General features: G+C 63.5%; 57 protein-coding genes and 1 other RNA gene (2 of these 58 cut by a window edge). 24 read left to right on the forward strand and 34 right to left on the reverse strand.

Translation table 11 applies throughout. From position 1 onward, the window contains the following. Positions 1 to 71: the 5' end (the start) of an NAD(P)H-dependent glycerol-3-phosphate dehydrogenase gene (locus ACI5KX_RS05970; RefSeq protein ID WP_406809762.1), read on the reverse strand. It extends 925 nt beyond the left edge of the window; only the first 71 of its 996 coding nucleotides appear in the window; its start codon is at positions 69 to 71; its stop codon lies beyond the left edge, outside the window. Continuing rightward, positions 68 to 1,114, reverse strand: coding sequence for a tRNA (adenosine(37)-N6)-threonylcarbamoyltransferase complex transferase subunit TsaD (tsaD, locus tag ACI5KX_RS05975; protein ID WP_406809763.1), 1,047 nt, complete (start codon positions 1,112 to 1,114; stop codon positions 68 to 70). The genes ACI5KX_RS05970 and tsaD overlap by 4 nt, the downstream gene beginning before the upstream one ends. A 77-nt stretch (positions 1,115 to 1,191) precedes the next feature. On the opposite strand from tsaD, the gene hemC reads away from it, so the two are divergent. Genes hemC through ACI5KX_RS05990 form a run of 3 tightly spaced genes read left to right on the forward strand, consistent with a single transcriptional unit; the run spans position 1,192 to position 3,749 of the window. After that, a complete protein-coding gene (hemC, locus tag ACI5KX_RS05980; protein ID WP_406811328.1) occupies positions 1,192 to 2,091 on the forward strand; it encodes a hydroxymethylbilane synthase in 900 nt (299 codons plus the stop codon). Next, positions 2,088 to 2,762: a uroporphyrinogen-III synthase gene (locus tag ACI5KX_RS05985; RefSeq protein WP_406809764.1), complete on the forward strand. Its 675-nt coding sequence runs from the start codon at positions 2,088 to 2,090 to the stop codon at positions 2,760 to 2,762. The genes hemC and ACI5KX_RS05985 overlap by 4 nt, the downstream gene beginning before the upstream one ends. A 54-nt stretch (positions 2,763 to 2,816) precedes the next feature. Then, positions 2,817 to 3,749 carry a hypothetical protein gene (locus ACI5KX_RS05990; protein WP_406809765.1) on the forward strand — a complete coding sequence of 311 codons (933 nt, stop codon included), beginning with the start codon at positions 2,817 to 2,819 and terminating at the stop codon, positions 3,747 to 3,749. On the opposite strand, the gene ACI5KX_RS05995 is transcribed toward ACI5KX_RS05990, so the two are convergent. Then, entirely contained in the window at positions 3,746 to 4,972 is a 1,227-nt protein-coding gene (locus tag ACI5KX_RS05995) for an FAD-dependent monooxygenase (protein WP_406809766.1), read from the reverse strand. The genes ACI5KX_RS05990 and ACI5KX_RS05995 overlap by 4 nt on opposite strands. A 64-nt stretch (positions 4,973 to 5,036) precedes the next feature. On the opposite strand from ACI5KX_RS05995, the gene ACI5KX_RS06000 reads away from it, so the two are divergent. After that, on the forward strand, positions 5,037 to 7,106 hold the full coding sequence (locus tag ACI5KX_RS06000) for a protein-disulfide reductase DsbD family protein (protein WP_406809767.1): 2,070 nt from the start codon (positions 5,037 to 5,039) through the stop codon (positions 7,104 to 7,106). Positions 7,107 to 7,232: 126 nt separating this feature from the next. Here ACI5KX_RS06000 and ACI5KX_RS06005 read toward each other — a convergent pair whose 3' ends face one another. The 7 genes from ACI5KX_RS06005 to ACI5KX_RS06035 all read right to left on the reverse strand — a co-directional run bounded on the left by ACI5KX_RS06005 (position 7,233) and on the right by ACI5KX_RS06035 (position 12,315). Further along, the gene (locus ACI5KX_RS06005; RefSeq protein WP_406809768.1) at positions 7,233 to 7,745 is read right to left on the reverse strand and encodes a hypothetical protein; all 513 of its coding nucleotides are present in this window, start codon (positions 7,743 to 7,745) and stop codon (positions 7,233 to 7,235) included. 76 nt (positions 7,746 to 7,821) lie between these two features. Further along, positions 7,822 to 8,586, reverse strand: coding sequence for a class I SAM-dependent methyltransferase (locus ACI5KX_RS06010; protein WP_406809769.1), 765 nt, complete (start codon positions 8,584 to 8,586; stop codon positions 7,822 to 7,824). Between the two features lie 123 nt (positions 8,587 to 8,709). Beyond that, the gene (locus ACI5KX_RS06015; protein WP_406809770.1) at positions 8,710 to 9,027 is read right to left on the reverse strand and encodes a HigA family addiction module antitoxin; all 318 of its coding nucleotides are present in this window, start codon (positions 9,025 to 9,027) and stop codon (positions 8,710 to 8,712) included. After that, positions 9,002 to 9,283: a type II toxin-antitoxin system RelE/ParE family toxin gene (locus ACI5KX_RS06020; RefSeq protein WP_406809771.1), complete on the reverse strand. Its 282-nt coding sequence runs from the start codon at positions 9,281 to 9,283 to the stop codon at positions 9,002 to 9,004. Before ACI5KX_RS06020 ends, ACI5KX_RS06015 begins: the two co-directional genes overlap by 26 nt. 2 nt (positions 9,284 to 9,285) lie before the next feature. Then, positions 9,286 to 9,846 carry a hypothetical protein gene (locus tag ACI5KX_RS06025; protein ID WP_406809772.1) on the reverse strand — a complete coding sequence of 187 codons (561 nt, stop codon included), beginning with the start codon at positions 9,844 to 9,846 and terminating at the stop codon, positions 9,286 to 9,288. A 74-nt stretch (positions 9,847 to 9,920) separates the two neighbouring features. Continuing rightward, the gene (gene uvrB, locus ACI5KX_RS06030; protein ID WP_406809773.1) at positions 9,921 to 12,113 is read right to left on the reverse strand and encodes an excinuclease ABC subunit UvrB; all 2,193 of its coding nucleotides are present in this window, start codon (positions 12,111 to 12,113) and stop codon (positions 9,921 to 9,923) included. 70 nt (positions 12,114 to 12,183) lie between these two features. Next, the gene (locus ACI5KX_RS06035) at positions 12,184 to 12,315 is read right to left on the reverse strand and encodes a hypothetical protein (RefSeq protein ID WP_406809774.1); all 132 of its coding nucleotides are present in this window, start codon (positions 12,313 to 12,315) and stop codon (positions 12,184 to 12,186) included. 84 nt (positions 12,316 to 12,399) lie between these two features. Between ACI5KX_RS06035 and ACI5KX_RS06040 the strand changes: the two genes are divergently transcribed. From ACI5KX_RS06040 to ACI5KX_RS06070, 7 genes are all read left to right on the forward strand, one after another. Continuing rightward, the gene (locus ACI5KX_RS06040) at positions 12,400 to 12,942 is read left to right on the forward strand and encodes a DUF3617 domain-containing protein (protein WP_406809775.1); all 543 of its coding nucleotides are present in this window, start codon (positions 12,400 to 12,402) and stop codon (positions 12,940 to 12,942) included. A 101-nt stretch (positions 12,943 to 13,043) separates the two neighbouring features. Next, positions 13,044 to 13,838 (forward strand): esterase/lipase family protein, encoded by a 795-nt coding sequence (locus ACI5KX_RS06045; protein ID WP_406809776.1) that lies wholly within the window; start codon positions 13,044 to 13,046, stop codon positions 13,836 to 13,838. Between the two features lie 120 nt (positions 13,839 to 13,958). Further along, positions 13,959 to 15,368 carry a circularly permuted type 2 ATP-grasp protein gene (locus ACI5KX_RS06050; protein WP_406811329.1) on the forward strand — a complete coding sequence of 470 codons (1,410 nt, stop codon included), beginning with the start codon at positions 13,959 to 13,961 and terminating at the stop codon, positions 15,366 to 15,368. Further along, positions 15,368 to 16,312 carry an alpha-E domain-containing protein gene (locus ACI5KX_RS06055; protein ID WP_406809777.1) on the forward strand — a complete coding sequence of 315 codons (945 nt, stop codon included), beginning with the start codon at positions 15,368 to 15,370 and terminating at the stop codon, positions 16,310 to 16,312. Before ACI5KX_RS06050 ends, ACI5KX_RS06055 begins: the two co-directional genes overlap by 1 nt. Beyond that, positions 16,309 to 17,145, forward strand: a complete 837-nt coding sequence (locus ACI5KX_RS06060) for a transglutaminase domain-containing protein (RefSeq protein WP_406809778.1) — start codon at positions 16,309 to 16,311, stop codon at positions 17,143 to 17,145. The genes ACI5KX_RS06055 and ACI5KX_RS06060 overlap by 4 nt, the downstream gene beginning before the upstream one ends. A 59-nt stretch (positions 17,146 to 17,204) precedes the next feature. After that, a complete protein-coding gene (locus ACI5KX_RS06065; protein ID WP_406809779.1) occupies positions 17,205 to 17,951 on the forward strand; it encodes a peptidase in 747 nt (248 codons plus the stop codon). A gap of 178 nt (positions 17,952 to 18,129) precedes the next feature. Next, the gene (locus tag ACI5KX_RS06070; RefSeq protein WP_406809780.1) at positions 18,130 to 18,747 is read left to right on the forward strand and encodes a response regulator transcription factor; all 618 of its coding nucleotides are present in this window, start codon (positions 18,130 to 18,132) and stop codon (positions 18,745 to 18,747) included. Positions 18,748 to 18,765: 18 nt separating this feature from the next. On the opposite strand, the gene ACI5KX_RS06075 is transcribed toward ACI5KX_RS06070, so the two are convergent. The 3 genes from ACI5KX_RS06075 to putP all read right to left on the reverse strand — a co-directional run bounded on the left by ACI5KX_RS06075 (position 18,766) and on the right by putP (position 21,518). Next, a complete protein-coding gene (locus ACI5KX_RS06075; protein ID WP_406809781.1) occupies positions 18,766 to 19,500 on the reverse strand; it encodes an extensin family protein in 735 nt (244 codons plus the stop codon). Between the two features lie 63 nt (positions 19,501 to 19,563). Beyond that, positions 19,564 to 19,947, reverse strand: a complete 384-nt coding sequence (locus ACI5KX_RS06080) for a VOC family protein (RefSeq protein WP_406809782.1) — start codon at positions 19,945 to 19,947, stop codon at positions 19,564 to 19,566. Between the two features lie 92 nt (positions 19,948 to 20,039). Further along, positions 20,040 to 21,518 carry a sodium/proline symporter PutP gene (gene putP, locus ACI5KX_RS06085; protein WP_406809783.1) on the reverse strand — a complete coding sequence of 493 codons (1,479 nt, stop codon included), beginning with the start codon at positions 21,516 to 21,518 and terminating at the stop codon, positions 20,040 to 20,042. Between the two features lie 215 nt (positions 21,519 to 21,733). Between putP and ACI5KX_RS06090 the strand changes: the two genes are divergently transcribed. After that, positions 21,734 to 22,507: an SDR family NAD(P)-dependent oxidoreductase gene (locus ACI5KX_RS06090; RefSeq protein WP_406809784.1), complete on the forward strand. Its 774-nt coding sequence runs from the start codon at positions 21,734 to 21,736 to the stop codon at positions 22,505 to 22,507. A 6-nt stretch (positions 22,508 to 22,513) separates the two neighbouring features. Here the strand turns inward: ACI5KX_RS06090 and typA are convergent, their stop codons facing one another. Next, complete coding sequence (typA, locus tag ACI5KX_RS06095; protein ID WP_406809785.1) at positions 22,514 to 24,349, reverse strand: translational GTPase TypA; 1,836 nt, start codon at positions 24,347 to 24,349, stop codon at positions 22,514 to 22,516. Between the two features lie 405 nt (positions 24,350 to 24,754). On the opposite strand from typA, the gene ACI5KX_RS06100 reads away from it, so the two are divergent. The 3 genes from ACI5KX_RS06100 to ACI5KX_RS06110 all read left to right on the forward strand — a co-directional run bounded on the left by ACI5KX_RS06100 (position 24,755) and on the right by ACI5KX_RS06110 (position 28,347). Then, complete coding sequence (locus ACI5KX_RS06100; RefSeq protein WP_406809786.1) at positions 24,755 to 27,319, forward strand: TonB-dependent receptor; 2,565 nt, start codon at positions 24,755 to 24,757, stop codon at positions 27,317 to 27,319. 141 nt (positions 27,320 to 27,460) lie between these two features. After that, on the forward strand, positions 27,461 to 27,856 hold the full coding sequence (locus tag ACI5KX_RS06105; protein ID WP_406811330.1) for a DUF805 domain-containing protein: 396 nt from the start codon (positions 27,461 to 27,463) through the stop codon (positions 27,854 to 27,856). 101 nt (positions 27,857 to 27,957) lie between these two features. Further along, complete coding sequence (locus tag ACI5KX_RS06110; protein WP_406809787.1) at positions 27,958 to 28,347, forward strand: DUF805 domain-containing protein; 390 nt, start codon at positions 27,958 to 27,960, stop codon at positions 28,345 to 28,347. Positions 28,348 to 28,410: 63 nt separating this feature from the next. Here ACI5KX_RS06110 and ACI5KX_RS06115 read toward each other — a convergent pair whose 3' ends face one another. Together ACI5KX_RS06115 and ACI5KX_RS06120 are read right to left on the reverse strand one after the other, a co-directional pair. Next, the gene (locus ACI5KX_RS06115; protein WP_406809788.1) at positions 28,411 to 30,960 is read right to left on the reverse strand and encodes an ABC transporter permease; all 2,550 of its coding nucleotides are present in this window, start codon (positions 30,958 to 30,960) and stop codon (positions 28,411 to 28,413) included. Next, positions 30,957 to 31,673, reverse strand: a complete 717-nt coding sequence (locus tag ACI5KX_RS06120; protein ID WP_406809789.1) for an ABC transporter ATP-binding protein — start codon at positions 31,671 to 31,673, stop codon at positions 30,957 to 30,959. Before ACI5KX_RS06120 ends, ACI5KX_RS06115 begins: the two co-directional genes overlap by 4 nt. Positions 31,674 to 31,732: 59 nt before the next feature. Between ACI5KX_RS06120 and ACI5KX_RS06125 the strand changes: the two genes are divergently transcribed. Continuing rightward, positions 31,733 to 32,476, forward strand: coding sequence for an arylesterase (locus ACI5KX_RS06125; RefSeq protein ID WP_406809790.1), 744 nt, complete (start codon positions 31,733 to 31,735; stop codon positions 32,474 to 32,476). Here ACI5KX_RS06125 and recF read toward each other — a convergent pair. Further along, the gene (gene recF, locus ACI5KX_RS06130; protein ID WP_406809791.1) at positions 32,473 to 33,561 is read right to left on the reverse strand and encodes a DNA replication/repair protein RecF; all 1,089 of its coding nucleotides are present in this window, start codon (positions 33,559 to 33,561) and stop codon (positions 32,473 to 32,475) included. The genes ACI5KX_RS06125 and recF overlap by 4 nt on opposite strands. 230 nt (positions 33,562 to 33,791) lie before the next feature. Here recF and ACI5KX_RS06135 point away from each other — a divergent pair, with 230 nt between their 5' ends. Genes ACI5KX_RS06135 through ACI5KX_RS06150 form a run of 4 tightly spaced genes read left to right on the forward strand, consistent with a single transcriptional unit; the run spans position 33,792 to position 34,444 of the window. Next, entirely contained in the window at positions 33,792 to 33,905 is a 114-nt protein-coding gene (locus ACI5KX_RS06135) for an enoyl-CoA hydratase (protein ID WP_406809792.1), read from the forward strand. Positions 33,906 to 33,941: 36 nt separating this feature from the next. After that, positions 33,942 to 34,052: an enoyl-CoA hydratase gene (locus ACI5KX_RS06140; RefSeq protein WP_406809793.1), complete on the forward strand. Its 111-nt coding sequence runs from the start codon at positions 33,942 to 33,944 to the stop codon at positions 34,050 to 34,052. Between the two features lie 36 nt (positions 34,053 to 34,088). After that, the gene (locus ACI5KX_RS06145; RefSeq protein ID WP_406809794.1) at positions 34,089 to 34,235 is read left to right on the forward strand and encodes a hypothetical protein; all 147 of its coding nucleotides are present in this window, start codon (positions 34,089 to 34,091) and stop codon (positions 34,233 to 34,235) included. Beyond that, a complete protein-coding gene (locus ACI5KX_RS06150; protein WP_406809795.1) occupies positions 34,232 to 34,444 on the forward strand; it encodes a PspC domain-containing protein in 213 nt (70 codons plus the stop codon). The genes ACI5KX_RS06145 and ACI5KX_RS06150 overlap by 4 nt, the downstream gene beginning before the upstream one ends. 93 nt (positions 34,445 to 34,537) lie before the next feature. Here ACI5KX_RS06150 and ACI5KX_RS06155 read toward each other — a convergent pair whose 3' ends face one another. The 5 genes from ACI5KX_RS06155 to ACI5KX_RS06175 are packed head-to-tail and all read right to left on the reverse strand — an operon-like array spanning position 34,538 to position 38,063. Then, entirely contained in the window at positions 34,538 to 35,332 is a 795-nt protein-coding gene (locus ACI5KX_RS06155; RefSeq protein WP_406809796.1) for an SDR family oxidoreductase, read from the reverse strand. After that, positions 35,329 to 35,916, reverse strand: coding sequence for an NUDIX hydrolase (locus ACI5KX_RS06160; protein ID WP_406809797.1), 588 nt, complete (start codon positions 35,914 to 35,916; stop codon positions 35,329 to 35,331). The genes ACI5KX_RS06155 and ACI5KX_RS06160 overlap by 4 nt, the downstream gene beginning before the upstream one ends. A gap of 11 nt (positions 35,917 to 35,927) precedes the next feature. Then, positions 35,928 to 36,602, reverse strand: coding sequence for a TPM domain-containing protein (locus tag ACI5KX_RS06165; RefSeq protein WP_406809798.1), 675 nt, complete (start codon positions 36,600 to 36,602; stop codon positions 35,928 to 35,930). A gap of 1 nt (position 36,603) precedes the next feature. Further along, a complete protein-coding gene (locus ACI5KX_RS06170; RefSeq protein WP_406809799.1) occupies positions 36,604 to 37,455 on the reverse strand; it encodes a TPM domain-containing protein in 852 nt (283 codons plus the stop codon). 5 nt (positions 37,456 to 37,460) lie between these two features. Beyond that, the gene (locus ACI5KX_RS06175; RefSeq protein ID WP_406809800.1) at positions 37,461 to 38,063 is read right to left on the reverse strand and encodes a LemA family protein; all 603 of its coding nucleotides are present in this window, start codon (positions 38,061 to 38,063) and stop codon (positions 37,461 to 37,463) included. Positions 38,064 to 38,245: 182 nt separating this feature from the next. Between ACI5KX_RS06175 and mscL the strand changes: the two genes are divergently transcribed. From mscL to ACI5KX_RS06190, 3 genes are all read left to right on the forward strand, one after another. Next, complete coding sequence (gene mscL / locus ACI5KX_RS06180) at positions 38,246 to 38,683, forward strand: large conductance mechanosensitive channel protein MscL (RefSeq protein ID WP_406811331.1); 438 nt, start codon at positions 38,246 to 38,248, stop codon at positions 38,681 to 38,683. A gap of 37 nt (positions 38,684 to 38,720) precedes the next feature. After that, positions 38,721 to 39,064, forward strand: a transfer-messenger RNA (tmRNA) gene (ssrA, locus tag ACI5KX_RS06185). A gap of 63 nt (positions 39,065 to 39,127) precedes the next feature. Continuing rightward, positions 39,128 to 39,496 carry a hypothetical protein gene (locus ACI5KX_RS06190; protein ID WP_406809801.1) on the forward strand — a complete coding sequence of 123 codons (369 nt, stop codon included), beginning with the start codon at positions 39,128 to 39,130 and terminating at the stop codon, positions 39,494 to 39,496. Between the two features lie 5 nt (positions 39,497 to 39,501). Here the strand turns inward: ACI5KX_RS06190 and ACI5KX_RS06195 are convergent, their stop codons facing one another. The 4 genes from ACI5KX_RS06195 to ACI5KX_RS06210 form a co-directional block, all read right to left on the reverse strand. Next, on the reverse strand, positions 39,502 to 39,762 hold the full coding sequence (locus ACI5KX_RS06195) for a hypothetical protein (RefSeq protein WP_406809802.1): 261 nt from the start codon (positions 39,760 to 39,762) through the stop codon (positions 39,502 to 39,504). Positions 39,763 to 39,891: 129 nt separating this feature from the next. Continuing rightward, positions 39,892 to 41,142, reverse strand: coding sequence for an N-succinylarginine dihydrolase (locus ACI5KX_RS06200; RefSeq protein WP_406809803.1), 1,251 nt, complete (start codon positions 41,140 to 41,142; stop codon positions 39,892 to 39,894). Beyond that, on the reverse strand, positions 41,139 to 42,155 hold the full coding sequence (locus tag ACI5KX_RS06205) for an arginine N-succinyltransferase (protein WP_406809804.1): 1,017 nt from the start codon (positions 42,153 to 42,155) through the stop codon (positions 41,139 to 41,141). The genes ACI5KX_RS06200 and ACI5KX_RS06205 overlap by 4 nt, the downstream gene beginning before the upstream one ends. Then, positions 42,152 to 43,306 carry a hydrolase gene (locus ACI5KX_RS06210; protein ID WP_406809805.1) on the reverse strand — a complete coding sequence of 385 codons (1,155 nt, stop codon included), beginning with the start codon at positions 43,304 to 43,306 and terminating at the stop codon, positions 42,152 to 42,154. The genes ACI5KX_RS06205 and ACI5KX_RS06210 overlap by 4 nt, the downstream gene beginning before the upstream one ends. 172 nt (positions 43,307 to 43,478) lie before the next feature. Here ACI5KX_RS06210 and ACI5KX_RS06215 point away from each other — a divergent pair, with 172 nt between their 5' ends. Next, positions 43,479 to 45,578 carry a malate synthase G gene (locus ACI5KX_RS06215; RefSeq protein ID WP_406809806.1) on the forward strand — a complete coding sequence of 700 codons (2,100 nt, stop codon included), beginning with the start codon at positions 43,479 to 43,481 and terminating at the stop codon, positions 45,576 to 45,578. On the opposite strand, the gene ACI5KX_RS06220 is transcribed toward ACI5KX_RS06215, so the two are convergent. The 8 genes from ACI5KX_RS06220 to ACI5KX_RS06255 all read right to left on the reverse strand — a co-directional run. Beyond that, positions 45,575 to 46,087, reverse strand: coding sequence for a flavodoxin domain-containing protein (locus ACI5KX_RS06220; RefSeq protein WP_406809807.1), 513 nt, complete (start codon positions 46,085 to 46,087; stop codon positions 45,575 to 45,577). The genes ACI5KX_RS06215 and ACI5KX_RS06220 overlap by 4 nt on opposite strands. Positions 46,088 to 46,188: 101 nt before the next feature. Beyond that, positions 46,189 to 46,578 carry a PilZ domain-containing protein gene (locus ACI5KX_RS06225; protein WP_406809808.1) on the reverse strand — a complete coding sequence of 130 codons (390 nt, stop codon included), beginning with the start codon at positions 46,576 to 46,578 and terminating at the stop codon, positions 46,189 to 46,191. Between the two features lie 105 nt (positions 46,579 to 46,683). Continuing rightward, positions 46,684 to 47,538 (reverse strand): pirin family protein, encoded by an 855-nt coding sequence (locus ACI5KX_RS06230; protein WP_406809809.1) that lies wholly within the window; start codon positions 47,536 to 47,538, stop codon positions 46,684 to 46,686. Positions 47,539 to 47,583: 45 nt separating this feature from the next. Further along, entirely contained in the window at positions 47,584 to 48,990 is a 1,407-nt protein-coding gene (locus tag ACI5KX_RS06235) for an amidohydrolase family protein (protein ID WP_406809810.1), read from the reverse strand. A gap of 79 nt (positions 48,991 to 49,069) precedes the next feature. Beyond that, positions 49,070 to 49,891, reverse strand: a complete 822-nt coding sequence (gene rsmA / locus ACI5KX_RS06240; RefSeq protein ID WP_406809811.1) for a 16S rRNA (adenine(1518)-N(6)/adenine(1519)-N(6))-dimethyltransferase RsmA — start codon at positions 49,889 to 49,891, stop codon at positions 49,070 to 49,072. Next, complete coding sequence (pdxA, locus tag ACI5KX_RS06245; protein ID WP_406809812.1) at positions 49,884 to 50,903, reverse strand: 4-hydroxythreonine-4-phosphate dehydrogenase PdxA; 1,020 nt, start codon at positions 50,901 to 50,903, stop codon at positions 49,884 to 49,886. Before pdxA ends, rsmA begins: the two co-directional genes overlap by 8 nt. A 9-nt stretch (positions 50,904 to 50,912) precedes the next feature. Then, positions 50,913 to 52,265: a peptidylprolyl isomerase gene (locus tag ACI5KX_RS06250; RefSeq protein ID WP_406811332.1), complete on the reverse strand. Its 1,353-nt coding sequence runs from the start codon at positions 52,263 to 52,265 to the stop codon at positions 50,913 to 50,915. Between the two features lie 196 nt (positions 52,266 to 52,461). Further along, positions 52,462 to 54,513 carry the 3' portion of an LPS-assembly protein LptD gene (locus tag ACI5KX_RS06255; RefSeq protein WP_406809813.1) on the reverse strand. The gene runs 246 nt beyond the window's last position, so the window shows 2,052 of its 2,298 coding nt (coding positions 247–2,298); its start codon lies off the right edge, out of view; it ends in the stop codon at positions 52,462 to 52,464.

Below are 54,513 nucleotides of genomic sequence, written 5' to 3' on the forward strand. Positions count from 1 at the left end.
TCGCTCGCGAGCATCTGCGAAAGGGCGGTGCCCCATGCGCCTGCGCCGATAACTCCGATCGTCTGGCTCATGCCTTCACTCCTGCACCGCGAACCGCTTCCGCTTCGGGATCGAGCGGCCAGCGCGGCAGCGCCTTGAAATCGAGCGGGTCGGATTGGTCGAGCGGCAGGCGCTCGCATCCCGCCCAGGCGATCATCGCCGCGTTGTCGGTGCACAGCGCCAAGGGAGGCGCCACGAAGCGCATCGTGTGCTGTTCGGCAAGCTCTTCAAGTGCGGCCCGAATCGTCATGTTCGCCGCGACACCGCCGGCGACGACGAGCGCGGGCATTTGACCGGTCTCGCGAAGCGCCTTTTCGAGCCGGTCGATCAGGCAATCGACCGCCGCCTGCTGGAAACTGGCGGCAATATCGGCGCGAGTGTACTCGCCGCTTTCGACCGCCCGCAGCACCGCGCTCTTCAGTCCCGCGAAGGAGAAATGCGGTTCGGCGCTGCCCTTCATCGGGCGGGGGAGGGGGACCGCTTCGGGATCGCCTTCGCGCGCCAGTTTCTCGACCGCCGGACCGCCGGGATAGCCAAGGCCGAGGATCTTCGCGGTCTTGTCGAACGCCTCGCCCAGCGCATCGTCGATGGTGGTGGCGAGGCGGCGATATTCGCCGACCCCTTCGACGCTGAGGATCTGGCAATGCCCGCCGCTTACGAGCAGCAGCATGTAAGGAAATTCGAGATTTGCGTCGGCAAGGCGCGGCGAGAGCGCGTGACCCTCCAGGTGATTGATCGCCATCAGCGGTTTGTCGGCTGCCATCGCCAGCGCCTTGGCGCTCACAAGGCCGACCATCACCCCGCCGATAAGACCCGGCCCGGCGGTCGCGGCAATCGCATCGACGTCCGCCAGTTCCATCCCGGCATCGCCCATCACCGCTTCGAGCATCGGCGCGAGCCGCTCTGCGTGCGCGCGGGCGGCGATCTCGGGAACCACGCCGCCATAGGGCGCGTGTTCCTTTTCCTGGCTGGCGATACGCTGGGCGAGGATCGTCCGGTCGCTCGCGACCAGCGCCACCGCCGTCTCGTCGCAGCTCGATTCAATCCCGAGGACAATGTGCCTATCCGATCCCATCACGCTTCCATCTAGTTGATGCGCGGGCTAGGGCAAGCACAGCGATGGGAACTAATACACAAGCAGAAGCCGTGAAAATGCGGTTGGGGACGCGCAATTCGCCGCTGGCGATGGCGCAGGCGGTGGAGACGCGCGAGCGGCTGTGCGCCGCACACGGCTGGAGCGAGGAGCAGGTCGAACTGGTCCCCGTGACCGCGAGTGGCGACAAAGTGCTCGACCGCCCGCTGTCCGAGATCGGCGGCAAGGCGCTGTGGACCAAGGAACTCGATGTGTGGCTGGCCGAGGGAAAGATCGACGCGTCGGTCCACTCGGCCAAGGATGTCGAGACGATCCGTCCGGGGGAACTCCACTTCGCCGCGTGCCTGCCGCGCGCCGACCGGCGCGATGCGCTGGTGGGGGCGGCAAGCATTGCCGAAATTCCCGAGGGCGCGGTGGTGGGCACCAGTGCGCCGCGCCGCGCTTCGCAGCTGCTCAACTTGCGCCCTGACTGCACGGTGGTGACCTTTCGCGGCAATGTCGCGACCCGGCTCGGCAAGCTCGATGCGGGCGAGGCCGATGTGACGTTCCTTGCCGCTGCCGGTCTTGAACGGCTCGGTCAAAGCGATGTCGGCAACCCGCTGGAAAGCGAAGAATGGATTCCTGCTGCGGCGCAGGGCGTGATTGTGATCGAATGCCGCGTGGATGACGAGGCCGCGACCGAGGCGCTCGCGGCGATCGACCATGCCGCCACCCGCGCCGAGCTCGAGGCAGAGCGTACGCTTCTCGCCGAGCTTGGCGGTACCTGCCATTCGCCGGTTGCAGTGCTGTGCGAGGGCGGAACGATGCGTGCCGCCCTGTTCAGCGCCGACGGGTCGGAACGGGTCGAGGGCACGGCCAGCCTCTCGGGCGGAGATCACGCTTCGGTGAAGGCGCTCGCCGCCGACCTGCTCGACCGGGCCTCCCCCGCGATCACAAAGCTGTTCCAGCAAAGCGCGTGACCCAGGTCATCGCCATCCGGCCCGAGCCGGGGCTATCCGCGACACTGAATGCGGGGCGGGACCTGGGGCTCGAGATCACCGGCACGCCGTTGTTCGAGATCCGTGGCCTGGATTGGGATGTTCCCGATCCCGAACGCTTCGACGCACTGCTGATCGGCAGTGCCAACGCGATACGGCATGGCGGCGAAAACCTGCAGGCATTTCTCCGAAAACCCGCATACGTGGTTGGAAAATCGACTGAAAGCGCTGCGCGCGCGGCTGGCTTTTCTATCGCTTCGGTCGGTTCGGGGGGCTTGCAGGGCGTGCTCGATGCCGTCGAGCCGCCTGTACGCTTGCTGCGTATCGCAGGGGCGGAGCACGTCCCGCTGACGCCGCCCGAGGGAGTGAGCTTCGAAACCGTGATCGCCTACGAAAGCGTTGCCTTGCCGCTCGACGCCGCGATGTTCGCGGGGAACACCGGACGCTTGATCGTCCTCCTCCATTCCGCCGCCGCCGCGGAGCATTTTGCCGCCGAATGCGCCCGGCTCGGGATCGCCCGCTCCGGCATCGAGATTGCGGTGCTCGGTCCTCGCATCGCTTCAGCGGCGGGCAAGGAATGGCGCGCTATCCACGTTTCGCCGCGCCCCAACGACGTCGACCTGCTGGCCATGGTGCGCGGCTTGTGCCAATAATGCGTCGGTGGGAAGCGCCGAAAGGCGCACAAATCGGGTCTTAGAACGGGAAATATGGCTTCGAAATACGGCAGTCGGCGAAAGCCGTCCTCGAGCAAGGGGATGTTGCTGGCGGCAGTTTCGTCGTTCGCGCTGGGCGGCGCTCTTGTCGGCTACATCGTCTGGTACAATGTCGGCTCGCAGGAGCCGGCAGCAGTCGACGAGCCCGCAGCGCTCGTATCGGCCAGCCCCAGCGCCTCTCCGACCGAAACTCTGGCGCCGTCTCCGACGCCGATCGGCGAGCATGTCGAACCCGAAAGCGCCGAAGAAGCGGTCGAGGCGGTGAGCGGCCTTGCCGAGCAGCAGGGCGGGCTCGACCAGCGCCTCGCGGCGGCCGAACAGCGGCTGGCCCGGCTGGATCTCCAGGCGCAGGCCGCTGCCGGCAACGCCGCACGCGCCGAGGCGCTGCTGATCGCCTTTGCGACCCGGCGCGTTATCGAGCGCGGTGACGAACTTGGCTATCTCGCCGACCAGCTGCGCCTGCGCTTCGGCGACGAGCGCCCCAACGCGGTCAACACCATCATCAATTTCTCGCGGACCGATCCGCCGATCCGGCTCGACACACTGCTCGCCCGGCTCGAAGGGCTGGGCCCGCAGCTCGCAGAGCGCGACGAGGGGCCTTCATGGGCGGCTTTCAAGCGCGAACTGTCGCAGCTGTTCGTGATCCGCCGGGAAAGCACACCCTCGCCGCAGCCCGAACGGCGGCTCGAACGCGCGCGCTACGCGCTCGAACAGGGTCGCTACCAGAACGCGATCGATGAGATCCGCAATATGCCCGGTGCCGAGAAGGCCGAGGCGTGGATCGCCGACGCGGAAAAGTTCCGCGATGCGATGGCCGCGCTAGAGAATATCGAGACCGCGGCGGTCCTGGATCAGCGGGGGCTGCGCGACGGAGCGGGCAATCTGATCAACCAGCCGAGCCCGATCGAAGGTGCGGGCGACGATTAGTCCTTCAGCAATTCGGGCAGCTCGCCCGAGACGCCGCGCGCTTCGTCCATGAACCACGTCTTGAGCGGCCCGGTGCGCTGCACGCCGGCCATACCGAGGCGGCGCAGCGCCGAGGCAGCCTTGCCCGGCACGCCGAACAGGCGGGTGAGGCCGTCGGTAGCAAGCGCTACCATGAAGCTGTCGAGCCCGCGCCAGTTCTCGTAGCGCTTGAGCACCTGCGCATCGCCCGGATCGAGCCCGAGCCGCGCGCCGTCGGTGAGCACTTCGACCAAGGCAGCCGCATCGCGCAGGCCGAGATTGAGGCCCTGACCCGCGATCGGGTGGATGCCGTGCGCCGCGTCGCCCACCAGCGCAAGCCGCTCGCCGGTGATCTTGGCGGTGTGGTGAAAGCCCAATGGCCAAGACGAACGCTTGCCGACGCTCGTCACTTCGCCGAGCACATCGCCCATCCGCTTTTGCACCTCTGCGAGAAATGCCCGGTCGGAGAGTTTCATCACGCCAGCTCCGTCTTCCTCCGAGACGGTCCACACCAAGGAAGAGCGGTGCGTGCCGTCCGCATCGTCGTTCATCGGCAGCAGTGCGAACGGGCCTGCGGGATAGAAGATTTCCCACGCGATATTGTCGTGCGGTTTCGAATGGGTCAGCCCGGCAATCACCGCGCGGTGCTTGTAATCCCATTTGGCGATGGTGATCCCCGCCGCGTCGCGCGTCGGTGACTGGCGGCCCTCGGCCCCGATCATCAACCGGCCCTTGAGCTTCCGCGGTTCGCCGCCATCGACCGAAACCACCGCGGCGACGCCATATTCGCTGCGCTGGCGCTCGGTGACTTCGGCCTTGGAAACCCAGTTGATAAGCGGTTCGTCGGCGGCCGCCTCGAACAGCGCGAGGCGCAGACGGCGGTTCGGGAACATCCGCCCCAGCGTGCCTTCATGCGGTTCGGGCTGGAAATCGATCCGGCCCGGCCTGTTCTGGTCGGTCACCGCAATGCTCGCGATGTCGCAGGCGAATTTCTCGAGACTGTCGGCGATCCCGATATTGCGGAACAGGTGCCAGCTCGCGGTCGAGATCGCCGTTGCGCGGTCGTCGAAGCCTTCCGCGGTCAGCTCGGCCGGATCGGCGCGGTCGATCACGTGGCTCGAAAGCCCCTGCTTCGCCGCCGCCAGCGCCAGCGTCATGCCGACGAGACCGCCGCCGAGGATCAGAAGGTCGCGTGTGTCGTTCATCGGGTTTCCGTCACCTTGTTCGCGTTCATTGCGAATACCATTTGTCCCGCCTAGAGGTTCCGCCGTGTCCGAGGCAAGAATGTTCCCCTCCCTTTTGCGTCATTTCGCTGCATGGCTCGTTGCGCTCGCTGCAATGTGCGCGCTGGCGACCCCGGCGCTGGCGCAGGATATCCCGGCTGAGGCGCGGTACGGCGACGAGAACATGCCGGTCCAGCTGTTCGCCGAAGGTGTGCCGCAGCCGGGCCAAGAATGGATTCTGGCTTTGCGCTTCACCCCGAGCGGGCCGGAGTGGCACGGATACTGGTCGAACCCCGGCGATGCGGGGCAGGGGATGCAGCTGAAGCTCGCTCTGCCCGAGGGCTGGGAGATGGGCGAAGCGCTCTATCCGGTGCCCGAGACGCTGCTGATCTCCGGCCTCATGAACCACATCTACGAAGGCACCTATGCGGTGCTGGTGCCGGTGCGCGTGCCCGAGGATGCGCAAGTTCCCAGCATTCCCGACATAACCGGCCATGTCGAATACCTCGCCTGCACAGACCGGGTGTGCGTGCCGCAGGACGCGGTGCTGCGCGCGCAGCAAGGCGGCGATTTCGCCCGCTGGCGCGCGGAGATCGCGCCGCTGCTCGATGCCGAGGGCGCATTCGAGATCGCAGGCCAGCGCCTGCGGGTCACGATCCCGCTGCCCGAGAGTGTTGCCTTGCCGAAGCCGCATGTCTTCGTCGCCAACGAGCGGCTGGTCGCTTACGCTTCGGAACAGACTTTCCGGCGCGATGGAGACAGGCTCGTCGCCGAAATCCCGCTCGACGAATACGGGACGGGCGAGGCCGATGCGCTCACGGGCATCCTCGCTTTCGGAGACGGCTCGGGCGTGCGGTTCGAGGCTGCACCCGGCGAGGTTCCAGCTGGTGGCGAACTCATCGCAGGCCCTGTCGGCATGGCCACGCCGCCGCTCTGGACGCTGATTCTCGGAGCGCTGGCGGGCGGATTGCTGCTCAACATCATGCCCTGCGTATTCCCGATCCTGAGCCTCAAGGCGCTGTCTCTCGCCCGCGCTGGCGAGAGCGAAGCGCAGGCGCGCTCCGAAGGGCTGGCCTACACCTCGGGCGTGGTGCTCGCCTGCGTCGGGCTAGGCGCGCTGATGCTGGCCTTGCGCGCGGCGGGCGAGCAGGTCGGTTGGGCGTTCCAGTTGCAGGAGCCGGGCGTCGTAATCGTGTTGCTGGTGCTCGCAACGGTCATCACCGTGAATTTCGCAGGGCTGTTCGAGCTGCCTTCGCTGAGCTTCACCCAAGGCGGCAAACCGGGCGGAGCCTTCGCCACCGGGCTGCTCGCCGCCTTCGCCGCGACGCCGTGTACGGGGCCGTTCATGGCTGCCGCGCTCGGAGCCGCGTTGCTGCTCCCTGCGCCGCTGGCACTGCTGCTGTTCGCAATGCTCGGTTTGGGGCTGGCGCTGCCGTTCCTTCTGATCGGTTTCGTCCCCGCGCTGCGCAACAGGCTCCCGAAGCCGGGGGCGTGGATGGAGCGTTTCCGCAGGATCATGGCGGTTCCGATGGGCCTCACTGCGCTCGCGCTGGTCTGGCTCACGGTGCAGCTCGGCGGGAAGGGCTTTGCGCTGTTCGCGCTGGTGATGGTGTTCGGGATCGTGCTCGCGCTGGGCGTCGTCGGGCGGTTGCAGCAGGCGGGCAAAATGGCTTGGCCCGCCTTCGGCCTCGTCGCCGCGCCGTTCCTGATCTTCGGCGCCTTCGCACTGCCTTCGAGCTTCGAGACACAAATGGCTGGAAAGACAGAATCGATCCACGAGCCGATGGCCTTCAGCCGCGGCGCCTTGGCCGAGGCGCGCGCTTCTGGAAAGCCGGTGTTCGTGTGGTTCACCGCCGACTGGTGCGTGACCTGCAAGGTCAATGAAAGCGTCGCCATCGAGCGCGGCGCGGTGAAGGAAGCTTTCGAGCAGGCGGGTGTCTTGACGATGGTCGGCGATTGGACCGTGCGCGACGAGGAAATCACCTCCTTCCTGACCGAGCGCGGCGCGGCGGGTGTGCCGCTCTACCTGTGGTACGATCCCGGCGCGGAGGCCGAGCAACTGCCGCAGGTGCTCACTCCCGACACGCTGATCGGGCGGGCTGAAGCAGCAAACTAGACGCTTTTAGGCTTATACGGGCTCGAACCCGGAAGGGGTTCGCAAGGGCGACCGCCCGCCCGCAGCGATGCGGCCTTCAGGTCGCGTGAGCAAGGAGATCGCGTGCCCGAATGGGCGTGCGGAAGATCACAACGCGCGGCATTCGCTGAGCAATTCCTCGGGCAGCCGGCTCGGGTTGATCGTCACCATCCCGGCACCGGGAACCGTTGCAGTGACCTGACGCGGACCGTTGAGCGGCTCCCAGCGGGTGTCGGCAGCATCGATCTCGCCTTGCCAAACGGTGCGGCTGCCGATTTCGGTCGCTTCGACCTCGATCCGCCCGATCGCGCCGTTCCCGATCAGCGCCAGCAGCGCGCTCGCGCCTTCGTCGGCAGGGGCAAGCCGGGTGATCCGCAACGCCTCGGACCGGCCCTCGCGCTCGATACACGCAAGTGCCAGCAGCGGCGGCTGTCCCGGGACGCCGTAGATGATGCGGTTCTCTTCGGCGGAGGGCGCCCAGATCGCGCCTTCGGTATCGGGCGAGGGCAACGGCTCGGAGGCGAAGGTCGGTTCGTCTTGCGGCATCTCGCGGTCAAGATCGGCATCGGTCGGCGGCGGCTTGCAGCCGGCAGTACCGCCCAGAACCAAAGCGAGAATCATCGAAGCGAATGCGCAGCGCATTGCGGCGCTATGGCAGACTTTCCGCCGCGCAAAAACGGCAGTCTCGCCGCTACCCTCAGAGCGGTTTGACGAACTTGAACAGGAACCGGTCGGTCTTTCCGCGGACAGCGGGGTCGAACACGTTGACCGAGAGGTCGTCCTCCGGATTGGCCAGGATGTCGCTTGTCGCCACCAGCACGAAGCCTGCGCGTTCGAAATCGGCCTTGACCACGTCCGGATCGATCCGGTGGGTGGCGTCCACGACTTCGCGCGTATCGCCGGGTTGGCCGGTGTGGTCGATGATCCCGACGATGCCGCCCGGCTTCATTGCGGAAAAGAGCGCCGCGACGTAGGCATCAGGATCGGTGAAGGGGATGTCGTAGCGCTCGGAAGTCCAGTAGATGTCGTGGTAATTGAGGTTCATGATCGCGAAGTCGAGGCTGTCGGCTTCGTAGGCAAATTTTTCGAACGGATAGCGGATGAGCGACACGCCGGGCGCCCGTTCCAGCAAGGCCGCCCACCCCGCGACAGCCTCCTCGCTGGTGCTGAATTGCTGCGGATGGAGCGCGACGACCGATCCGGTGGGTCCGACGACATGCGCCATGATTTCGCTCCAGTAGCCGTTCCCGGGGATCAGGTCGGCGGCGACCATGCCCTCTTCGAGGCCGAGGAAGGCGAGCGTTTCGGCAGGCTTGCGGATTTCATCGAGCGCGCGGGCCTCTTCGGGACGGTCGGGCACGGCGACGGCGGCGGCGATCGTCTCGGGCTCATGCGCGAGGGCAGGGGTGGCGGTGAGCGCAAGCGCGGATGCGGCGGCGAGAGTAAAAGCGAGGCGTTTCATAGTGGTAGTCTCCCGTGTTGGGGAGAATGGAAGCGTGTTCGCCCGCAGGGGCAAGCGCCAGTCTGACCAGCGACGTTCAGGCTCGACGAGGGGCGTTCAGGCTCGACGAAGAGCGTTGGGGAGCTACGCAGCTCGGGGCTGGATGCGGTCAAGCTCGCCGTTGAGCGCGCGTTTCGCGACACGAAGCTCAGCACTGGTCTGAATGCGCAGAAAAAAGCCATCGGACATACGGAAATACCGCGCGAGGCGCAGGTCGAGTTCGCCGTCGATACGATCCTCGCCATCGATCACGGACTGAAGGCGAGAGATATCGACCTCGATGGCGCGGGCCAAAGTGGCAGTGTCGAGCCCAAGCGGCTCCATGAATTCCGAGACCAACACTTCGCCCGCATGGGGAATGTGCAGCCAGTCTTCGTCAGTGGTAGTCGACGATTTCGACATCGTACGCGTTTCCGTCCTTCCAGACGAAACATATACGCCATTTCATGTTAATTGAAACCGAATGCTGCCCGACGCGGTCGTCTACGAGTGCATGCAAGCGGTTGCTCGGAGGGGATTTGAGGTCCTCAAGCGTTTCTGCTGCGTCGATCATGTTGAGTTTGATGAGGGCGCGCGACTGAATATCGGCAGGAAGCTTACGGCTACGCCGACCGGACCAGATGCGTTCGGTTTCCTTGTCGGCGAAGGATTGTATCATGATCAGTCGAAAGCCCCGCCGTATGCCAAAATGACGTTTGCAATTTTTCGCGCCTCATCTTGGCTCAAATCAAACGGGAGGTTCCCGATCTTGACGATGACGTCTTCGCGAATTGGCACGGGAACGACATTGCCACCTACTGAGGTCGAAGGAGGGGGGGGCGGGGGAGAAAGGCTGGCGGTCTTATGCGGCGGGCGTTTGACCTTAAGACTAGTTTGCTTCCCCTTATCTGGCTTTGGCTTGACAGACGAGCGCCCGGCTGGTCGAAACCCGACTGGGTCGGCCCTATACGCGGCAAAATCCTCAAGAGCGGTTTTTACTCGGCTCTTGTACGATTGCAGGCTCTCCGAGGAATACTGTTGACCGTGTTTGGTAGCAAAGCGTTCGATTGCATCCTCGACCTCGATTGCCAGGACGTCTGCCGCCTCGTCTTCTCCAAGCGAAGAGATGACCTTGTTGGCTGCCGCCTTCCGCGACGAGATCGTATTTCCAGGCGCGTAACCTTTGTCCGCCATCCAGTCCAAGAATTCCAGCAATCCAGCAATGGTAGTTTCGAATGACATCCCAGCCTCCTTGATGGAGACATTATGATGAAATCAATTTGCAATTGCAAGGTATGGATGTGGAAAATGTCCTATCAAGGCTTTCCACCCATCCGCTTGTACCGAGTCTTCCCATACCGCGTCTTGCGCGTCCCCGGTCGGCCCGCATCCGAACGACCCACGCGCGGGGCCTTCTTGTCCGCATCGGGCAGGCCCAGCTCGTCGTTCTCCAGCCGACGGATTTCGTCGCGCAGCCGCCCGGCTTCCTCGAATTCGAGGTTTGCCGCCGCGTCGCGCATCCGCTTTTCGAGGTCCTCGATATAGGCGCGCAAATTGTGGCCCACGAGATTGTTGACCTCGTCCTCGATCTCGACCGTCACCCCATCCTGCGATGCGGTGTGCGCGACGATGTCCTGGATATTGCGCCTGATCGTGGTCGGCGTGATGCCGTGTTCCTCGTTATAAGCCTGCTGCTTGGTGCGGCGTCGGTCGGTTTCCGCCATCGCGCGTTCCATGCTGCCCGTCACCCGGTCGGCGTAGAGGATCACGCGGCCATCGACATTGCGCGCGGCACGGCCGATGGTCTGCACAAGCGAGGTTTCGGAGCGCAGGAAGCCCTCCTTGTCGGCATCGAGGATGCACACGAGGCCGCATTCGGGAATGTCGAGCCCTTCGCGGAGCAGGTTGATGCCGACGAGAACGTCGTAGACGCCCATGCGCAGGTCGCGGATCAGCTCGATACGCTCCAGCGTCTCGACGTCTGAGTGCATATAGCGCACGCGCACGCCCGCCTCGTGCATGAATTCTGTGAGGTCTTCAGCCATGCGCTTGGTCAGCGTGGTGACGAGAGTGCGATATCCCTTCTTCGCGGTCGCAAGGCATTCCTGGATGCAGTCCTGCACCTGATCCTCGACCGGTTTGATCTCGACCGGCGGATCGATCAGGCCGGTGGGGCGGATCACCTGTTCGGCGAAGACGCCGCCGGTCTGCTCCATCTCCCAGTTTCCGGGCGTTGCCGAGACGCAGAAGGTCTGCGGGCGCATCGCGTCCCATTCGTTGAAGCGCAAGGGGCGGTTGTCGATGCAGGAGGGCAGGCGGAAACCGTATTCGGCAAGCGTGATCTTGCGGCGATGGTCGCCCTTCGACATCGCGCCGATCTGCGGCACGGTCTGGTGGCTTTCGTCGACGAACAGCAGTGCGTTTTCGGGAAGGTATTCGAACAGGGTCGGCGGCGGCTCGCCCGGAAGTCGCCCGGTAAGAAAGCGCGAATAGTTCTCGATCCCCGCGCATGAGCCCGTGGCGGCGATCATTTCGAGATCGAAATTGGTGCGCTGTTCGAGCCGCTGATGCTCGAGCAGCTTGCCCTCGGCCTCGAGTTCCTCGAGCCGGTGTGCGAGCTCGAATTTGATCGCCTCGGTGGCTTGCTTCATCGTTGGCCCGGGCGTGACGTAGTGCGAATTTGCGTAGACGCGCACCTTGTCGAGCGATGCGCCTTTCTTACCCGTCAGCGGATCGAATTCGCTGATCTCCTCGATCTCGTCGCCGAAGAAGCTGATGCGCCATGCCATGTCTTCGTAGTGCGAGGGGAACAGCTCGAGATTGTCGCCGCGCACGCGGAAGTTGCCGCGCGCAAAGGCGGCATCGTTGCGCTTGTATTGCAGCGCGACGAGTTTGCGGATCAGCTCGCGCTGGTCGACCGTCTCGTCTTTCTTGATGTCGAACACCATCGCCGAATAGGTCTCGACCGAGCCGATACCGTAAAGGCACGAAACGCTAGCGACGATGATCACGTCGTCGCGTTCGAGCAGCGCGCGCGTGGCCGAGTGGCGCATCCGGTCGATTGCCTCGTTCACGCTCGATTCTTTTTCGATATAGGTGTCCGAGCGGGGGACGTAGGCCTCCGGCTGGTAGTAATCGTAATATGAAACGAAATACTCGACCGCGTTGTTCGGAAAGAAGCTCTTGAATTCGCCATAGAGCTGCGCGGCGAGGATCTTGTTCGGCGCGAGGACAAGCGCGGGGCGCTGCAATTCCTCGATCACCTTGGCCATGGTGAAGGTCTTGCCCGATCCGGTTACACCGAGCAGCGTCTGCGTCTGCTCGCCGTCGCGGGCACCGGCCACCAGCTCCGCGATCGCGGTGGGCTGATCGCCCGAGGGTTCGTAATCCGACACCAGCTCGAACCGCTTGCCGGGCATCGATTTTTCGGGGTGTTCGGGGCGGTGCGGGGTGAATTCCTCGCCGGTTTCAGGTTCGTCGAGTCCGCGTCGGATGATGAGTTCGGCCATGGCGGGAACATATGGGGAATGGAGTCGCGTTCGGCAATTCTTTGCCGTGATTTGTCGCACTCCAACCGGATTACCTGCCGTCGGGAAGCGGCACGTGATCCATGCCATATCGTCCGTGCCAGTTCTTTCGCGGTTTCGCGACGAGGGTGGAAGCGAGAATGTCGCCCAATGCCGGGCATTCTCTCGGTTTCCGGCTCGCCATTGAGATACGCGGCGCGCTTCTCTACGCTGCCCGTCAAAAGACAAGAACGGTCGCATCGAATCGAGAGAATTGAGGAGATGGACGATGAAGAACCTGGCTCTTGGAACCGCAGCGGTGCTTTTGGTGGCTGCATGCGGGGGTGACGCCTCCAGCAACGACACCAGCGCGTCTCAGGATGCGAGCGACAGCGCGATGACGATGGACGAAGTTGCATCGGCCGCAGCAAGCTCGGACGTCAAGCCGATGCCCGGGAAGTACCGCAGCGATGTCGAACTGATCTCGCTCGATATGCCGGGCGCACCCCCGCAGGTGGCGGACATGATGCGCGGGAGAATGTCGCGCAGTTTCGATTATTGCCTGACGCAGGACGATGTCGATGAAGGATTCAAGGAAATGACGCGGAAGTCGCAGGAGGGTGACTGCACCTTCCAGCGCTTCGACGCGACCGGTGGCAACATCGATGCCGAGATGACCTGCAAGACAGGAGGGGGCACGATGACCATGGTCATGGAAGGCACGGGCACACCGACGTCTTCCGACGTGACGATGACCATGAGCGGAGACATGGGCATGGGGCCGACGACCATGAAATTCCGCGCCCAGCACGAGCGGATAGGCGACTGCTGAGGCCGCACTCGGCCCTCCCAATTCCACGACCGGCATACGACGGCGCGCGCAATCGCTTGCTTCACCGTGCATTCACTCGTTGAGTGTATTGTTACAGTTCCATGGCAACCCGCGCGCGCCTTTTCGACCGATCCAAGCTGCCCAAGCTGCCTTTGGGCGAAATCGATCTTGCGCGTCGTATCGAGCTGGCGCGCGAGGAGTGCGACAGCGAGGACGAGGAGAAGGGGCGCCCCACGCTGCGTCGCATGCTGGGAGAGCTCGAAGTTCTGACCGAGCCGGCCCGGCGGCTGGTTCGCGGCAAGCTCGATATTCCGGCGACGAGTTCGCCCAAGACCGTCCTGATCCTGCCCGGCTTTGCCGCCCATCCGGCGCGCATGCGCTATCTTGCGCGCAATCTCGAGCGTGCAGGGCACAAGGCGAAACGCTGGGGGCTCGGGTTCAATTGGGGCGCGGACGAGAAGACGTTCGAAAAGATGGAACGCCGCCTGATCGAGATTCGCGAGCGCTACGATCGCCCGATCGTCCTGCTCGGCTGGAGCCTAGGCGGGCTTTACGCCCGCGAATTGGCCAAGCGCCAACCCGACGGGGTACGCAAGGTGATCACAATGGGTTCGCCGTTTTCGGGCAGTCCGCGCGCCAACAATGTCTGGCGGGTCTATCAATTCGTAGCCGGGCACCGGGTCGATGCTCCGCCGGTAAAGGCAGACCTCGCCGTCAAACCGCCGATGGAAACCGTCGCCATGTGGAGCCCCAACGACGGTGCGATCGCGCCGCGCAGCGCCGCCGGTCACCCCGGCGAACGCGACCGGGCAATCGCCTTGCGATGCACCCATCTCGGCTTTTCCTACGCCCCCGAGGCGATTTACGCGGTTCTTTCGGAACTTGAGCGCGACTGATCCTTTGGTTTGTTAGACTTTCTTTTCGCGCACATACGGCTAAGCTGATTGTGCAACTGCTAACAAACTGGGGGATCGATGGTCGGCCACGTGCAAGGACAGCCGGACACATTCGATGAAATGTGGGACGCGTCACGCGACACGCGTCCCGCCTACACAGACTACTGCACCTGGTTCGACGAGCAGGAAAACGACTGGCTGCGCCGCAAGGCGGTGGAAGCGGACGACAGTTTCCGCCGCACCGGGATCACCTTCAATGTTTATGGCGAGGAAGAGGCGGAAGAGCGCCTGATCCCGTTCGACATGGTTCCGCGCATTATCACCGCAGGCGAATGGCGCAGGCTGACCCGCGGGATCGAGCAGCGCGTACGGGCGCTGAACAGCTTTCTCTATGACATGTATCACCGGCAGGAAATCGTTCGTTCGGGACGCGTGCCGGAGCGGCTGTTCCGGCAGAACGATGCCTGGCTGCCCAACATGGTCGGGTTCAGCCCGCCCGGAGATATCTACACCCACATCGTCGGCATCGACCTGGTGCGCACGGGACCGGACGAATGGTTCGTGCTGGAAGATAACGCCCGCACGCCATCGGGGGTCTCCTACATGCTGGAGAACCGCGAAACGATGATGGCGATGTTCCCCGACTTGTTCAGCCGGGTCGCTGTCGAACAGGTTTCGAACTACCCGCGCCGCCTCGCGCGCAGTCTCGCTGCGTGCGCGCCGCCCGCCTATGACGGTGCCGGCGGATCCAAGCCCACCGTCGCGGTGTTGACGCCGGGTATCTACAACTCGGCCTATTTCGAACATGCCTTCCTCGCAGACCAGATGGGCGCGGAGCTTGTCGAGGGCAGCGATCTAAGAGTGAAAGACGGACGGGTGCAGATGCGCACCACAATCGGTTTCAAGCCGATCGACGTGCTCTATCGCCGGGTCGACGACGACTACCTCGATCCGCTCACCTTCGAACCTGACAGCGTGCTCGGCGTTCCGGGGATCATGGACGTCTACCGGGCCGGGGGGATCACGATCGCGAATGCTCCGGGGACAGGGATCTGCGACGACAAGGCGATCTATTCGTTCATGCCCGAGATCGTCGAATTCTATACCGGCGAGAAGCCGCTGCTGCCCAATGTCACCACCTGGCGCTGCGCCGATCCGGACAGCCTCGGCTATGTGCTCGACAACCTCGAAGAGCTGGTGGTCAAGGAAGTGCACGGTTCGGGCGGTTACGGAATGCTGATCGGCCCGACCGCTTCGAAGAAAGAGGTCAAGCAATTCCGCAAGAAGCTCGAAGCCAATCCTGAAAACTATATCGCGCAGCCGACGCTCGCGCTGTCGACCTGTCCGATCTTCACCAAGAAGGGCCTGGCGCCGCGCCATGTCGATCTGCGCCCGTTCGTGCTGGTGTCGCCCAACGGGATCGACATCACGCCCGGTGGGCTGACCCGCGTTGCGCTGAAGAAAGGCTCGCTGGTGGTGAACTCGTCGCAGGGCGGCGGCACCAAGGACACATGGGTGTTGAAAGACTGATGTTAGGACGCACCGCCAACGGATTGTTCTGGATGTTCCGCTATCTCGAGCGGGCCGAGAATACCGCACGCTTGCTCGAAGCGGGCCTGCGCATGGCGCTGACCCGCGATCTGGTCGCTGCCGAGGACGAGTGGCGGTCGGTCATCGCGACCAGCGGCACCCAGTCGCTCTACGAGGCCGAATACGATGTGTACGACGGAACGTCGGTCTGGAATTTCGTGCTGCGCGACAAAGCCAATCCCGCCAATGTCCGCGAGATGTTTGGCGCGGTGCGCACCAATGCGCGGCTCGCACGCACCAACATTTCGAGCGACGTCTGGGAAGCGGTCAACGAGAACTGGATGGCGCTCGACAAAATGCTGGCGCGTCCGGTCAGTCAGGGATCGGTGGGTGAGGTCGTGCGCACGATCCGCCGCGCCGGGATGCGCGTTCACGGCGCACTCGACGGCTCGATGCTGCGCTCGGAAGCCTATCACTTCGCGCGCGCCGGCACCTTTATCGAGCGCGCGGACAGCACAGCGCGGATCCTCGACATGAAGTATTTCCTGCTTCTGCCATCGGTCTCCTACGTCGGGTCGAGCCTCGACACCGGGCAGTGGGAGCAGGTGCTGCGATCGGTCGCGGGCGCACGCGCCTACAGCTGGCTCAACGCCGGGCAGATGGATGCGCGCGGGATCGTCGAATTCCTGGTGCTCGATGACCGCTTCCCCAGGGCCCTCGCCTTTTGCCGCAGCGCCCTGCGTGACAATCTCGCCGCGCTTGCCCGTCTCCACGGGCAGGAAGGCACCTGCAACGAACTGATGCGCGATGCCGACATGCACATCGCCAACCTTACCGTGGACGAGATTTTCGAACAGGGGCTGCACGAATTCCTGATCGACTTCATGGCCCGCAACGCCGCGATAGCCAGCGCTATCGCCGAAGATTACCGGTTCCTGTCATGAAACTCTCAATCCGCCACACGACGCATTATTCATTCAAAGAGCCGGTGGTGCACGCGCTGCAGCGCCTGCGCCTGAAGCCGAAAGAGACGCAGGGGCAACGCATCCTGAAGTGGGACATGACCTACGAGAACGCGCAGCCCGAACTCGAATACGAAGACCAGCACCACAATACGGTGACTCTGGTCGCGGTTGAGCCGGGCGCGAGCGAGGTCAGGGTGACGTGCGCGGGCACTGTCCAGACGCAGGACGAAAGCGGAATTATCGGTCGCCATTCGGGGCACCTGCCGCTTTGGAGCTTCCTCGGGCAGACCCGGCTGACCAAGCCCGGACCCAAGATGCGCGCACTGGTCAAGGAGATCGAAAGCCCGGACGATGATGACGACAAGGTCGCATTCCTGCACCGTTTGTCGAGCAGGATCCTCGAGGCGGTGCAATACGAAACCGGAAGAACCGGCGTTTCTACCACCGCGGAGGAAGCGGTCGTTTCCGGACACGGTGTGTGCCAGGATCACGCGCATATCTTCATCGGTGCCGCGCGGGCGGCGGATATTCCCGCGCGCTACGTCAGCGGCTACCTGATGATGAACGACCGGATCGAGCAAGAGGCGGCACACGCCTGGGCCGAAGCGCATGTCGACGGGCTCGGCTGGGTGGGGTTCGACATTTCCAACGGTATCAGCCCCGATCCGCGCTACGTCCGCGTCGCGACCGGACGCGATTATCGCGATGCGGCGCCGATCACCGGCATTACCTTCGGGTCGACCGAGGAGATGCTCAAGGTGGATATCGCGGTCGAGCAGCAGCACGAACACCAGGAACAAGCGCAGCAATAGTGCTTTCCGCTTCGGCCCACTTGGGCTAGCGCGCGGCAGCCGTTCTTGGGAGAACCCACATGACTTACTGCGTTGGCATGGTGCTCGACAAAGGGCTGGTGCTGATGAGCGACACCCGGACCAATTCCGGCGTCGACAACATTTCGGTGTTTCGCAAGATGCACCACTGGGAGGTGCCGGGCGAGCGCATCATCGCGGTGATGACGGCGGGCAACCTTGCCACCACGCAGGCTGTGGTCAGCCAGCTCGAGGAGCGCACCAAGGAACCCGACGAGCGCGACAACACGCTGATCAAGGGCAAAACGATGTTTAACGTCGCGACCGAGATCGGCAAACTGCTGCGGCAGACGATCGAGGAGGTCCAGGCGGACAACGGCGATCGCGGCAAAGGGCGTTTCACCGCATCGATGATCCTGGCCGGACAGATCAAGGGCATGGAGCCGCGCCTGTTCATGATCTACCCCGAAGGCAACTTCGTCGAAGCCAGCTGGGACACGCCGTTCTTCCAGATCGGGGAGACCAAATACGGCCGTCCGATTATCCTGCGCGCCTATGACCGCAACATGAGCTTCGAGGATGCGGTCAAGCTGCTGATGGTGTCGTTCGACAGCACTTTGAAGGCGAACCTCTCGGTCGGCTTGCCGCTCGATTGTCTGGTGATCGGCAAGGACGAATTCGCGCCGACGCACGAACATCGCGTGACGCAGGACGATCCCTATTTCGACGCGATCTCGTCGGGTTGGGGCGATGCGCTGAAATCGGCCTTTCACTCGCTGCCTAACTACAGTTTCGATTCGCAGTCCTGATCCGCCGCAATCCGTGCGACCCGAGGAAACACCTAGGCGATGCTTGGCATTCCGCTTCATTTTGGAGGAAATTTTTCGGAGGCTGAGCGGCGTAAAGAATGATATCAGGCAGCCCGTCGATCCATAGTCGAGTAATCCTCGCGTGAATTAGCATGCGATCCACGCTCAATCGGATCGCATGCCAAGCAAATCCTCTCTGCACTTCATCGATCCATCGAGCAGGCATCGTGCCGAACTGGCGCGCGTGGGCTTCCAGCTGGGCCACCATTCCGAAGTCTATGGCAATCTAGACGAACTGTCTGTCCATCCGCCGCGCGATGGAATCATCGTGGCGCGGGATGTGATGCAGGAGGGCGGCATCGCCGGTATCCTGGATCGTCTCGGTCGGCTCGGGATCTGGCTGCCCGTGATAGCGGTGGAGGAACAGCCTAAGCCGGGTAGGATCGTCGAGGCGATCAAGGCGGGGGCGCTCGATTATCTCCCGCTTCCGCTCGATCCGGAGCGTTTCGGTCTGTGCCTTGCGCGGATCGCCAAGGAGGCCGAAGTGTTCGGCGCGGCGCGCAGGCGCATGATCGAGGCACGCGACCTGATCGCGAGTCTCTCGGCACGCGAGCGCGAAGTGCTCGATCTGCTCGCCGATGGCAGCAGCAACAAGGTGATTGCGCGCGATCTCGGCATCAGCCCGCGAACGGTCGAAATCCACCGCGCCAACATGATGGCCAAGCTGGGTGCCCGGCACGCAGCAGAGGCGGTGAGGCTGAAGCTCGACGCCAAGCTGGAACCTCGCCGGGCCTGACCGTCGTCGCGCGCGGGATCAGCGGCAGAATTGCGCGCCCGTGCCTTCGAGATGGAAATGGTCTTCGTGCGCGCGGTTGTAATCCGGCCCGAGAACCGTGCCGAAGCGCTTGCACGCGCTCTTGTGGACCACGCGGAGGAATTCGCGTTCGGCGGGGGTGCCGCCGTGCCAGTCGTCTGTAAGGCTGATCCGCCGCCCGTCTTCCAGGACGAAGGCCGATACATCGATCGCCCCCGCAGTGGCGTGGGCCGAACGGCGATCCGATCCCGCGACATTGCGGCAGGCATAGCTGCCCATGGTCTCTATCCGCTCGAGCCGGCTGCCGAGCAATTGGCGCGCGGCGCGGTCGACACCGAAGCGCGCCCAGGCGTTGAAGGCTTGCGCGGTGCGGCATTGGACCGGGCCGATATTGCTGACCCCGAATTGCGACATATCGCCCGACAAAGCCGAAAGCTGGACCGTGCCGAGCTTGTTGCAACCCGGCCCCGCATAAGTGTCGGGCAGGGCGGAGAAACGCGCTCCGGCGCTGGTGAGATCGGCGATGCAGGCGGCATCGGCCCTACGCGGAACGATGGCAGTCGGGGCAGACGCAACCCGGCGCGGCGATGAAACCGGCTTGGCCGGCGTGGTGCTCGCACGATCCGGCGCGGAGGCAGGGCTTCCGTTCGCCGATGGAATTAGGCTTCCGCACGCACCGAGCGCCAATGCGCCTGCCAGCACAGCGAATTGCCTGATTGTCGCGAGCTTCTCCATAGGCCGGGACTATCGGCCGAACATGGTTAACAAATGGCTAAGCGCGCTCGGCTCGTCCCGGAATCAGGGCAATTCCTCCGCGACCTGCTCCCACAGCTCGATCTTCACCCCGTTGGGATCGAGAATCCAGGCGAACTTCCCGTAGCCTTCATCGGCAGTGTCGAGCACCTTCACGCCCTTCTTTTTGAGCATCGCGCAGAAGCCATCGAGATCGTGGACGCGCAGGTTGATCATGAAGCCACCCTGGCCCGGCTTGATATACTCGTCGTCGGGGAAGTGGCTGACGAGCGAGTAGGGGTTCTTTTTCGGCTCGTCCGCCCACGCGAACTGCGGACCGTACTCGCCATCGACCCCGAGCATCTCGCGATACCATGCGCGCGTCGCTTCCGGGTCTGCGGCGACGTAGAATACGCCTCCCAGCCCTGTGATCCGTGGTTCGTCACTCATCGCACACCCTCCTGTCCGGCGGGGCGAATCGGCCCCGGTTCACAGTCCCGTTCGGGAGTGTGAACCAGCCGGAAGCAGGAGAAAAGGGAGGCCTATTCGGCGGGAAGCGCCTGGTTGCTGCCCTCGGTCGCCTTGCTCACGACCACGATTGCGATCCATGCGGCAATGAAGCCGGGAACGATCTCGTACAGGCCTTCGCCGCCAAGGAAGCTGGAATTCCATTCGAGTGCGATCCAGCCGCCTGCGACCACCGCTCCTGTGATCAGGCCGGCAACCGCACCCGCACCCGTCATCCCGCGCCATGTCAGCGCTAGAATGATCAGCGGTCCGAAGGCCGCTCCGAACCCGGCCCATGCATTGGCGACGAGGCCGAGCACTTCGCTGTCCGGATCGCTGGCAATGACGATCGCCGCGATAGCCACGAGCGCAACGCAGACGCGTCCGACGTTCACCGCTTCTTTCTCGCTGCAGTCCTTGCGCAGGAACAGACGGTAGAAATCCTCGGTAAGCGAGCTCGACGACACCAGCAGCTGCGAGGAAATCGTGCTCATGATCGCAGCCAGCAGCGCGGCGAACAGGAAGCCCGTCACCAGCGGGTGGAACAGCAAGTCCGACAGTACGATGAAGATCGTTTCGGGATCTTCCACGACGATACCGTTGCGGTCGGCATAGGCGCGTCCGGCAATGCCCATGCCGATGGCGCCGACCAGCGAGATTGCCATCCACGACAGGCCGTAATTGCGGGCCGTGGCGACGCGCTTGACCGTATCGATCGCCATGAAGCGCACGATGATGTGCGGCTGGCCGAAATAGCCGAGCCCCCAGGTCACGGCGCTGATGAAGCCGAGCAATGTCAGGCCCTCGGTCAGGCTGAGGAAGCCGGGAACATCGACTTCCAAAAGCGATGCACCCGCATCTCCGCCCGGGCCGAACAGGACGACCAGCGGCATGACGACAAGAGCCACCATCATGATCACACCCTGCACGAAGTCGGTGAGGCTAACCGCAAGGAAGCCCCCGACCATCGTGTAGGCGAGCACGATCCCGCACGTGATGACGATGCCGAGCATATAATCGCTCATCCCGGCATTCGGGAGCAGTCCCGCAAATGCCGTCTCGAACAGCTTGCCGCCTCCTACGAGCCCCGCAGCGGTGTAGACGGTGAAGAACACCACGATCACGATCGCGGAGACGACCCGCAATGTTGTCGCGCTTTCGGGGAAGCGGTTGGAGAGGAATTGCGGGATCGTCAGCGAATTGCCGTAACTCTCGGTCTGCTCGCGCAAGCGCGGGGCGACGACGAACCAGTTTACGACGGCACCGGCGAACAGGCCGATCCCGATCCATGCCTCGACCAGCCCGGCGGCGTAGAGCGCGCCTGGCAGGCCAAGCAGCAGCCAGCCCGACATGTCGGATGCACCGGCGGAAAGCGCCGCAACGGCCGGGGGCAGGTTGCGCCCGGCGAGCAGATAGCCTTCGCTGTCATCGGTCGACTTGCGCCAGGCATAGAGCCCGATGCCGATCATGAGAATGAAGTAGAGAGCGAGAGAGACGAGTGTTGCGGTTTCCATATCGGAGAGGCGGGTAACAAAGGCCGAGGGTAATGGCCACAGGGCGACCGGAATTAGCAAGCATTGCGCGAAAGCTCGCGCGCATTCCTAAATGTCTTTCGTGGATGCTGCCCTGCAAGAAACTTTCTTCGCGGCGTCGATTGACCGGCTTTCTCGGAGCCGCTCGCCGTCTTGTGAGTTGAGAGATCAAACCCGCCATCAAAGGAGCCACCACCATGAGCCGCTTTTCCGGAAAAACCGTCATCGTTACCGGATCGTCCGGCGGGATCGGGGAGGGCATCGCCCGCCGGTTCGCCGCCGAGGGTGCGAACGTCGTCATCAATTCGCGCAATCGCGACGATTGCGAGGAAGTCGCCGCAACGCTGGACGCGGACCGGACGCTCGTCGTTGCCGGCGACGTCAGCAAATCGGCGTTCGCAAACGAGATCGTGACCAGGACGGTCGAGCGCTTCGGCGGGCTCGATACGCTCGTCAACAATGCGGGCGTCGCGGTTTCGGGCATGCTGCACAAGGCGACCGACGAAGAGATCGACCGGGTGATCGACATCAACGTAAAGGGGGTGCTCTACCTTTGCCGCGCCGCGATCCCGCATCTGAAGACCACCGGCGGATCGATCGTCAATATCTCGAGCGTTTCGGGGACCGGCGGAGATTCCACGCTGCCGATCTACAACGCGTCCAAAGGCGCGGTGACGAACCTCACCCGCGGCCTCGCCCAGCAGATCGGCATGCTCGGCATCCGGGTCAACGCGATCAACCCGTCGCTGACACGCTCCGAGATGGTGGAGGACATCATGGGCAACGAGAAGCTGATGGAGGGGTTCATGCAGCGCATCCCGCTCGGCCGGATGGGCGAGCCGGAAGACATCGCCGCCGCCGCAGCCTTCCTCGCCAGCGAGGACGCGGCGTTCATCACCGGCGTCAACCTCGCGGTCGATGGCGGAGTCAGCTCTTCGAACGGCCAGCCGAATTTCTTCGCCTATATGTGAGGCGGATCAGCCTGCGTCCTTGCTGCGCCTCGCCTTTTTGCGTTCGTGCGGGTTGAGCAAGGTCTTGCGCAGGCGGATGCTCTGCGGCGTCACTTCGACCATCTCGTCGTCGTCGATATAGGCGATCGACTGCTCCAGGCTCATTCGCCGCGGCGGGGTGAGCCGGATCGCGTCGTCCTTGCCCGATGAACGCACGTTGGAAAGCTGCTTGGCTTTCATCGGGTTCACTTCGAGATCGTCGGGCTTGGCGTTCTCGCCGATCACCATGCCTTCGTACAGTTTCATCTGCGGAGCGACGAACAGCTCGCCGCGCTCTTCGAGCATGTTGAGCGCATAGGCGTTGGCCTCGCCGTCTCCGTTGGAGATCAGCACCCCGTTGATCCGGCCTTCGATCGGGCCCTTGTAAGGACCGTATTTCTCGAACAGGCGGTTCATGATGCCGGTGCCGCGCGTGTCGGACAGGAATTCGCCGTGATACCCGATCAGCCCGCGAGAGGGGGCGGAGAAGGTGATGCGGGTCTTGCCCTGGCCCGAGGGCCGCATTTCGGTCAGGTCGGCCTTGCGGCGCTGCATCTTCTCGACAACCGTGCCGGAGTGCTCGTCATCGACATCGATGACGACGGTTTCGTACGGCTCCATGCGCTGGCCATCTTCCTCGCGAAAGAGAACCTTGGGGCGGGAAATGCCAAGTTCGAAACCTTCGCGGCGCATCGTTTCAATCAACACGCCGAGTTGAAGCTCGCCGCGTCCTGCAACTTCGAAGGCGTCCTTGTCTTCGCTCTCGGTCACGCGGATCGCGACGTTCGTCTCGGCCTCGCGGAGCAGGCGGTCGCGGATCATGCGGCTCGTGACCTTGTCGCCCTCGCGTCCGGCAAGCGGCGAATCGTTCACGGAGAAACGCATTGCGAGGGTGGGCGGATCGATCGGTTGGGCGGCGATGGGTTCGCGGACAGAAGGATCGCATATTGTATTTGCGACGGTCGCTTTTTCGAGGCCCGCGAGCGCGATGATGTCGCCCGCCTGCGCGCTTTCGACCGGTACGCGCTCAAGTCCGTCGAAACTCATCAGCTTGGTTGCCCGGCCGGTCTCGACGACATTGCCGTTCATGTCGATCGCGTGGATCGGATCGTTGATCTTGATCGTGCCCGATTGCACGCGGCCGGTGAGCACGCGGCCCATGAAATTGTCTCGATCGAGCAGGGTGGCGAGAAATGCGAACTTGCCGGTCGTGTCGAGGCCCGGTGAGGGGACGTGCTCGGTGATCAGCTTGAACAGCGGATCGAGCGTGCCTTCGCGTGCGTTCTCGTCTTCGCTGGCATATCCATCGCGGCCCGAGGCGAAAAGGGACGGGAAATCCAGCTGTTCATCGGTCGCGTCGAGCGAGGCGAACAGGTCGAACACCTCGTCGAGCACTTCCTGCGGGCGGCCATCGGGACGGTCGATCTTGTTCACCACGACGATCGGTCGCAGGCCCAGCGCAAGCGCCTTGCCGGTGACGAACTTGGTCTGCGGCATCGCGCCCTCTGCGCTGTCGACCAGCAGGATGACGCCGTCGACCATGCTCAGGATACGCTCCACCTCGGCGCCGAAATCGGCGTGGCCTGGCGTGTCGACGATGTTGATGCGCGTCGTCTTGCCATCATGCTCCCACTCAACGCTGGTGCATTTGGCGAGGATCGTAATCCCGCGTTCCTTTTCGAGGTCGCCGCTGTCCATGGCGCGTTCCTCGACCCGCTGGTTCTCGCGGAAAGTGCCCGACTGGCGGAAGAGCTGGTCGACCAGCGTGGTCTTGCCATGGTCGACGTGGGCGATGATCGCGATATTGCGAAGGTCGGAAGACATTGTTCGAATTATCCAAATCAGGTGCCGGAGGCGCGAGATGCGAACCGACGGAAAGTGCGGGGTGCGGGTAGGGCGGTTATGTGGCGGGTTTGCGACAGGCGAGGTGACGCTACGGCAAGCTCTGCCAGTTTCACACGCTGTTGCATTGCAGCATTTCGCGAGCGCCTAGCGCAGCGGGTGGCATTCGGCAAGCTTTCGCGATTTCCGTGCGTTGCCGCCCCCGCGCAACACTGTGTCGGTGTTGCAACAATGCCTCGTTTCGCTGCGGATTCCCTAGGCATGCCGCTTGTGGCGCGAGTCACCCTCCACTATTAGATGGGCAATCGACCACGGGATAAAAAGCATTTAGGGATGCGCGCCGCTACGGCAACCGGGGGGTCGAGGGGATTTTGGAGAGGAGTTTCCATGCGTTCGATTAAGACCGGTTCGACCGGATCGTACCGATTCACCCTGCTGGCAGGTGCCGCAGCCTTCGCTTTTGCCGCGCCGACCGCCGCTTTCGCTCAGGATGCAGACGAAGGCGAGCCAGGGGTGCAAGCGCCCGAAAACAACAACGTCATCATCGTCACCGCCTCGAAGCGCGAACAGACGCTTAAGGAAACCCCGATTTCGGTCTCGGTGACCACCGGCGAGACACTGGAAGCGGCGCAGATCCGCGACGTGCTGGATCTCCAGACGGTCACCCCGTCGCTGCGCGTCAGCCAGCTCCAGAACTCGTCTTCGACGACTTTCATCATTCGCGGCTTCGGCAATGGCGACAACAACTTCGGCATCGAGCCATCGGTCGGCGTCTTCATCGACGGCGTATTCCGTTCGCGTTCGGCAGCCTCGCTTAACGACCTTCCGAATGTCCAGCGCATCGAAGTGCTCAACGGCCCGCAATCGACCCTGTTCGGCAAGAACGCGTCGGCCGGCGTCATCTCGGTCGTGACCCGTCCGCCTCAGTTCGAGTTCGGCGGCAGCGTCGAAGCGAGCTACGGCAACTTCAACGCGCTGGTTCTCAAGGGCGACGTGACCGGCCCGATCAGCGACAATATCGCGTTCTCGATCGATGGCAGCTACAACCGCCGCGACGGCTATGGCAACATCGTCAACCTCGACGAAGACGTTTCCGAGCGTAATCGCTGGGCCGCCCGCGGCCAGCTTCTGATCGAGCCGACGCCCGATCTCAGCATTCGCCTGATCGGTGACTATTCGCGCTTCGATGAAGCCTGCTGCGTCGTCAGCACGCTGGTTGCCGGACCGACCGCACCGGCGGTGTTCGGTGTGGGCGGGGCGCTCAATACCGATTTCTTCAGCTACGACATCTTCCTCAATCAGGTGCCGGTCAACGAGACAGACAATTATGGCGTCTCGGGCCAGATCGACTGGGCGAGCGGCCCGATTTCGGTGACCTCGATCACCGCCTATCGCAAGCTCGAAAACTTCGTCGATCAGGACGTCGACTTCACCAGCGCCGATATCGTCAGCGAAATTCGCGACCAGCGCGTGAAGACCTTCACGCAAGAATTGCGAATTGCCTCGGATTTCGACGGCCCGCTCAACTTCCTGCTCGGCGGCTACTATTTCGATGAAAGCATCGTGCAGGACAGCCTGCTGCTCACCGGCTCGGATGCGCGACCGTTCTTCTCGCTCCTTGCAGGCAATCCGCAGGTGTTCAACGGGGTCGAGCTGGCGCTTGGTCTGCCGCAGAACAGCATTTTCTCGCCAGGCTTGCTGACCAGCGAAGCCTATTCGATGGAAAACCAGTCCTACTCGATCTTCGGCACCATCGATCTCGAGCCGGTTGACGGTCTCGTTTTCACCGCTGGCTTCAACTACACCGACGACCAGAAGGAGTTCGCTCTCGCCGGACAGGCGTTCGACGAGCTGGCCAACATCAACCTCGTCGATGCCTTCATCGCGGGTGCAATCGGTTCGAGCGATCCGGCGGTGATCGCGGCCTTCGCACAGGCTAATCCGGTCGCATTTGGGCAGATTGCGGCGGCAGCACAGAGTCCGGCACAGAACCCGCTGTTGGGTCTGACCCCGTTCCAGTTCCAGCCGCCCTTCCTGACCATCCCGAACGCAGTCGAGGATGGCGAGACCTCGGACGACAAGTTCACCTACCTGCTGCGCGCGTCGTATCAGGCCACGAACGAGGTCAACGTCTATTTCAGCTACGCCACCGGCTTCAAGGCGAGCTCGGTCAACCTCTCGCGTGACAGCCGACCGGTATTCGGCGATTACATCCCCGGCCCGGGCCGTTCACAGATCCTGGCCCCGCCTTCGCCGATACTCAACGCCGGCCTCGCGGTTCCGAATCTTACCACCGGGTCGCGCTTTGCCGGACCGGAAGAAGCCGAAGTCTATGAACTCGGCATCAAGGGTCAGTGGCCGGGCTGGGGCTTCAACCTCGCGGTGTTCGACCAGACGATCAAGGGCTTCCAGAGTTTCCTGTTCACCGGCACGGGCTTCCAGCTCAACAATGCCGGTCAGCAGTCGGTGAAGGGATTCGAGCTCGACACGACGATCAACCCGGCAGACGGGCTGGTGTTCACCTTCGCCGTGACCCACCTCGATCCGGTTTACGACAGCTTCACCGAAAGCCCCGTCGGCGACCTGACCGGAGCGCGTCCGGGTGGCATCCCCTCGTGGAGCCTCGCCACCAGCGCGACTTACACCCACGAGTGGGACAGCGGCACACGCCTGATCTCGCGTCTCGACTACAGCCATGAGTCGAACGAGAACATCAACAACGGCCTGCCGACCTTCGGATCGAACCCGATCTTCAAGCGCGAGGTCAACCTCGTGAACGGATCGATCACGCTGGCGCTCGACAACGGCCTCGAAGTGGGCGCATGGGCCCGCAACCTGCTCGACGACGAGTACATCATCACGGTGTTCGATGGCGTTGCACAGGCTGGAACTGTCTCGGGTTATCCGAGCGGCCCTCGCACCTACGGCGGCGTGGTTCGCTTCAAGTTCTGATCCCGAACGGGACGTTACCAACAGAAAACGGGCCTCGCCGGTGACGGCGGGGCCCTTTTTCTTGTGTTTTCCTATTGTCTTGCCACGCACGATATGGTGCTTTGGCGCTGCTCAACGAGAGGGGGATCTCACGTGGAATGGATGACACTACCGCTGAAGCGCTATGCCGACTTCCAAGGGCGTTCGCGGCGCAAAGAATACTGGATGTTTGTGTTGCTCCAGATCATCGTTCTGGTGATCATGGCGGTGATTGTCGGGATCACCGGTGGCCTCGACGAGAATCCGAGCGGGATTGGAGGGATCGTTTTGATCCTCATGGGCCTAATCTACCTCGGCCTGTTCTTCATCCCGGGCCTCGCGGTTACGGTTCGTCGCTTCCACGACCAGGACAAGTCGGGTTGGTTCATCCTGCTCCAGTTCATTCCGTATGTCGGCGGACTGATCGTTTTTGTGTTTATGTGTCTCGACGGAACGCGAGGTCCCAACCAGTACGGACCCGATCCCAAGGGCATCGGCGACGCTGAGGTCTTCGAATAAGCGATCCGGGTCGCAACCGGGCGCAAGAAGCGCGTTTTTGTATATTGTCCTTGCGGGCGTTTTCTGGTGGCCTGCAAAGCCTGATTAGAGGGGGATCAAGTATGGAATGGATGATAATGCCGCTGAAGCGGTATGCCGATTTTTCGGGGCGTTCGCGCCGCAAGGAATACTGGATGTTTCTGCTGGGCGTCGTGATTGCGGCCATTTTGCTGTCGATTGTTGAGAGCATTCTGGGGCTGTCAGGCATGGTTGGAGGGCTATACGGTCCACTGACCCTGCTGTTGGTCCTCGGAATTTTCATCCCGAGCCTCGCTGTGCAGGTTCGCCGCTTCCACGATCAGGACAAGTCCGGCTGGTTCGTTCTGCTGGGATTCATCCCTTTGGTCGGCGGTCTGATCGTGCTGGTCTTCATGTGCCTCGACGGAACGCGGGGTCCAAACCAGTATGGACCCGATCCTAAGGGCTTTGGCGACGCCGAGACTTTCGAATAAGCCTTCGGCGGAAATCCGAATGAATGAGGGCGGGGCCGCGGCTCCGCCCTTTCTCGTTCCGGATCAGAGCTCGCGGAGCGCCTGTGCCGGTTTGGCTCTGAGCAGCGGCAGCGAACCGCCCAGCGCGAAGGCCAGTACCATCGCGAGGCCGAGCCCGAGCACCCCAAGGACCTCGCCCCAGTCGGGCAGCCAGTCGAATTCGAACATCTGGGTGATGATCACCCAGCCGAGAGCCGATCCCAGCGCCAGCGCGACGCCGGCGAGCGCCAGTGCGATCAGCCCGTATTCGGCGAGCTGAATCATCAGGATTTGCCGCCTGCTCGCCCCGAGAACGCGCAGCACCACGGTGTCGTACATCCGCGCCGCGCGAGCGGCGGCGATCGCGCCCATCAGCACTGCGAGGCCGGCAAGCACCGCCACTGCGGCGGCGGCGAGGGTGGCGAGACTCACCTGTTGCAGGATCGTGCGCGCTTCGGTCAGTATCTCGCCAACTTCGATCACCGAGCTTGAGGGGAACTCCTGCACGAGGTCGCGCAGCAGCCTGCCTTGTTCGGCGGGGTCGGCATCGGCAGGAAGCTCGATAGTCGCGGAGAGATTGTGCGGGACATCGGCAATCGCATTGCGGCTGAAGACCATGGTGAAATTGAAGCCCATGCTTTCCCAGTCGATCTCGCGGAAATTGGCGATCCTCACGTCGCGTTCGGTGCCGAGGATGCCGATCGTGAGGTAGTCGCCGATTTCGACATCGACCGCTTCGGCGAAGCGGGAATCGACCGAAACCAGCGGTTCACCCGCATAATCTTCGCCCCACCATTCGCCTTCGATCACGCGATTGCCCATCGGAACGCTGTCGGCGTAGGTGATCCCGCGCTCGCCGCGCAGCATCCACGCGCCTTCGGGCAGCTCTTCGAGGTCGGCGACACGGACCATGTCGTCCTGCGGTCCGAAGGCGAGCACCGAACCGCGCATCGTCGGGACCGCGCGGATCTGCGCCTCGGGGAAGCGCGTTTCGACCAGTTCGTAAAAGCGCTGCTCGCGATCGACGGGCACATCGAGCACGAAATAATCGGGGGCCTCGCGCGGGACGCGGGTCTGGATATTCCCGTCGATAGCGGACTGGATCGCCGCGAGCAGGACAAAGGCGGCAAGCCCGAAGCCGAGCGCGGTCACGAGAGCGCCGGTAGCCGAGCCGGGCCGGTGGATGTTTGCGAGCGCCGAACGCAGCACCGGGTTCGCGGGGCGGGGGAGCTTGCGAGCGATAAACCGGATCAGCAGGCCCAATGCCGCGAGCGCGATCAAAGCGCCCCCCGCGCCGAGCAGGAAACCGCCCGATAGCATCGGCTGGTCGGTCGTCAACAGGGCCAGCGCACAGATCGCCGCGATCCCGAGGCCGGTGGCGATCAGCGCGCGTTTGTCGCGCGAGAGCGGCACGATCCGCGATCGCATCAGCGCCATCGCCGGGAAGGTGCGTGCGCGCAGCAGCGGCGCGGCGGCAAAGGCGAAGGCGACAAGCAAGCCGTAGGATCCGGCAAGCAACAGCGGGCCGGGCTCGATCACCAAGCCGCTCTCGACCGGCAGCAGCCCTTGGAGGGCCGAACCGAGAAGCGGCGTTACCAGCACGCCGACCGTGAGCCCCGCCGCGCTGCCGATCAGCGCGGCGACCGCGATCTGGAGGGCGTAGATGCGCAGGATGTCGCGCGACGAAGCGCCGAGGACCTTGAGGGTCGCGATACTCGTGCGCCGCTGGTCGAGATAGGATGAAACGCCGCCCGCAATCCCGATACCTGCAATTACCAGCGCAGCGAGTCCTACGAGCGTGAGAAAGTCGCTCATCTGGCCCACGAAGCGGTCTGCGCCCGGCGAGGCACGGTCGCGGTTGCGGAAATCGAATCCAGCGTTGGGGAAGCCTTCTGTGAGTGCTTCCTCGACCGCCTCCGGATTTTGCGACTGGTCGTCGAAGGCGACACGATACTTGCTCTGATAGAGCGAGCCGGGGGCCAGCAATCCGGCATCATAGGGGACTTGCTCTGCCACCAGCACCGTGGGGCCGAGCTGGAACCCTTCGGACAGGCGATCGGGCTCGTTTTCGATCACGCCCGCCGCAGTGAGGTCGACGGTGCCGACCCTGAACGTGTCGCCGACCGCGATTTCGAGCCGGTCCAGCGCGCCTTGTGCCAGATACGCGTCGCGACCGTCCGGTGCGCCGGTCTCGGTGCCGTCGGCAAGCGTGAGCGTGCCGTAGAGCGGCCACTTGTCATCGACCGCCTTCAACTCCACCGGCGCCGCGCGGCTGTCCTCTCCCGTACCGGCGGTCGCCATCGCCTGCAGCCGTGTTCCGCCCGAGATCGTGCCGTATTCGGCAAGCGCCGCCTGTTCCTCATCGGAAAGGTCACGCTGCCATACTTCGATCTCGAGATCGCCGCCGAGCAGCACCTGGCCCGAAGAGGCAAGCTCACGCTCGATCGCCGCGGTCAGCGATCCGATCGCCGCCAGCGCCGCCGTGCCGAGGAAGATGCACACCAGCAGCAGGCGCAACCCGCGGAAGCGGGCATTGAGATCGCGCCGTGCAATGTGCCACGCCGCGCCCCATGAGAGGCCGGAGGTGTCGCTCACTCTGCTGCCTCGGCCCGTGCAGTCTCGTTCCTCGTGTCGGAAACGATTACTCCGTCGGCCATGGTCAGCACCCGCTCGCACTTGGCTGCGAGATTTTCGTCGTGGGTGATGATCAGCAACGTCGCGCCGGTCTCGGCGCGGCGTTCCAACAGCAGTTTGACGACTTCCTCGCCGGTGGAGACGTCGAGATTGCCGGTCGGCTCGTCGGCGAAAATCAGTTCGGGGCGCGGCGCGATGGCGCGGGCGATGGCGACGCGCTGCTGCTCGCCGCCCGAAAGCTGGGTCGGGTAATGCCCGGTGCGATGCCCGAGGCCGACCGCCTGCAATTCGGCGATCGCGCGCGGCTGGGCATCCGCAGCGCCCGCGAGTTCCATCGGGGTTGCGACGTTTTCGGCTGCGGTCATGGTCGGTAGCAGGTGAAACGCCTGAAGCACAATCCCGATGCGGCCACGCCGCGCACGGGCCAGCGCGTCCTCGTCCATCCCGGAGAAATCCGCGCCCGCGACCTCGAGGCTGCCCCCGGTCGCGCGTTCGAGACCCGACAGCACCGCCATCAGCGAGCTCTTGCCCGAACCCGAGGGGCCGAGCAGGGCGACGACCTCGCCGGATTCGATGTCGAGATCGATCCCGCGCAGGATTTCGACCGGCGCGGCAGCGCTGCCGAGCGTCAATGTGAGATCACGGGCGGAGATTGCGTTTGAATTGTTTGTCACGGACACCAGATGGCATAGGGGATGAGTTGCAACAAGATACCCAACTGAGGGGCTGATAGATGCAGATAAGCACTTGGTCGAAAACAATCCGTTTTGCGTGTGCGGCGGCGGTCTTGCCGTTGGGATTGGCGGCGTGCAGCGAAAACGCGAGTGAGGCGGAGGCGGTTCCCGCATCGGGCGCCGCGCGCCTCGATGCTGGCGATACAATGCCCGCAATACCTGTGATGGGGCCGGAAGTGAACATCCTCGCTTTCGGCAACAGCCTGTTCGCCGGATACGGGCTCGGCGAAGGCGAAAGCTACCCCGCCAAACTCGAGGCTGCACTCAGGGCACGGGGCGTCAATGCGGTGATGTCCAATGCCAGCGTCTCGGGTGATACCAGCGCGGCAGGCCTCCAGCGGCTCGAATTCGTGCTCGATGCGCAGGAGTCTAAGCCCGACCTCTTCATCCTCGAACTCGGCGGAAACGATCTGTTGCGCGGGCTCTCTCCGGCGGAGACCGAGGCCAATCTATCTGCGATGCTCGAAGAATTGCAGTCCCGCGATATCCCGGTGCTGATCATGGGGATGCGCGCACCGCCCAACTACGGACCCGAATATCAGGCCGAATTCGACGCGCTTTACGGCGAGTTGGCGGAAACATACGGCACCGCGCTGATCCCGTTCTGGCTCGAAGAGATCTACGAGGACCAGTCGCTGTTCCAGTCGGACCGGATCCACCCGACCTCCGAAGGGATCGAAACCCTGGTGGCATCGACGCTCGACGATGTTCAGCAGGCCATTCCGGAGGACAAGGGCGGTTAAAGCCGCTCCAGCTTCCCTCGGCTCACCCGCCAGGTCGCCGCCTCGCTTTCGATCTCGGCGAAAGGGGCGAGTTCGGTTCCGGTCATCCATATCTGCGCCTTGCCCGTGCCCAGCCGGCGGAACAGCTCCGCGCGGCGAACAGGATCGAGATGCGCGGCAACTTCGTCGAGCAGCAGTACGCTGGGGCGACCGGAAGAGGCGAGCACGCCGTGAGCGAGCGTGATCGCGATCAGCATCGCCTTTTGCTCGCCGGTCGAGCAGGAGGCGGCGGGGACGCCGGAGGAGGCCATCACCACGTCCAACTCGTCGCGATGCGGACCCGAGAGGGCGCGACCGGCTGCACGATCTCTGGGGCGCGCGCGTGCGAGTTCGGCGAGCAGCTCGGCGACATCGGTGGGGCCGCCGGGACGATAAGCCAAGATCGGGCGGGCGAAAGGCTCGGGCGGCACCGCGGACAATTCGTCCGCCAAAAGGTCGATCAGCCGTGCGCGGTTCTGCGCCACTACTGCACCGTGCTGCGCGACCTGCGCTTCGATCGCGTCGAGCCAGCGCGGTTCGCCGCCGGTTTCGAGCAGTTTGTTGCGTTCGCGCAGGGCATTTTCGAGGCTGGTCACGTGTTTGGCGTGTCCCGGTTCCACCGCGAGTGTCATCCGGTCGACGAACCGCCGCCGTGCGCCAGCGCTATCGGTGAACAGCCCGTCCATCGCCGGGGTCAGCCATGAAATCGCCAGCCACTCGGACAGCGCACTGGCGGGAGCGTCGGCGCCGTTGATGCGAACCAGGCGGCGGTTGGGACGGTCCGGCTCGGTGTAGGTGCCGATCCGGGCGGAGACTTGCCCCTGCTCGATCAGGCTGGCGCCGATGGCAAAGGCACCGGGTTCGTCCTCGGGATTCGCCCGGCGCGCCAGTTCGGCAAGGTTTGCCCGCCGCAGCCCGCGGCCCGGACTGAGCAGCGAAAGCGCCTCCAGCACATTCGTCTTCCCCGCGCCGTTTTCTCCGACCAGCAGGTTGAAATGAGCCGTCTCCACGAGCTCGCTCGAGGCATGGTTCCGGAAATTCTGGAGGGTGATCTTGTCGAGCGCCATGGCTGGTCGGTCCCTAGCATGCGCGGGCCGAGAGACCACCAAAAAGGCCGATCCCAACAGGTGGGGAAATTTCCCAAATCATGGGATTTGTTAACCTGTGGTTCAGTTTCGAGACCAAGCGAAACCGCAGAAGTCCGCCGTTTTTCGAGTTTGGCACACCTCCTGCAAAGTGTTTGGCATCAACGGCGACGGCCCTGAAAGCCCAGCCACAACACAAAGGAGACCTTACAATGTTTGCGCAATCTTTCTCTGACCGCTTCGCCGCAGCCGCTTTCTCGATCGCGATCTCGGCAGCTTTCTTCGCCTACGCAATCATCCCCGCCAGCCCCACGCTGATGGCCTGATTGCCAGTCCAACCTCTCACACAAGGATACCCCGCAATGCTTGGCAATGAATTCGGCACCCGCCTCTTCGCCGCCGCCTTCTCGGTGATCGTATCGGCAAGCGTTCTTGCCTACGCGATTGTCCCGGCAAGCCCCGGCCTCGCTTGATCGAACACCCCTCTACGAATGAAAGGAATATCTGTAATGTACTCGTTCTTCGACCTCGGTGGCACGGCAGTCGCCCGCATCGCAGCCGGCGTCGGTGCCACGATCATCACGGTCGTGCTGATGGCAACCGCCATCGTCCCGGCCAGCCCTGCAACCCCCTTCGTTCTGGGAGCCCTCGCATGAGCAACCTGACCAACCGCAATGGCGGCGCGCCGCAGACCGGCTACCGCCTCGACAAACGCAATGGCAAGCTGTTCGGCGTCTGCTCGGGACTTGCGAACACCACCGGCATCGATGCCACCGTGTGGCGCATCGGCCTGGTTGTCGCGACCCTGCTGGGTTTCGGCCTGACGATCCCCATCTACCTCGCTGTCGCACTCATCGCGGACTGATCTTGGCGCAACGAAAAGCCGACCCCGGTTTTCGGACCGCCAAGACCGATCTGATCAAACCGGGAAGGGGCCGTTCGGCCCCTTTCTTGACTCTTACATCGCGGAAATACCGCCATCGAGCTTGATCTCGGCGCCGGTCATGAAGCGGCTTTCGTCGCTCGCCAGATAGACCACCGCATTGGCGATATCGTTGGGCTCGCCGACGAATTTGAGCGGGATCTGCCGCGCAAGCTTTTCCATCAGCACATCCTTGTCGAGTGCGTGCGCCCGCGCGGTGCCGTCGAGGATCGGCGTGTCGACGAAGGTCGGGTGCACCGAATTGCAGCGGATCTGCATGTTCTTCTTGGCGCAGTGCAGCGCGATCGATTTCGACAGCATCCACACCGCCGCCTTGGACGAATTGTAGGCGGGCATCGTGTCGCTCGCGATCAGCCCGGCGATGCTGGAAATGTTCACGATCGACCCTGGCGCATGCTCGCGCATCAGCGGCAGAGCCTTCTGGCAGCCGTGGAAGATCGAATCGACGTTGATCGAAAAACACCGTTTCCAGTCGTCGAACTTGCATTCTTCGATATTACCGGGGACGCCGATCCCGGCGTTGTTCACCAGCACATTGAGGCCGCCGAGGTTCTCGCGCGCGGCATCGACCGCCGCTTCCCACTGCGCGGGATCGGTCACATCATGCTGGATCGAGAAAGCGGTGCCTGCGCCCATCTCGGCATTGACGATCTCGGCTGTTTCCGCCGCACCGTCTCCATTGATGTCGGTCGCAATCACCCGCGCACCTTCCTGCGCGAGCCGGATGCAATGCGCGCGGCCCAGCCCTTGCGCGCCGCCGGTTACCAGCGCGAGTTTTCCTTCGCAGCGTCCTTGGCCTTTGGTCGTCATTTGAGTTCCTCTCCGAGATATTCAGGTGTCAGCAGCATGCCGATGCGTACATCGACACCGTGCCCCGCCGCGCGCCAGTCCGCAACGAAACTTGCAAGCTCGCCGAGTGGCACACGGTGGACGGTGATGGTTTCATCCTCGAGCCCGCCGCCTTCGCCGACCTTGGTGAGGCCGGTCGCACGCAACAGGGTAAAGCATTCGGAGACCATGCCGGGCGAGGAATAGAATTCGCCCAGAACCTCGAGCCGGTCGGCGTGGTAGCCGGTTTCTTCCTCGAGCTCGCGCGCGGCGGCGGTGGCTGCATCCTCGCCTTCCTCGCCGTCGTCGTCGCCGATCAGTCCAGCCGGGATTTCGAGGCAGAAGCGCGAGAGCGGCACGCGGTACTGGCTGACGAGGATCACGTGGCGGGTGCCGTCATCATCCTCGTCGAGCGCGATGATCGCCGCCGCGCGAATTCCGCGTGCGCGTCCGACATATTCCCAGCGCCCGCGCTGCTTGGCCGTGATGAAGCGGCCCGCCCAACGGGTTTCCTCGGGGAGGTCGGCGTCCTTGTCTTTGGTGAAATTGGCAAATTCGCGAGTCATCGCGACCCGCCCTAAACTTCGATCAGTCGGTCGGGAAGCTCGTTTTCGTCCTCATCGCCGCGCGGGAAGTGTTGCGAAAGCACGAAGCCGACATCGCGCACTCCGATCGCCATCCCTTCGGCAATGCGGCCCGCCTTGATCTCGGCGAGCATGTCTCCCATCGCTTCGCCCCAGACCTCTGCGGAGACTTTCTCCGCAATCGGCCGGTCGGCGACGATCTCGGCGCGATGTTCGCTCATCGAGAAATAGATCAGGATCCCGGTTCGGCCATGAGTGCGACGTTCCGCGCCGACCTTGAAATGCTTGATCGCCTGCTCGTGCACGCGCGTGGTCTTTACCGGATTGGGCACGAGCAGGAATTTGAGCGGCTGCCACATCTGGACCAGCAGCACCGTGACAAAGGTGATCAGACCGAGCGCGATCGTCATGCTCGCGAGTTCGCCGATCGACCATTCGTGGCCCCATCCGCCGATCAGCCTGTCCCAGAAATCGAGGAAGGGCTGCGGGATGGCGGCAAACAGGCTCATCGCGGTGAAGCTTGCGCCGATGGCCCACCACAGGGCGACATCGGTGTAGCCGTCGCTGCGATCGGCCAGAACGGTGAGGATTTCGCCCGAGGTGGTTTGCTCCGCCTCGCCCACGGCGTCGGAGACGATCTTGCGTCCTTCGTCGGTCAGATACGCCATATCACCATCCCCCCGAAGCGCCGCCGCCTCCGAACGATCCGCCACCGCCCGAGAAGCCCCCGCCGCCGAAGCCGCCTCCACTGCTGCCGCCGCCGGACATCGCCCCGCGCGCAATCGCGCTGCCGATCTCCCACAGGATGATATCGCCGGCGGTGTCGGTCCAGTCGCGGCCGCGATCCCGCTTGCCCCACGGGCCTTCGCCTTTCGAGCGGTATTTGCGGCGACGGTTGGCACCGCGGATGATCGGCAGGACGAAGAAGAAGAACATGAAGCCAAGCCAGATCAGCGCCCCGAATGGGAAGCCGCCTTCGCGCGAAGAGCTTTCGCGCTGCTGGCCCGCCTCTTGCGCAACCCGCGCCGCTTCATCCGGCGGCAATTGCAGCTGCTCGATGATCGCATCGGTCCCCGCGACGATCCCGCCGGGCATGTCACCCTCGCGGAAACGCGGCAGGATCCGGTTCTGGATGATGAGGTGCGACAGCGCATCGGTGAGATAACCCTCGAGGCCGTAACCGACCTCGATCCGCACTTTCCGCTCGTTTGGTGCCACCAGCAGCAGCGCCCCGTCGTTGCGTTCCTCATCGCCGAGGCCCCATTCGCGGCCCAGCTGATACCCGTAATCCTCGATCACGTAGCCATCCAGCGAAGGCACGGTCGCGATCACAAGCTGGCGCTGGGACTGGGTTTCGAGCGCCTCTAGCTTCGCCGTCAGCTGCGCCTCGACGTCGGGCGGGATGATATCCGCATTATCGACCACGCGCCCGGTGAGCTCCGGAAATTCCGGCTGCGCCGCGAGCGGGGACGCAAGGAGCGCCCCCGCTGCTGCGAGGATCAGGAGAAGGCGGCGAAACACGCCGGTCAGTTCGACGTCATATCGAGCTGCGGGGCTTCCTCGGCGCCCTCGGTCACCGCCGAATAGGGCACCAGCGGCTCCGCGCCGTGGATGATGTTCGCGCCGATCGTGTCGGGGAAGGTGCGGATCGTGGTGTTATACTTGCGCACCGCCTCGTTGTAGTCGCGGATCGCGACCGCGATGCGGTTCTCGGTGCCTTCGAGCTGGCTCTGCAACGCGAGGAAGTTCTGGTTCGACTGGATCTGCGGATAGGCTTCGAAGCTCGCGAGCAGGCGGCCGAGGCCCTGGCTCAGCTGGCTTTGCGCGGCGGCGAGTTCGGCCATCTTGGCCTCGTCGCCGAGATCGTCGGCAGTGACATTGATCGAAGTCGCGCGCGCGCGCGCTTCAGTCACCTCGGTCAGTATGCCGCGCTCATTCTCGGCGGCACCCTGCGCGACTTCGGCGAGGTTGGGGATGAGGTTCGCGCGACGCTGGAACTGCGCCTCGACATCGGCCCATTTGGCTTTCGCCTCTTCCTCGGCGGCGGGAACGGAGTTGATCCCGCAGGCAGCCAGCGTGAGCGATGCGGCTGCCACGAGGACAGCGCGGGTAACGGTCTTCAAATTCATCGAGATCCCTCCGGAATGGCGCGCCCATGGAACGGGGAGAGGGCGCGCAGGTCAACCTGTATTGTCGATATAGCACACCGCAGGGCGCTTTCAAGAAGTCCACAGCCGCTTCTGCGGGCGCTTGGCAGGCGCACAAACTGCTGTAAAACCTCGCTCAGGCAGGAAGTTTGATGGGGATCACCATGCTGACCGAATTCAAGGAATTTATCGCCAAGGGAAATGTGCTCGAGCTCGCCGTCGCGGTGATCATCGCGGGCGCGTTCGCAACGATCGTCAAGTCTCTGACCGACGAGGTCATCATGCCGGTCGTCGGGTTCCTCTTCGGCGGGGCGGATTTCTCCAGCTACTTCATCCTGCTCTCGGTCCCCGATGGCTACACCGGCTCGATGACAGACTATGCGGCGCTGAAGGAAGCGGGCGCGGCGATGGTGGGCTATGGCGCGCTGATCACCGCGATCATCAATTTCCTGATCCTCGCCTTCATCATCTTCCTGCTGGTGCGCTACGCCAACAAGGTCACCGCGCAGTTCGAGAAGAAGGAAGAGGAGGCCCCGGCCGAGCCGGAAGGTCCGAGCGAGATCGAACTGCTCACCGAAATCCGAGATGCACTGAAGAAATAGGCTCTAGCGCCGGGCCCGAGCCGCGCGCTTATCCTATACACTTCACATTAAGCGGGCAGGGCCTATATAGGCCTTGCCCGTTTCGGCGGGCTATGGCGATAAATTGCTGCGTGCAATAGGCGCAACGGACCCGGGGGCAGTACCCGGCGGCTCCACCATAACCCTCGGTATTCACGAGGTTTTTGACGGGGCCGAACCAGGATCGACGTGGGCTGAAAAGCGTAGTTTTTGCCCGGGCTGAGTAACCCGTAAAACTGTTCAAAACTCATAAGTGCAAACGATAACGAAGCACTCGCAATCGCTGCGTAATTTTAAGGCCTAGCGGCCTGAATTTACAAAGCTAAAGCGCGGTTGGACCCACCGGGCAACAGAAGGGATACCGGGGCTCCGGGGGTAGCTAGCAACAGAAACCCCCACTTCCTTTCTTACAGGAGTGCGTCCGCCATGTTGGACTTTGTTCTGGTTGCGGCTGCGTGGATGCTAGATCGACAGGTGAAGACCTATGACGCTTCGGGAAACCTGTTGCCCGATGACGGTGAGTATCAGCGCAAGGGTGCAGAGACAGTCTACGTTTTCGGCGAGTTCATGCGTGACAACGGTATGCTGTGTGACGGCGTGACCGTAGAGCGGACACGCGAATTCCAGCTCAGGATGTCAGAGCTGACCGAAGAAGGGCAGGCCTTCGCCCGCGCGCATCTCGACAAATGGATGAAGAGCCTCGATCGTAAGGGGACCAGCGCCGCAGTGGATTCAAGCGGCCTTGAGCGGCGACTGCGTGGCTTCAGGCAACGCGCGAGTGCCAAGCCCAGTTGAGTGGCTCAGCTTCCAGTCTCACCATCCGTTTGCTCGGATCGCAGTGCCTCGAGTTCTTTCTTCGCTTTCAGCCCGTCGAGGATCGCGGCTCCGCCCAGGAATACCGCGCCGCTGGTGGCAAGGAACAGCGCTTCGCCCCAATAGCTCGGATACTGTTCGAGATAGTGAACCCCGCGGGTCATCGCCCCCAAAGCCAGCGCATAGATGATCACGAAGGCTTCGAACCTGTTCTTGATCACAAACAGCCTTCCGATCTTGCGCAGCATTCGCTCTCCTTCGTTAACCTCTTGCAGAGCAATCCTTGTGCCAACGCCGGAAGCGCGCGGGATCGGCTGGTTAACGTGCGAGCGAGTGTAAGCGCATCCGACGCGAAACGCCAAACGCGTTAACTTTGATTAATCCAGTTCCGTGATGGCAAGCGCGGCGAGCAGTGCCGTGCGTGCGGCGACCACCTGCGTGGTTAACGCCTCGCTCCACAGATCGGCAGGATCGATCTGCTCGGGCCAGTGCTCGGATATGACCTGGTCCAGCAGGTCGGCCTTGGCCTCGTCGAGCAGGAAACGCGGATCGACTGTCGCCGGATCGCACACGACCCGCAGCCGCAGGCAGGCGGGGCCGCCGCCATTAGCCATCGACTGGCGCACGTCGACCGGGATGACTTCGCGGATCGGACCGTTCGAGGCCATCATCGCCTCGCAGTATTTCCAGACAGCAGCGCTCTCGCGGCACTCCTCGGGGACGATCAGCGCCATCGAGCCATCTGGCAGAGTCAGGAGCTGGGCGTTGAAAAGATAGGTGCGGATCGCTTCTTCGAGGCTCACTGCATCGCTCGGCACTTCGACCACTTCCAGCGCCGGGAAGGCTGCGCGGATCGCGTCATAGGCTCCCTGCTGGTCGGCGAAGGCCTCGGCATGGGTGAACAGCACCCGCTCGTTGGCGACCGAGACGACATCGTTGTGGAACGCGCCGGCTTCGATCGCGGCAGGGTTCTGCTCGATGAAAACGCATCTTGCCGGATCAAGCCCATGGCGCCTTGCGATCAGGCGGAAGGATTGTTCATGCTGGCGTGCGGGGAACTTGCCGCCGGGGCGGCCAAAGACGAACACTTCGACGCCTGCGGTGCCGTGGCCTTCGCAGAATCGCATATGGTTCGCCGCGCCTTCATCGCCGAACGTCACCGGCGCAATGTCGTGCACGGCGAAATGGTCGCCATTGCCGAAGGCGACCTCGAGCATGCGCTTGGTGTCGGGCCATTCCTGCGCCCGGTGGAGCATGGTCACGAGGTTCGCCGGGGTGAGGTGGCACTTGCCGTCTCTCGTATCCGGCGCGGGGCTGACCGTCGCGGCATTGGCGGTCCACATCGAAGAGGCAGACCACGGCGCCGCGCGCAAGGCGCGGTCTTCGGTCCCGTCATAGGCGAGCGCTTCGGCCAGTGCGTGGTTGGGGCGGGGCAGGGGCAGCAGGAAGCCCTGCACGCCCAGCCGCGCAAGGTTCCCGCGCATCTTGGCGACGCCTTGCAGCGCCGCCGCGCGCGGATAGGACGTATCGCCCTTGTGACTCGCACTCGCGATATTCCCGAGGCTCAACCCTGCGTAATTGTGCGAGGGGCCGACGATCCCGTCGAAATTGATTTCTACCAGACTCACCGCGCCACACTCCAAACGGTGTCGCCCTCGCTTACGTCGAGCGCGTCTGCGGCTGCGGCGTCGATTTGGATCCCGCCATCGTCGTCGAATTTGCGTGCGCCATAACAGGCGCGGAAGCTCTCGAGCCTGCCGGTCGCGAGAATGGCGCGTTCGCCTTCCTTGAGATCATGGCCGGTCAGCTTTGCCGCCACGCTGTTCTTCACGCTTTCAACGTCGTCGGTATGCGCGACCATGGTCGGCCCGCCATCGAAAATGTCGACATAGCCTTCGTAGCGAAAACCTTCATTCTCCAGCATGCGCATCGCGGCGCGTCCGGTCGGGTGGGGCACGCCGATCACGCTGCGCGCATCCTCGCTCAGCATCGAGATGTAGACCGGATGCTTTGGCATCAGGTCGGCGATGAATTGGTTTCCGTTGATGGCGTTGAAATAATCGGCTTCCTGGAAACTCATGCCGAAGAACCGGCCCGCAACTCCGTCCCAGAAAGGCGATCCGCCGCGCTCGTCGATGATCCCGCGAAGCTCGGCGATGACCTTGTCGGCGAAACGCTTGCGGTGCATCGCGATGAACAGATAGCGGCTGCGGGCGAGCAGCAGGCCCAAACCTCCGGCGCGATTGTTGGGGTGGAGAAACAGCCCTCCGACTTCGCTGGAACCTTCGAGGTCGGTGACGAGGCTGAGCAGTTCGGCACGGACGGTACGGTCGAGTTCGGCGCTGTACTGCGTCAGTGTATTGAGCCGGTAGGAATAGAACGGCCACTGCTGGCCCACCATCGTCATCAGCTGGCAGGTGCCGGCGACTTTCTTGGTTTGAAGGTCTTCGAGCACCAACACGAATTGCTCGTCGGTCAGCTCGTCGCCGGTGTTGGCGAAAGCTTCCGCCGCGCGTTCGAGCTTTGCAGTGAGCGCCGGGCGGTCCGGAGGCAGGTTGGTGAACCCGCCGCCGGTAAGCTTGGCCATCTCGTAAAGGTGCTCGAGATCGGAAGTGCGCGCAGCGCGCAGGCGAAAGGTCAAGTCAGGGCTCCTTCGGCAAGGCGGGAGATAACGAGCGCCGAGAGCGCCGCGCGTTCCTTGAGGCTGGGAACGATCAGGAATTCGTCCGCGGAATGGATCGAGCCGCCGCGAACGCCCATCGTGTCGACCACGGGCACGCCGCAGGCGGCGATATTGTTGCCATCGCACACGCCGCCGGTCGACTTCCACCCGATGTCCTGTCCGAGTTCGGCGCCGCACGCCTTGACGAGATCGAACAGGCGCTGGGCCTGATCGTCGACCGGTTTGGGCGGACGGGTGACTCCTCCGTGGCGATGGGCGGTGATTTCATGCTTCGATTCAATTTCGCGCAGCAAATCGTTGAGTGCGCTATCGAAACCTTCCATCGCCACGGTGCTCTTGGGGCGGATATTGAAGCGCAGCACCGCATGGTCGGGCACGACATTGTTCGGCCCCCCGCCTTCGAGTTTGGCGGGATTCACGGTGATGTCCTCGCGCTCCATCGCCTTGAGCCGCAGGATCAGGTCGGCAGCGGCGACGATCGTATTCCGGCCGTCCTCGGGATTGCGACCCGCATGCGCGGACTTGCCGGTCAGCGTGATCGAGTAGTTGCCCGTGCCCCCGCGCGCATGCGCGAGCGTCCCGTCGGGCAGCGCGGCAGGTTCATAGGTCAGTGCGGCGAGCTTCCCGCGCGCCATCTCGGCGATGAGATCGGCGCTGGCGAGCGATCCGGTTTCCTCGTCCGAGTTGATCAGGATGTCATAGCCAAGTGATCCCGCCGCGCCGGTCGCTTCGACCGCCTTGAGCGCGTGGAGCATCACCGCGATCCCGCCCTTCATGTCGGCGACGCCAGGGCCGTTGAGCACGTCGTTGTCGAGCCAGGTCTGCTCCTGAAACGGGTGATCCTTTGGAAAAACCGTGTCCATGTGGCCGGTGAACAGCAGGCGGCGATTGGCAGTCGGGCGGACGCGCACGACCAGGTGCTTGCCGTTCTCGATGGCGAATTCGCTGCCGTCGGCGGCGATTCCCGTGACCGGGGCGGGATCGACCAGTTCGACCTTTCCGGGAAGTGCGGAAAAGGCATCCGCGAGCGCGCTCGCCTGCTTCTTAAGACCTTCGAGATGGCCGGTGCCGGTGTTGATAGCGCACCAAGTCTGCACGTCGTCCAGCATCGACGCTGCGTCAATCTGGGCGTCAATTTGCGAGAGAAAATCAGGTTTCATATGCGACGGTCTCTAGCGGGCGAATGGAGCCACTCCAACCCCGTTGCAATCCAGCCTCGCTTTGGTCATATGACCCCGTCCTCCTCCCCAGGCCTCTCTTACGGACGTCACGAGGACAATAATGAGCAATACAGTCGACCGCGCCGGCCTTTCCATCGATGAAAAGCTGGCGACTTTCCTCGAATCGCAGGTTTTGAAGCCGCTCGGGCGCGATGCGGAAGCGTTCTGGAACGGTTTCGCCAAGCTGCTCGCCGAGTTCTCGCCGCGCAACAAGGCGCTTCTGGAGAAGCGCGAAGAGCTGCAGGCGCAGATCGACGCATGGCACACCGAGCGCCGGGGTCAGCCGCACGATGCGGGCGAGTATCACGACTTCCTCGAAAGCATCGGCTATCTCGTGCCAGAGCCGGGAGAGTTCACCATCGGCACGCAAAATGTCGATCCCGAGATCGCGACGATGGCGGGGCCGCAGCTGGTGGTGCCGATCCTCAACGCGCGCTTCCTGCTCAACGCCGCGAATGCGCGCTGGGGTAGCCTTTACGACGCGTTCTACGGCACCGACGCGCTCGACGCGCCGCCTGCCAAGCCAGGCGGATACGACAAGGCACGCGGCGACGCTGTAATCGCCCGCGGACGCGAGTTCCTCGATGAGGCCGTCCCGCTGGCCGAAGGCAGCTGGACCGACCTGAGCGATCCGAGCCAAGGCATCGCGATCGCCGATGAGAGCCAGTATGTCGGCAAGACCGCGAAAGGGCGGCTCTTCAGGAACAACGGCCTCCACATCGAAGTCGTCTTCGATCGCGATCATCCGGTCGGCAAGGACGACAAGGCGGGCATCGCCGATATCGTGGTCGAAGCCGCGCTCACCACCATCGCCGACTGCGAGGATTCGGTTGCGGCGGTCGATGCCGAGGACAAGCTGCTCGCCTACACCAACTGGCTCGGGATCATTCGCGGCGATCTTGAGGAAAGCTTCGAGAAGGGCGGGCGGACGATGACCCGCACCCTCGCAGGCGATAAAGTGTACCAGGACGGCGCGGGGAAGGAGCATAGCCTACCGGGCCGCAGCCTGATGTTCGTCCGCAATGTCGGCCATTTGATGACCAATCCTGCGATCCTCCTGCCCGATGGCAGCGAGATTCCGGAAGGCATCATGGATGCGGTTTTCACCAGCGCCATCAGCACTCTCGATGTCGAAGGCCACGGCAAATACGGCAACTCGAAGACCGGCAGCATCTACATCGTGAAGCCCAAGATGCATGGGCCGGAGGAATGCGCTTTCACCAACGACCTGTTCGACACGGTCGAAGATTTGCTTGGCATCAAGCGCCACACGATCAAGGTCGGGGTGATGGACGAGGAACGCCGGACCTCGGCAAATCTCGGCGCCTGCATCCATGCGGTGAAGGACCGCATCGTCTTCATCAACACGGGCTTCCTCGACCGGACGGGGGACGAGATCCACACCTCGATGCAGGCCGGGCCGATGCTGCGCAAGGGCGCGATGAAGGGATCGGACTGGTTGCAGGCCTACGAGGCGCGCAACGTCGCCATCGGGCTTAAACACGGGCTTTCGGGCAATGCGCAAATCGGCAAGGGCATGTGGGCCGCGCCCGATCTGATGGGTCAGATGATGGTCGAGAAGATCGGGCACCTGCGTGCCGGGGCGAACACCGCATGGGTGCCTTCGCCGACCGCCGCGACGCTCCACGCGCTGCATTATCATCGCGAGAACGTGTTCGAGATCCAGAAGTCGCTACCCGAAGCGCCCGGACTGGAGGCGCTGCTCACCATTCCTCTCGCCAGGGATACCAACTGGCCCGAGGACGAGCTGCGCGACGAGCTCGACAACAATTGCCAGGGCCTGCTCGGATATGTGGTGCGCTGGGTCGATGCCGGGGTCGGGTGCTCCAAGGTGCCCGATATCAACGATGTCGGCCTGATGGAGGACCGCGCGACATTGCGGATTTCCTCGCAGCACGTCGCCAACTGGCTGCTGCACGGGGTGGTGAGCGAGGAAATGGTAATGGATTCGCTCACCCGCATGGCGGCGAAGGTCGATGCGCAGAATGCGGGCGATCCGGACTACCAGCCGCTGATCGGCAACGAGGACGGCCCCGCCTTCCGTGCGGCCAAGGACCTGATCTTCAAGGGCGTCAAACAGCCGAGCGGTTATACCGAGCCTTTGCTGCACCGGTGGAGGCAGGTGAAGAAAGCGGTTTAGGCGGCTTTTCGCAATTTGAGGTCTTCGATCAGGGCTAGAGCAGGCGCGATGCTTGTCCGGTCCACGAAATCGAAGCCCTCGGCTTCTTCCTTCGCGGCCTGCTTGTCCGGATTGAAGAACGCCGCGATCTGCAGCATCAGGCGCGGAAACCAGCCGAGATCGCGCGGATCCTGCCGGCCGCGTAGCGCGACGTGGTGCATTCGCGCATGGAATTCAGGCGGCAAGTATTTCCTGAGCCAGCCATCGAGCTTCTCGCCCGCAGGCGCGCCGGAAACCGTGACAAACACGACCGGTTTGTCCCGCATTTCGGCGAGATGCACCGCCAGCCAAGGCAGGATCAGCGGCTTGTAGTAATAGATCGGGGTGACCAGCACGATGAAGTCGTATCCGGAAAGTGGCGGTGGCGACTCGTCGAGATCAAACGCCGGCAGGCCCGAATCCTCGGCGATCCACCCGGCGTATTCCGCCGTGCTGCCGTATCGGGTGAGGTAGAATATCGCTCCGTTCATGATCGGCTCCACTTGCTGTGAAGCCAGCATAACCATTTTCTGCGCGATCTGTCGTTGATCGGGGTCAAATTAGGGCAAGACCGATCCCTGTCGCAGCTCGGCTAGCTTCCGGTCACCAGACCCGAGCGCTTCCGACCCATCTGGATCCGTCCGACATTGGCGATCGGGCCGGTTCGTTGCACCTGTTCACCGGCGATTTCGGCGAGTTTCTCGCCGCCGATCGCGCGTTCGAATTCGATCCCGCACGATGTCTCGCTGGCCCAGACGACCCGGCAATAGATCTCTTCCTTGCCGAGCACGAGACATCCGCAAACGCCCTCCGGCGGCGGGGATGGCAATTCTAGCATCGCACCGCCATCGGAGATGTTCGCCATGCGGCATTCGCGCGTGCCAGAAACGGTCCGCAGAGCGGCCGGAATTTCGACCGAGAACCGCCCCGATCGACGGCGGTCAGCCTGTGCGGCTTGTTGGCGAAGGGCGAGGCTGCTCATGGGTGACCCTTTTCTTGTTATCGTGCGACCGATGCGAACCTTCCCTATTCCCCGAATGGCACTTCCACCGGGTTCGCAATCGTGATTATCCGAAATTAACCACGCTCAGTCGCCGATTGCGGCGGGATCGCCGAATTTCCCGGCCTGGTAGTCCTGGATCGCCTCGAGAATTTCCTCGCGCGTGTTCATGACGAAGGGACCGTGAGCGACCACCGGCTCGCCGATGGGGTCGGCATGGCCGAACAGCAGCAACGCGCCTTCATCGGACGCGACCTCGATCCCGTCGCCGTCCGAAAGCTGGGCGAGGTGCCACTTGGGCACTTCGCGACCCGAAACCGTCACCACCCCGCGCACGGTGTAGAACAGCACGCTGCGAGCCGCCGGGGCGGGCAAAGTCGCCGAGGTTCCGGGCGCAAATTCGACCGTCGCCAGCATCGCGCCGGTTAGCGGATCGACCGGAGCTGCTTCGGTGCCCGAAACCGCGCGCATGGTCACACCTTCGACCAGTTCGAGCGTCGCCATCCGCCCGGCGGGGACCGGCAGGTAATTGGGCTCGCTCATCTTGAGCCGCGCGGGAAGGTTCAACCAGAGCTGAAGGATTTCCATGTCTCCTCCATCGCGCTTGAAGTCCTCTGGCGAGAGCTCGGCATGGACCAGCCCGCTTCCCGCCGTCATCCATTGCACCCCGCCCTCGCGCACGATGCTTTCGCCGCCGCCGGTGTCGAGGTGTGAGAGGCTTCCGTCGAGGATGAAGGTCACCGTTTCGAAGCCGCGGTGCGGGTGCGGGCCGAAGGGGAGGCCGCGATTGCCCGGCGGGTACCTCTGCGGGCCGTGGTGGTTGAGGAACAGGAACGGGTCGACTTGCGGCAGCCCGGGACCGGGCACGGGACGCCGCGTGACGAGATCGCCGATGTCGTCGCGGATGGCCGGGTGGAGCGAAGTAACGACGCGGGTGGTCATGCCGGAAAAGCGCTTGGCGGGCCGACAGGTTCCGCCGAAGCGGGATCAGGACTCACCGCCGTCCTCGACGTCGGGCGCGTAGGGACTGCCGTTTAGGATCACGGCGGAGATCGCGCGCGTCGCGGCGATATCCTCGAGCGGATTGGCGTCGAGCAGGATCAGATCGGCTTCCTTGCCTTGGGTTACGCTCCCGATGCGGTCTGCGGCTTCGATATAGCGTGCGTTTTCGAGCGTGGCCGCGCGCAAGGCCTCGCCCGGCGTCATGCCTGCGCGGACCAGCAGGCCCAGCTCGGTGTGCATCGATACTCCGGGCACTACGAATGGGTTGGAGGCATCGGACCCGACGAGCACCGTAACCCCTGCATCGTGCATGCGGCCAACCAATTGCTCGCGCAGCTCATAGGCGGCCTTGCCATCGGCGATGCTTGCGAACGGCCCTTTGACATCAGCCTGCGGCGTGACGATCCGCTGGTAGATCGACGATAGCTCGCCGACCAGTTCCGGATCGGGCACAGCCGAAGGATAACGCCAACGCGGATCGTCGAGCACCACAAGGGTGGGGACGATGCCTACGTCGTTTTCCTTCAGCACGTCGAACAGTGCCGTTTCCTTGGCCGGATCGCGGGTCGCCGCCATTTCGGTCAGCTTCCCGTTGGTGAAAAGATAGGTCGCACTCGCGGTGAGCTTGGCGGCTTCCTCGGCGAACTCGGCGCGCCAGCGTTCTTCTTCGGAAGAAATATCCATGAAGATTCCGCGCAGGTGCTCGGCGGTGCGCAGGCCCGCTTGAGCGGCGGCCGCATAACCGACTTCGCCTGGAACATGCCCTGCGAAAGTCAGGCCCCGTGTCTTCGTCTCGTCGACGATGGCGGCGAAAACATCGGGCGTGAGATCGGTGTAGACCTTCACGAAATCGCCGCCCGCGTCGGCCACCTGGTTCACCAGTGCGCGGCCTTCTTCGGGCGTGGCAATCGAGGCGTAGTGCATCGCCCAGCTCGGATTGCGGGGGATGTTTCCGTCGAGGATCCGCAGCGCAAGCACCAGTTCAGGGCCTTCGAGCGTGCCCTCGGCGATCTCGCGCCGCATGGCGATTTGCCCGCGCGAGTCGGGTGTTAGCTCGTCGAAATGCGTGCCCATGTCGCGCACCGTCGTTACGCCGAACCGCAGGAACAGCGGCAGCGAATCGCGGTTGGTGTGGACGTGCATGTCGATCAGGCCGGGGATCAGGAACTTGCCCGTGCCGTCGATCGTCTCGAGCGTTTCGGGCCGGGCATCTTCTGCGGGGAGGATCATCTCGATCTTGCCCTCGTCGATCACCACCGTGCGGTTCGGTTCGATCTCGCCGGTTTCGACATTTACGATGCCGACATTGGCAATCGCGAGGTCATAATCCTGAGCGCTGGCAATACTCGATGCGGCCAGCGCGGTGAGCGCAATCAGGGATTTGTGCAGCATTGTCTCGGTATCCTCTCCGGCAAATTCTCACCCACAACCCTATCGAGCTACGCGCGGGGAATCGCGCCGGATGCAGACGCTAGTCGAGCGCTCGGGCCAGCTCGACGAATTCCGCGACGCTTACGGTCTCCGCGCGGCGAGTCTCGTCGATGCCGATGCTCGCCATCGCTTCGAGCGCGCCAGGCACGCCCTTGAGGCTTTGTCGCAGCATCTTGCGGCGTTGGCCGAAGGCGGCTTCGGTGAGCCGTTCGAGCGTTCGCGCCGAGACGCCTTCGGGTGCCGAGGCGGGCGTCACATGCACGATGGCGCTCATGACCTTCGGCGGCGGTGTAAAGGCGCTGCGGTGGACCTTCATCGCCAGCTTCGCCTCTGCACGCCATTGCGCGAGAACCGCGAGGCGCCCGTATGCGCTGGTGCCGGAATTGGCGACGATCCGCTCCGCCACTTCGCGCTGGAACATGAGCGTGAGCGAGTTCCATTGCGGCGGCCACTCCTCCCCAGAAAGCCAGCGCACGAACAGCGCGGTGCCGACATTGTAGGGGAGGTTGGACAGGACTGCGAAGGGTTCGCCGCCCATTACCGCGCCGTGATCGAGCTTCATGGCATCGCCTTCGATCACTCTCAGCTGTCCGGGAAAAGCCTCGGACAGTTCAGCGAGCGCGGGAAGGCAGCGGCGGTCCATCTCGATCGCGGTAACACGCGCCCCGGCGCGGAGCAGCGCGCGGGTCAATCCGCCCGGACCCGGGCCGACTTCGAGGACCGGCTTGCCCTGAAGATCGCCCGGTATCGCGGCGATTCGGGCTAGCAATTGCTCGTCGAGCAGGAAGTTCTGCCCGAGTGCCTTGGAGGCGGACAAGCCGTGTTTCGCGATCGTCTCGCGGATCGGCGGGAGCTCAGCCACCGGCTCGCGCCCGCGCGCCCACCATTTCGCCCGCCATGCGGATCGCGGCGCACATCGCGCCCGGGTTTGCCTCGCCTTTGCCGGCAATGTCGAATGCGGTTCCGTGATCGGGCGAGGTGCGGATGATCGGCAAGCCAAGCGTTACGTTGACGCCCTCGTCGAACTCCAGTGCCTTCAAGGGGATCAATGCCTGGTCGTGGTACATGCACAAAGCGACATCGTAACCTGCGCGCACCATCGGGGTGAACAGCGCATCGCCCGGGACGGGGCCGGTAACGGCGAGGCCTTCCTTTTCGAGAGCCCTAATGGCCGGCTGGATCACCCGAGCTTCCTCGTCGCCGAACTGACCGCCTTCGCCGGCATGCGGGTTGAGCCCCGCAATGGCGAGGCGGGGCCGGTCGAGCCCGAAATCGCGCGCGAGGGCCATGGCAACGATCCGCGCCTTGCGGGTAATCAGCTCCTCGGAGAGCAGCGCGGGCACGTCGGCAATCGCGACATGGACCGTCAGCGGAACGGTGCGCAGGCTCGGCCCGGCAAGCATCATGACCGCATCGCTCTGTTCGAGCGAGCAGGCGGCGGCCAGATATTCCGTTTGGCCGGGATAGTCGAATCCCACCGCCATAAGCTGGGATTTTGCCACCGGCGCGGTGACCACCCCCGATGCTTCGGACCGGAGTGCGAGCCCCGTCGCCCATTCCAGCGAAGACTTCGCCAGCTGTGCACCTTCGGCTGTGGGATTTCCCGGAGTAAACGCGGCATCGAGCCCGGCGAGGACAGGCAATCCGGCATGAAACGCCATCGGTGCCTCATCGGCCTGCGCGATCGGCACTAGCGGGCAATCGATCCCGACAGCGACGGCGGCGGCGCGCAGCACTTCGATCCCGCCGACCACGAAGAAGGGGGTTACTCCGCGCCCGCTTCGCAGCCTGGCGTAGCTTGCGCAGATGATCTCCGGTCCGATCCCCGCCGGATCGCCGAGCGATACGGCCAGCGGAAACGGAGCCTCGCTCATCGGTGCAGCTCAGTTATACTCGATATAGGCGTCGTTGCGCAGGTCGCGCAGGTAACGCTGGGCGCGCTTCGAGATACGTTCTTCCTTGATCTGGTCCTCGATCTGCGCCGCCGTCGGGGCGCCAACGTCAGGCGGATCGTCGCGGCCGCACAGCATTAGGACGCGAACGCCTTCCTGCGGACTGCCGAAGGGCGGGGTCGTCTGCCCGATCTGCAGGTTAAGGATGATCGAACGCAATTGCTCGGGAAGCGAGCCGGCGGTGATCTGGTCGTTGGCGACGACGGTCGCACCGATTTCCTGGCGCGCGCGTTCGGCATCGGCGCAGCCGCGCAAGGACTGTACGAAGGTCGCGAACTCGTTGACCTTCGCTTCGGCCTGTTCCTGCGTCATATCGGTCGGGAAATCGATCGAGATCTGGCGTAGGCTGAGCACAGCGTCTTCAGGGTTGGCCATCAGCACCTGACGCTTGTTGATCAGGTACAGAATCGAGAATCCGCCGGGGATTTCGATCGGCCCCTGCAACTGGCCGGGCTGCATTTCGCGCGCTGCGTTGCCGAGTGCCGGAGGAAGCTGGCCAAGCCGGATCCAGCCGAGGTCGCCGCCGACCGCCGCCGTGCTCGCTTCCGAATATTGCCGCGCATAAGCGACGAAGCTGCCGCCCTGCCGCAACTGCTCCATGATCGCCTGCGCGTTCTGGAGCACCGCCGCGCGGTTTTCCTGCGTGGCGGACAGGTAGATCTCGCCGAGGCGGTATTCATCGGTGCCGCGCGAATCCTCCATCCGCTTGAGCACTTCGTTCACTTCCTCGATCGACACGTTGACGAACGGAATCACATTGCGCCGCAGCAGGTTGTCCCACGCGATCTCGCCTTCGATCTGGCGCTTCAGCGCCGTTGGCGAGGAGCCGATCGAACGCAAATACTCGTCCATCCGCTCAGGGTTCTGCCCGAAATTCTGGACCGCTAGCTGCTGGTAGGTCGTTTCGACTTCCGAGCGCTCGACAGCCATTTCGAGCGCCTGTGCAGCCTGGATCTTGAGCGTTTCGTCGATGAGGTTGCGCAGGATCTGAACCTTGAGCCGCTGCAGTTCCTGCTCTGAAAGCTCGTTCTCCGAGGCGGCGGTTACCAGCGCGACCCGCTGGTCGATATCGGTGCCGGTGATGACATAGCCGTTGACCACCGCCGTCGCCGAACGCTCACCCGATTCCTCGCTGCCGAAGATCGAGAAATCCTGCGGCAGGCCGAACGGATTGTCGGCCGTGGGTTGAGCCTGCGTCTGCGCCCCGGTCGGTGCCGGAGCGGCGGCAAGGCCCATCAGGCCAGCAGCCGCAAGCAATGCGCAGCTTTTCGAAAAAACCTTCATCTTCACGTAATCAATCCCGGTTTGTCGTCTCGCTTAACTTTAGCGATTCAGTCTGTTGCGCGGCCCCTCTTCGCGCTTGCCATCGGGCCGTGCCACTCGGTGGCTTAACAAGGGATGAGTGGCCCCCGACCCGTTATTCGCGCCCTTTAACGCCTTTTTCCGCCGCTGCCAATTCGTGGACCCCGGCTTTGCCCGGTTAGCGGAAGCCGAGATTTCGCAGCGCAAAGAACAACTGGAACGTGTTGCCCCGCTCGGCATCGCCGGCGGTGATGAAATCGCGCCTCCATGTGAGGCCGAACTCGATACAATCGTCCTGGTAGGCCACGCCGAGCCGGGTGCGGATCGGTTCGAACCCGTCGGGTTGGAAGGTCGGGTCCTCATCGGCGTTGGTCAGGTTGAAAACGCCCGAACCGAACGCCGACCAGTTGCGGTCGAACGCGACCCGCGCGGCGGCGCGAAGCTCCTCGCGGTCTTGCAGATCCTCGACCGTCTGGATGTCGCGATTGAGGCGCAGGTAGCCGACTTCGAAATAGGTTTTGCGCGATCCGATCGTCGCGTCGATTTCGTTTCGGCGAATGGCTAGATTGTCCTTGTCGAGCCGGAAACGATGGGTGAACTGCAGGAAATCCTTGTAGCGCACCTCGGTGCGGCCGACGAAGTCCGATACCCTTTCGGACAACCCCGTTCCGTCGGGAAAAATCTCGCGCTCGGTGTTGAGGCGGTAGGACTGGCCGACATTTGTCTTCACGCGCCAGCCGGGCTTGCGCAGTTCCCAATCGACACCCCAGGTCACGCGCGCGCCGTCTTCGACGCGGTCGTATCCAGGGAAGCGGTTGAGCGCGAACAGGTTCGAATCCTCGAGGTCGATCGCACGCGCGTCCTCGTTCGGGACGGCGAGGTTCCGGATCGGCGGGCTGACGACCAGTTGCACCCGCGGGGTGAGCACTTGTGTGCCGCCGAATGCCTCGCCGACGAACGGCCACTCGACATCGATCGCCGCGGTCGCGATGCCGCGCACTTCCCATCCTTCGTTTCCGCGATAGCTCTCGGTGAGCGTCGCGAGGGTGTTGTCGGTATGATAGATGTCGCCGCGCACGAGCCCGGTGAAAGTCACGACCTGCCCGAGCCCGGTAAGCCTGCGCAAGTCCCATCTCGCGCCGGCAAAGGCGCGCTGCGTGTCCTGCCCGTCATTGCGGATGAGGCTGAGCGTGTTGGCCTGCAACTGGACCGTGCCGCCGAGCACCGGGTCATCGATCAGGCGGCGATAATCGAAGGCCGGGACCGCGACCGGGATCTGACCCTGTTCGGCGTTGATCCTGAGCGTCTGCGTCGCCCAACCTGCAACGGAAAGGTAGGATCTTTCATCGATGCGTTCGAGATTGACGGTCGAGCGCAGCCGGTCGTCGCGGCTGAGATCGTAGCGGCGCAGGAAAGTGCGATCGCTGGCGAGCCGGACCGATCCAGTAAGGCTCCATTCGGGCGAGAACTGGAACTTGCCGTTGGCGAACAGATACCCGCGCGGATCGCTTTCGGTCGTCGGAACCCCGGTGAAGTCGGCAACGCGGCTCGAAACGGTGGCATAGCCGGTGATCTGGTAGGCGCCCTTTTCCGTCAGGTGCCGCCACTGCCCGCGAGCCATCGGCGCGACCTCGGTGAAGACCGAGGCTCCGAGCCGCAGATCCTTGTTGTTTGCCAGCCGCCAGTAGTAATCGCCCGAGAGCTCGAGCCCGTTGACCTCGGAAATGCGGACATCGGGCACGAGAAATCCCGAAACCGCGCTGCCATCGGTGCGTAGCGAAAGGCCGGGAAGCGGCAGGATGCGCGCTCCGAACAGCTCGAGCATCGCGCCCTTGAAGCGCACCCGGCTGTCGGTCGGATCGTAGCTGACGCGGTCGGCGGTGATCCGCCAGCTCGGGTTTTTGGCGCAGCCATCGTCTCCCGTGACCGCGCAGGCGGTGTAGGCCGCATCGGTGAGGATGACGGTGCCGTCTTCGCCGCGTCCTCCCGATCGCGCCGCGAGCCTTCCGCCCGCGCGCAGCGCGAGCAGCAGTTCATCCATCGCCCCGGCTTCGAACTTGTCGTTGAGCTCGAGCGTATCGGTGAACAGCTGGTTTCCTGCGTCGTCGACAAAGCGGATGTTGCCGGTGGCCAGAATCTTCCCCGATTTGCGGTCCCACGAAACCTCGTCCGCGCGCACCGATCCGTCTTCGCTGCGCAGGATCACGTTACCGCGAGCCGTTACGATATC

Origin of the sequence: Erythrobacter sp. GH1-10 (genome assembly GCF_045363165.1) — a bacterium.
Lineage (GTDB): Bacteria > Pseudomonadota > Alphaproteobacteria > Sphingomonadales > Sphingomonadaceae > Erythrobacter.

Excerpts from the sequence above, each read along its gene's own strand:
- ACI5KX_RS06160 (WP_406809797.1), bottom strand. The coding sequence starts at position 35,916 with ATGACTCGCGAATTTGCCAATTTCACCAAAGACAAGGACGCCGACCTC.
- ACI5KX_RS06090 (WP_406809784.1), top strand. The coding sequence starts at position 21,734 with ATGAGCCGCTTTTCCGGAAAAACCGTCATCGTTACCGGATCGTCCGGC.
- ACI5KX_RS06070 (WP_406809780.1), top strand. The coding sequence starts at position 18,130 with ATGCCAAGCAAATCCTCTCTGCACTTCATCGATCCATCGAGCAGGCAT.
- ACI5KX_RS06225 (WP_406809808.1), bottom strand. The coding sequence starts at position 46,578 with ATGAGCAGCCTCGCCCTTCGCCAACAAGCCGCACAGGCTGACCGCCGT.
- ACI5KX_RS06065 (WP_406809779.1), top strand. The coding sequence starts at position 17,205 with ATGACTTACTGCGTTGGCATGGTGCTCGACAAAGGGCTGGTGCTGATG.
- ACI5KX_RS06080 (WP_406809782.1), bottom strand. The coding sequence starts at position 19,947 with ATGAGTGACGAACCACGGATCACAGGGCTGGGAGGCGTATTCTACGTC.
- mscL (WP_406811331.1), top strand. The coding sequence starts at position 38,246 with ATGCTGACCGAATTCAAGGAATTTATCGCCAAGGGAAATGTGCTCGAG.
- uvrB (WP_406809773.1), bottom strand. The coding sequence starts at position 12,113 with ATGGCCGAACTCATCATCCGACGCGGACTCGACGAACCTGAAACCGGC.
- recF (WP_406809791.1), bottom strand. The coding sequence starts at position 33,561 with ATGGCGCTCGACAAGATCACCCTCCAGAATTTCCGGAACCATGCCTCG.
- ACI5KX_RS06040 (WP_406809775.1), top strand. The coding sequence starts at position 12,400 with ATGAAGAACCTGGCTCTTGGAACCGCAGCGGTGCTTTTGGTGGCTGCA.
- ACI5KX_RS06100 (WP_406809786.1), top strand. The coding sequence starts at position 24,755 with ATGCGTTCGATTAAGACCGGTTCGACCGGATCGTACCGATTCACCCTG.
- ACI5KX_RS06155 (WP_406809796.1), bottom strand. The coding sequence starts at position 35,332 with ATGACGACCAAAGGCCAAGGACGCTGCGAAGGAAAACTCGCGCTGGTA.
- ACI5KX_RS06045 (WP_406809776.1), top strand. The coding sequence starts at position 13,044 with ATGGCAACCCGCGCGCGCCTTTTCGACCGATCCAAGCTGCCCAAGCTG.
- ACI5KX_RS06020 (WP_406809771.1), bottom strand. The coding sequence starts at position 9,283 with ATGATACAATCCTTCGCCGACAAGGAAACCGAACGCATCTGGTCCGGT.
- ACI5KX_RS06135 (WP_406809792.1), top strand. The coding sequence starts at position 33,792 with ATGTTTGCGCAATCTTTCTCTGACCGCTTCGCCGCAGCCGCTTTCTCG.
- ACI5KX_RS06190 (WP_406809801.1), top strand. The coding sequence starts at position 39,128 with ATGTTGGACTTTGTTCTGGTTGCGGCTGCGTGGATGCTAGATCGACAG.
- ACI5KX_RS06230 (WP_406809809.1), bottom strand. The coding sequence starts at position 47,538 with ATGACCACCCGCGTCGTTACTTCGCTCCACCCGGCCATCCGCGACGAC.
- ACI5KX_RS06005 (WP_406809768.1), bottom strand. The coding sequence starts at position 7,745 with ATGATTCTCGCTTTGGTTCTGGGCGGTACTGCCGGCTGCAAGCCGCCG.
- ACI5KX_RS06210 (WP_406809805.1), bottom strand. The coding sequence starts at position 43,306 with ATGCTGGACGACGTGCAGACTTGGTGCGCTATCAACACCGGCACCGGC.
- ACI5KX_RS06015 (WP_406809770.1), bottom strand. The coding sequence starts at position 9,027 with ATGTCGAAATCGTCGACTACCACTGACGAAGACTGGCTGCACATTCCC.
- ACI5KX_RS06175 (WP_406809800.1), bottom strand. The coding sequence starts at position 38,063 with ATGAATTTGAAGACCGTTACCCGCGCTGTCCTCGTGGCAGCCGCATCG.
- ACI5KX_RS05995 (WP_406809766.1), bottom strand. The coding sequence starts at position 4,972 with ATGAACGACACACGCGACCTTCTGATCCTCGGCGGCGGTCTCGTCGGC.
- ACI5KX_RS06060 (WP_406809778.1), top strand. The coding sequence starts at position 16,309 with ATGAAACTCTCAATCCGCCACACGACGCATTATTCATTCAAAGAGCCG.
- ACI5KX_RS05990 (WP_406809765.1), top strand. The coding sequence starts at position 2,817 with ATGGCTTCGAAATACGGCAGTCGGCGAAAGCCGTCCTCGAGCAAGGGG.
- ACI5KX_RS06050 (WP_406811329.1), top strand. The coding sequence starts at position 13,959 with ATGTGGGACGCGTCACGCGACACGCGTCCCGCCTACACAGACTACTGC.
- ACI5KX_RS06150 (WP_406809795.1), top strand. The coding sequence starts at position 34,232 with ATGAGCAACCTGACCAACCGCAATGGCGGCGCGCCGCAGACCGGCTAC.
- ACI5KX_RS06195 (WP_406809802.1), bottom strand. The coding sequence starts at position 39,762 with ATGCTGCGCAAGATCGGAAGGCTGTTTGTGATCAAGAACAGGTTCGAA.
- ACI5KX_RS06110 (WP_406809787.1), top strand. The coding sequence starts at position 27,958 with ATGGAATGGATGATAATGCCGCTGAAGCGGTATGCCGATTTTTCGGGG.
- ACI5KX_RS06145 (WP_406809794.1), top strand. The coding sequence starts at position 34,089 with ATGTACTCGTTCTTCGACCTCGGTGGCACGGCAGTCGCCCGCATCGCA.
- ACI5KX_RS06140 (WP_406809793.1), top strand. The coding sequence starts at position 33,942 with ATGCTTGGCAATGAATTCGGCACCCGCCTCTTCGCCGCCGCCTTCTCG.
- ACI5KX_RS06010 (WP_406809769.1), bottom strand. The coding sequence starts at position 8,586 with ATGAAACGCCTCGCTTTTACTCTCGCCGCCGCATCCGCGCTTGCGCTC.
- pdxA (WP_406809812.1), bottom strand. The coding sequence starts at position 50,903 with ATGAGCGAGGCTCCGTTTCCGCTGGCCGTATCGCTCGGCGATCCGGCG.
- tsaD (WP_406809763.1), bottom strand. The coding sequence starts at position 1,114 with ATGGGATCGGATAGGCACATTGTCCTCGGGATTGAATCGAGCTGCGAC.
- ACI5KX_RS06055 (WP_406809777.1), top strand. The coding sequence starts at position 15,368 with ATGTTAGGACGCACCGCCAACGGATTGTTCTGGATGTTCCGCTATCTC.
- ACI5KX_RS06035 (WP_406809774.1), bottom strand. The coding sequence starts at position 12,315 with ATGGCGAGCCGGAAACCGAGAGAATGCCCGGCATTGGGCGACATTCTC.
- ACI5KX_RS06105 (WP_406811330.1), top strand. The coding sequence starts at position 27,461 with ATGACACTACCGCTGAAGCGCTATGCCGACTTCCAAGGGCGTTCGCGG.
- ACI5KX_RS06165 (WP_406809798.1), bottom strand. The coding sequence starts at position 36,602 with ATGGCGTATCTGACCGACGAAGGACGCAAGATCGTCTCCGACGCCGTG.
- hemC (WP_406811328.1), top strand. The coding sequence starts at position 1,192 with ATGCGGTTGGGGACGCGCAATTCGCCGCTGGCGATGGCGCAGGCGGTG.
- ACI5KX_RS06220 (WP_406809807.1), bottom strand. The coding sequence starts at position 46,087 with ATGAACGGAGCGATATTCTACCTCACCCGATACGGCAGCACGGCGGAA.
- typA (WP_406809785.1), bottom strand. The coding sequence starts at position 24,349 with ATGTCTTCCGACCTTCGCAATATCGCGATCATCGCCCACGTCGACCAT.
- putP (WP_406809783.1), bottom strand. The coding sequence starts at position 21,518 with ATGGAAACCGCAACACTCGTCTCTCTCGCTCTCTACTTCATTCTCATG.
- ACI5KX_RS06125 (WP_406809790.1), top strand. The coding sequence starts at position 31,733 with ATGCAGATAAGCACTTGGTCGAAAACAATCCGTTTTGCGTGTGCGGCG.
- ACI5KX_RS06025 (WP_406809772.1), bottom strand. The coding sequence starts at position 9,846 with ATGTCATTCGAAACTACCATTGCTGGATTGCTGGAATTCTTGGACTGG.
- ACI5KX_RS06235 (WP_406809810.1), bottom strand. The coding sequence starts at position 48,990 with ATGCTGCACAAATCCCTGATTGCGCTCACCGCGCTGGCCGCATCGAGT.
- ACI5KX_RS06250 (WP_406811332.1), bottom strand. The coding sequence starts at position 52,265 with ATGAAGGTTTTTTCGAAAAGCTGCGCATTGCTTGCGGCTGCTGGCCTG.
- ACI5KX_RS06075 (WP_406809781.1), bottom strand. The coding sequence starts at position 19,500 with ATGGAGAAGCTCGCGACAATCAGGCAATTCGCTGTGCTGGCAGGCGCA.
- ACI5KX_RS06215 (WP_406809806.1), top strand. The coding sequence starts at position 43,479 with ATGAGCAATACAGTCGACCGCGCCGGCCTTTCCATCGATGAAAAGCTG.